Raw genomic sequence first — 57,671 nt, forward strand, 5'->3', positions numbered from 1 at the left:
GTGTACGGCTGATTCTTTTTGAATAAACTCCAATGCATCTTTGTACTGCCCTAACTGCAGCAAACCCGACAAAACATACAGCTTATTCGTAAACTCATGCGTTTGAGCTCGTAAATCCTCTGAATACTTTCGTACTTCTGAAATCGTATTGATTAAGCTTTTTAATTCTGTCTTATCACGAAAACTAGCGACCACTCCTACAATTCGCTGATGTTCAATAATGGGTGTTAAGTTTAAGATAAACGTTTTTTCATTCAAAAAAATTTCTTGGTCGCTTCGGGCTATTCCCGTATCTAGCACTTCAATCATATTCGTATAAGGAAATACTTCAATGATATGATGATGTAAATATTCCGTCTGTAACCCAAGCATATTTTTAGCTGATGTATTCATCATCGTAATAAAGCCTTGATGATCAATAGCAATAATTCCTTCTTTTATCGAAAGTAAAATTGCATTTCGTTCACGGTACAAAGAAGCGATTTCATGGGGTTCAAGACCAAGAGTATCTTTTTTAATACTTTTAGCTAAAAAAATACCCCCGATCATACCAAGCAATAAAACAGCTAATGAAAATAGGATAATTTGCTGAATACGCGTAATGAGCTGAGCATGAACATGAGATTTTAAAAACTCAACCGTCACCACTCCCACGACTTCCGTATACTTTCCGTGACTGATGACAATAGGCGCTTTCCCCATAATAGCAGGACCTGTGGTTCCCTCTCCGTCCAGCGTATAATATCCGCCGAATAATAGTGCTCTATCGTTAACCGCCTCTTTGTTTTTCTTTCCTATCCATTTTTGATTAGAATGAGAATAGATGATTTGCTCACGGTTTTGAACCACAATACTTGCTGCTCCGATTTGTTCCCTCACTTGCTCGGCAAGCGGCTGAATATATCGACTCGGCTGTTTTTTTTGAAAAGCAGCTTTGACTTCCGGCATAAATGATATTGATTTGGCTGCTTGAAGAGCCAGCTGCTCGGCTTGCCTTTTAGATTCTACAAACTGCATGTAAGAGAAAATACTCGCTAAAAGAACAATAACAGTTATGATTAATGCTGCGGATAAACCTACGATTTTTGTTTGCAGCGATACTTGAAACCATTTTTTCATTTCATCGCACCTTTAGCCTTTACCTTATAGTTCTATTCTTCTTTTATTTTATCAAAATTTTTTGTATATCCGCTCCTTATTCCAAAAGCTTTTTAGACAAAAAAACTTATCAATCCCAAAAGCGGAATTGATAAGTTTTTAGTTTCCTGATCTTTACAGCGTAATAACTCCTGTAATAATAGCTACTAAAAGCATCACCATAGCTGTTCCAATCGTCCACTTTAAAGTAAAGCGCTGAAATTCACCAAGCTCGACTTTTGCCATACCGACCAATAGATACGTAGAAGCAACTAAAGGACTTAGTAAGTGAACAGGTTGACCAATCAATGAAGCACGGCCAATTTCTGCAGCATCAATACCGTATGCTGAAGCTGCTTGAGCAATAATTGGTAAAATCCCATAGTAGTAAGCATCATTTGACATAAAGAATGTAAATGGCATACTTGTGATGGCAGTAATCACAGACATGTAAGGCCCTAACGCATCTGGAATTAATCCTACTAAGCTATTACCCATTGCATCTACCATTTTGGTACCTGATAAAATACCCGTGAATACGCCTGCCGCGAATACAAGAGACACAACAGCAAGTACATTACCAGCATGTGCAGTAATACGCTCTTTTTGAACTTCTAAATTTGGATAGTTAATCATGATAGCGATTGCAAATCCAATCATAAATAGAATTTGAAGCGGCATAACTGCTGTGATAAGTCCTACTAATAATAGAGCTGTTAAAGCAAAGTTTACCCATAAAAGCTTCGGACGCTTGTACTCGATTCCTTCAGCGGCTGCTGCTTCTGCAAAAGCTACTTGAGCATTTGTAACGTCTTGAATATCAATAACACCTAAGCGCTGGCGCTCTTTTTTCCCGAAATAGTAAGCCGTGAATAACAACCAAACAGCTCCGCCAATCATGGCTGGAATCAGTGGTGTAAACACCTGTGAAGCATCTAACTTCAATGCACTCATCACACGAGCAGTAGGTCCACCCCAAGGTGTTAAGTTCATAACTCCACTACCCATAATGGCGATACAGGCTAGAATCATTGGCTTCATGTTTAGCTTTTTATAAAGCGGAAGCATCGCTGAAAGCGTAATCATATATGTTGTTGTTCCGTCTCCGTCTAATGAGATAATAAGAACTAAAATAGCTGTACCAATTGTGATTTTTAGTGGATCACCTTTTACGATTTTCAAAATTCTTCCTACAACTGGATCAAACAAACCAGCATCAATCATAATCCCAAAATATAAAATAGCAAACATTAACATAACGCCTGTAGGTGCTAATTCTTTTACACCATTTAAAGCCATTTCTCCAATACCGCTTGTGAATCCCCCTATGATTGCAAACAATACTGGAATAACCATTAAAGCAATAAGCGGCGTTAATCGTTTTGTCATAATCAGAAACATAAATGTACAAACCATCAAAAACCCAAGAATAGCTAACATTATTACCCCTCCTATTTTTGAATCCGCTTTCATAACAGTGGAAGCGATTCGTTTGTATGTATGACTCGCATATGTATGCCAGTTCGTCTATACGATTACAACATCGCTTGTTCACTATTAAGTTGTACCTTAAAACTTTAAAATTTTCTGTTTTTTCTTAAAATAATCATAATTTACAGGAGGGTATAGTGTAAATAATTCGTACTATAAAAACTTTTAAAACTTTATGGGTAATTAAATCCTTTTTGTTCATTGGGAGGATAAAAGACAGGAAGAGGAAAAAGGTAGGAAAATAAAAAACGGAGAGAGAGGAACTATTCTCGTGAATTATTCAATTTGAACTCTAAGAGAATACGCTCCAGGATGAGGAGTTTTATTCCACTGAGTAAGAGATTCCTCTAAAAATGGAATCTTTTTTAACTTCTTTGTTTGGAACTTTTCTATTTTTGAATATTTTTCTAAGGCATACGTATTAGCAAACATTTCTTGCGTTCTATTTCCTTCTTTTAAAAGCGTTCCATTTGTCATACGATCCACATGATGGCCTAATTCATGCAGAATGATAAAAGCAAATTGATGAGGCTTTTTGTTTTTTGTTGTATCGATAAAGACAATGGGACATTCCGTTACTGTATATTTAATATAGTCAATTTCAAACTGAAGTTTGCGCTTCTCCTTTGGAAGGTTATCATTAAATTGGCCATAGTACACACCTAACACATCTTTTCCTTGCACCTTTACACTGCCTAAGCAGTACACACCTTTTAGCCCATCCCAGTCTTTTTCGTCTGTTACATTAGCAATTTCGTGCAGGGCCGCTTTTTGCTTCGCACTCATGACTCCATGAAACGTTACGCCATGAATTTGGATTTTTTCACTACGCTTAAACATCTTCTTGCCTCCTTTACTAAATTCCTTCTACAACATATTATTTAGCATTAAGTATATTCATTCACAATACATGGTTAAAAACATGAAGTTAATGTCAAGATTCCCGTTTTGATGTTTTTTAACCCTGCTTATATGCTGCCTCGTTTATTTTCTATTTTTACTATATTACATATGTAGCCATTAATAAAATATCATTTTTTTATGATTTATCATTACTTTTTTTTATTTCTATTTTTGCTTATCGATAACCTGGAGCCTGCGTATCATTTTTAAATTTAAAGCCATTGCTATATAAAGAAAAGGATAGCAAAAAAACGAGTATAGCGTCTTCCATTCGTTATAATAAAACACTTCTGTTTGGGCAGAAATGTATTCAAACAGTGTTGTAAGAATTACCCACACTGTAATGTATAAAGCTTTTTTAGCCAAACTCTTGCTCCCAGGATAAAAATTTAAAAATACACTATTCGTCGCAGGATAAATAAAAATAAAGACTAAAAGATATTCAAAATCTACTCCTGTTTTAAAAAAGCCATAAAGATTATATTTAACATCAAGATATATATCTGCTACCGATCCTAAAAACATAACAAACAAAGAAGTTGTGTACATTTCTATCCAGCTGATACGTTTTGGCATGACTAGTACACTCAAAATAGAAATCACCGTTGTAAAGATTAAGAGCACCATGCTGAGGACCTCGTTTTTTAAAGGAGATAGAAACAGCTTTCCCATTGGATATTAAATTCATTCTGGAGGCTAAAAAATTAAGACTTCATAAAAAAAAGAGATGGAGACATAACGAAGTCAAGCCAATCTAAATACGAACAAATGAGATAAATAAGGTGAACCGCCTGTTACACCTGTGTTGATTTCCGTGCAAGACTTCGCTTTCCGCGGGCGGCCGGTGAGCCTCCTCGTCGCTTCCGCTCCTGCGGCGGGGTCTCACCTGTTCCGCTTTTCCCGCAGGAGTCTTCGTCTCGCCCTCCAATCAACCTCTAGAAACAACGAAATACGTGAACCCTACATTCGCCACCACAATAAAAAATCCGAACGAGTTGGATTCTCTATCAAGAATCTCGATTCACCGTTCGGATCTTCCTTCAACTAAACTACCTTTGTTTCAAGCTCTTTTTGTTAACGAAGGGAAACGATGCAAGAACCAAGCTCTTGCTGTCCCCATTTAAGTGAAAGATGATCCTGATGTGAAAGCGGACCTACTCCTTCAGGTGTACCTGTAAAAATAAGATCTCCTTTATCAAGACCAAAATGTTTTCCTGTAAAATCAATAATCGTTTGTAAGTCAAAAATCAAATCTTTGATATTTCCCAGCTGAACGCGTTCGATGTTTTTCACTAACGAAAAGTCTTTCTGCTTAGATGCTTCTACTCCTTCAAACGGAATAAAGTTTCCCACGACCGCTGAATGTTTGAATCCTTTTGCAAGCAGCCAAGGGTGCTTTTTTTGTTTTAATTCGCTCTGCACATCCCGAAGCGTCAAATCTAATCCAATCGTCATCTCGTCAACAAGTTCATCCACTGTTATGCCTTCTTTGTAAAGTTGTCCAATATGAAGAATCAGTTCGGTTTCAAAGTGCACCTCTCCTTGGTCGCGAGGAAGAGTGATTGATTGTCCAGCTGCTTCAACAAGAGCGTGAGTAGGTTTGGAAAATAAAAAAGGTGATGTTGGAATATCATTATGTAATTCTTTTGCATGCAGTGCGTAGTTTCGGCCCACACAATAAATATTTTTAATATCTTTCACTTTCATCATCCCTTCTTTCGTTCAAATAAAGATTTTTCAACTTGTATTCTTTTATTTTACAAGAAAAAAAGAAATTGAGACATAACAAAATGAATTCAATCTAAAGATGGAAAAAGGGAATAAATGAGCTGGACTGCTTATGACACCTCTGTGGATTTCCGTGCAAGGCTCCGCTTTCCGCGAGAGTCTTCGCCTTGCCCTCCAGCCAACAGCTAGAAGGAACTGCGCACACGAAACCTACGTTCACCATGACCATAAAAAAACACGAACTATCTATTTTTGATAGATCTTTCGTGTTTAAGGTTAGCGAAACAGCTTTTCTCACATTCTCTTTTTTTCAATCCGTTATTTTCTAGCCCATTTTGTAATGCCTTTGATATCATCTGGAGTTGTGCGACAGCACCCTCCGATTAACTGAGCACCTGCTTCATACCAGCTGTGAGCGCTGCAGCCATACGTTTCGCCAGCAGATGTCCCGTTCCATGTTTTAGATTCAGCATCATAATGCTCTCCTGAATTTGGATACACAATGACTGGCTTATCCGTTTGAGATTTAATTTCTTTAATAAGTGAAGAAATATATTGAGGCGGCGTACAGTTAACTCCAATAGCTGCTACTTGCTCATAAGAATCCAGATAGCGTGCACACTCCGAGATTAATGTTCCGCTGCTAATGTGCAGGTCATCTTTTGCGCTGAACGTAATCCATGCGTACGCTCCTTCAAATTCTTCTAGCAGCCTCGCAATGGCTCTTGCTTCCATTAGATTAGGAATGGTTTCACAAGCTAACACATCTGCTCCTGCTTCAATTAATGCTTTCATACGAGGACGATGAAATTCCATTAACTCTTCTTCTGTTACGTCATACTGTCCAGTATATTCCGACCCGTTTGCTAAAAATGCTCCGTAAGGACCTACCGAAGCGGCGACAATTGGTTTTGGGCGATTAAGACAATTCTCTTCTTGCTGCCAAAATTCATCTCTTGCTTCAGCCGCAATTTTTACAGATGCTTGAATTAACTCGCGCGCCTCTGCTTCACTTAAACCACGTTTTGCAAAACCTTCAAACGTGCTTTGATAGCTTGCAGTAATTGCACAGTCAGCTCCTGCTGCAAAGTAATCTTGATGCACTCTCTTAATCAATTCCGGCTGCTCCATAAGCACTTTTGCAGACCATAAGCTGTCATTCAAATCACAGCCATATCTCTCCAGTTCAGTTGCCATTGCACCATCTAGTACAATCACAGGAAATGTATGTAAAATTTGTTGGATAGGATTCATTGTTTGATCTAGGGTTGTCCACTAGCAGTTAGCTTCGATTACCCTATCCTCCTTTCAGATAATTTAAAATATATGCAAAAAAGTCTAAAGGACTAGGCAACTTTTGTCAAGAAACCAAAGAAATGAGGAGAGGCTTATAACCAAGCATTTTTCAACCGCCTTATTCCTTCTTCTATTTCTTCTCTCTCCAAACTTCCAAAACCTAATAATAGATGAGTCTTTTGTTGAGGTGATTCGGTAAGCCAATAACGAGAAGTACCGTAGACAGAGACATCTTGCTTTCGAGCTGCGTTAATTAACTGCTGTTCGTTCATATCGTTGTGCACGCGGACAAGTATATGCAAACCTGCATATTCACCTGACACCGTGATGTTTTCGTTAAACTCCTTCTGTAAAGCTGCTAAAAGAGTACTGTGTTTGATTTGATAAGCAGTTCTCACTCTTCTTAAATGCTTACTCCACTCTCCGTTTTTCATCATCAGTCCGAGCGTCCACTGATGAATGGCTGGAACAGCTTGCTCGTATAAAGAGAAACGTTCATGATATTCCTTTAGAAGCACTTCCGGTAATACAAGGTAGCTGATTCTTAAAGAAGGCATAAAAGATTTTGAAAATGTCCCTGTATAAATGACGCGCCCTTTAGTATCCAAGCTTTGCAATGAAGGAATGGGACTTCCTTTATAACGAAATTCTCCGTCATAATCATCTTCAATAACAAATCCATTGCAGTCATTCGCCCATGTAAGAAGCTCTATTCTTCTTGAAACAGGCATGATCATTCCGTATGGAAACTGATGAGATGGTGTGACATAAACAGCGCGTGCTTGGCTATCATAAAGCTCTTGGATGTTTATGCCTCTGTTATTAAGTGACACAGGTTTTAAGGAGAATCCATGCTGCTTAAATACAAAGCTAGCCCCGTCATAGCAAGGATTTTCAAAGGCAATATCTCTGATGCTTGGCTTTAACATCTGCGCTAGCAAACTGAGTGATTGCTGAGTACCCGTTCCAATAATAATTTGATGTTTTGAACAAACCACTCCTCTTGACTGATAAAGGTACGTCGCAATTTCTTCTCGCAGTGATTCTTCTCCTTGAGTTTCTTGGTACGTGAACAGCGCTTCTTTATAAGTTTGAAGACTTTCATTGTATCGTTTTTTCCACTCATTCAAGGGAAACAAACGGCTATCAACTTTTCCATACCGAAAATCATAGGTACACGACTTTGTTTCTCTCTGAGGGTGTAAAAATACAGTCGGCTTTTTATCTGTTTGCAGTAAATCAAACTGTGTATTCGTTACGTACAGTCCACTTTTGGGCTTGCTTTCTACATATCCTTCAGCTAAAAGCTGCTGATAGGCCATATCTACAGTATTTCGACTTACGTTTAAGTAATCAGCAAGAGAACGGATAGAAGGCAGTTTGTCATTTACTTTCACCCTGCCGGATACAATTTCTTTTTTTATATATTCATATAGCTGGTGATATAAAGGCATATCATTCCTTCGGTTTAATAAAGGTGTGAACTTCACGCTAGCTCCTTTCATCTGTCCCTGTTTTATTTTTCAAATCTGGCTCTTTTAGAAGGGATACATTTCTTTTACTATAAGTGTAGATCATCTAATTAAAAAGGAGAAGATTTAATGACTACTATTACAATTCGTCAAGCTAATGCTGCTGACATGGAAGCACTTATTTCATTAATGAACGAATACATTGTTGATTTTTACAAGCGCCCTCAGCCTGCCAAAAAACAGCTGAGAAATTTAATTGATCACTTGTTTCAACGTCCCGATACTGGCGTTCAGTTTATCGCGACTCAAAATGACGAGGCAGTAGGTTTTTCAACGCTTTATTTTACATTTAGCACCACGCGTGTAAAGCCTGTAGCGATTTTAAATGACTTGTACGTTACTGAAAAAGCAAGAGGTCAAAAAATTGGGGAAAAGTTATTTTCGATTAGTCACCAGTATACAAAAGAACATCAGTATGCAGCCATGTCTTGGGAAACGGCTTATGATAATACAAGAGCTCAAACGCTTTACAGAAAAATGGGAGGAAATGTAACGAACGGTGAATGGATTCACTACGACATTTCAAACGACAACTTGTAATATTTTTCCATCCATAAAGTTTTAACACGTTCTTAACACTCCTTTCATAAATGTGTTTTATGATGAATACGACAAATAAATCAGTTTCTGTATGTATTTGTCACATTCTCTGTTAAAGTTTTCACAAAGTGTTCAAACTTTTAGTGAAAACGCTTTCTATTTTTGTGTATAATAAAAATATGCAAATGAAAATGAATGTTACAGCTCGTTAATCATACACATTTTAAATATGGAAGGAGTTTTGAAAATGATTTTAAAAGCATTAAGAAAAAACGGGGCCGTTACAATTAACTATTATAAAAACGGTTTGCTTCAAACGTTTAAAGGAAAAGTACAGCGCCTAGATTTAACAGACCAAACGCTTTCATTAAAAGATGAACAGCAAAATACTTTCTCTATTCGCTTATCGGGAATTAAAGAAATTTATTGATGAATAGTTTACAGTAAAAAAGAACATGATGCTCATTCTGCTTTGCAGAAGTCATCATGTTCTTTTGATTTTAGCTTTATTTAGCTGATGTTTCTGTTTCTTCTTTCCCGTACATATATTTCGAAGGGTCGACTGTTTGGAAATCCTTTAGCTTGTGGAAACGAAGTAAGTCTCCATAAAGCACTTGATCAGATAACTCCAGTTCTTTCGCTACCTTCTGTTTATAAGCTTTCATTTGATTATTTTCTTTAAGCGCTTGACCTGTCTTAGAATCATAATACGTTCCATCCACTAGTGTATATTTCGGAGATACATAGTTGCCATTGCGGAACGCTACTACATCATCATGACCTTTAGAAAATAAATCTGTACCAAATTGGATAAACTCTTTGCTGTCAATCCCTACTAAATGAAGAAGAGTTGGCACAACATCAATTTCTCCACCGTACGTATGATTAACTCCGCCTTTTACTCCAGGAACGTGAATGAATAGAGGTACACGCTGCAGCTGAGCATTTTCATAAGGTGTAATTTCTTTTCCCATTACTTTTTCCATTGCCGCATTATGATTTTCAGAAATACCGTAGTGATCTCCATAAATCATAATCACAGAATTATCATAAAGCCCAGAAGCTTTCAGTTCTTGGAAGAAAGATTGCAATGATTCGTCTAAATAACGAGCCGTTTGGAAATAGCGGTCAACTGTCGCATCGCCCGTGTTAGCTGGCTGTATGCTTGCCTCATTGTTTCCAAGTAAAAATGGAAAATGGTTTGTTAACGTAATTAAATGCGCATAAAACGGCTGTGGTAAAGACTGCAGCATTGGAACAGATTCTTTAAAGAACGGTTTGTCTTTTAAGCCATAATTAATTTTATTTTCACCCGTCATATTGTAATAACTTGCATCAAAAAACTTATCCACACCGAACTGCTTGTAAATTTCGTTACGGTTCCAAAACGTCTTATAGTCTCCGTGCAGTACAGCGCTCGTATAGCCAGCTTTTTGATCTAAAATAGCTGGTGCTGCCTGATACGTATTGCTTCCTTTTAGTACAAAGGCAGAACCTTGAGGAAGGCCGTATAGAGAGTTGTCCATCATCAGCTCAGCATCTGATGTTTTTCCTTGTCCTGTTTGATGAAAGAAGTTATCAAAATACGTAAAGTCATTTCCATGGGCCAACGAATTTAAGAACGGTGTCACTTCCTGGCCATTTAATTTGTAATCAATTAAAAAAGACTGAAATGATTCCAAATGAATTTTAATAATATTTTTCCCTTTAGCTTTTCCGAAGTAAACGGAATTAGGCTCCGCATAGTGACTGTTTTTAAAATTAACGACGTTCGTTAAGTCATTGCTGCTTGCAAAAGCTCGCTGTTTAGAGTTTTGAGCAGTCTGAACACCGTCATACATCGTATAATTATAGGCGCCTAAATACTTTACTAGATAATTGCGGTCAAAAGTTCGAGATAGAAGCTGCGGGCGATCAATTTCTGCTAATGTTAAGTTGACAGAAAAAACCATGAATCCTAAAGAAAGAATGGTTACAGCATTCTTAACCGATACTTTTTCATTATGCCAGTCAATTTTTTTACTAAAAAAGAAGAAAAGATAAATAATAAAATCAACAAAATAAAAAACATCATGTGCTTTTAATAAATCCATAATGCTTCCGCCCATACTTCCTGCATTACTTGTCTGCAACAGTGTGGGAAGAGTTACAAAATCGTTAAAAAAACGATAATAGAGAATGTTGCTGTACAACAGCAGCGTCATAATGAAACTGCCTGCAAGAATCCAAGCTCCTGCTTTCTTTCCTTTAAAAAATAAGCCGATTCCTAAAAAAATCAGCACTGAACTTACAGGGTTTATAAACAGCAGCATTTGCTGCATTACGCCGCTTACGCCTAAGTTAAATTCAGTTTTATAAGCCACATACGACTTTATCCACATTAAAACAGCGGCTAATATGAAATAGTGCAGCGGCTTAGAAACGATTCGCTTCATTTTGATTTTCCTTTCTCGATTAGTTTATGAGTAGATTCACAAAGAACATATAGAAAACCTTTATCATTATACTCATAGAAAATGAAAATTAAATGAAATCCTAGCCTTCACAACTATAGATAGATTCTTTAAATTCATCTACTAGTTTACCTAATACCCACAAATAAATAAACTAAAATCACCTTTTTTATCATAAAACCCCTCCTCTCCTCATATACTGTATTCTGTTGCAACACCCGCACTGCAAACTTGTGCATTTTTTCACAATTTATCTACAAACTATTCTCATCTTGCTGTATAATAATAATTCTGCCTTGAGCATTCTCCAAATTCTTATGCTTAAGCCACAGCTTTCTTTTCATAACAGATGCACACATGAAAGGAGATGAATAAATGATTTTAAAAGCGTTAAAGAAAAACAAACATGTAACCGTGAATTATTACGAAAATGGCCTGCTTCAAACCTTCAAAGGAAAAATCCAAAATTTAAACCTAACCGACCAAACCCTCTCCCTACGAGACGAAAAACAAAACATTTTTTCCATTCGTTTGTCTGGCATTAAAGAAATTTATTAACAAAAAAGATCCTGAAGAATTCTTCTAGGATCTTTTTTGTATTTTTTATCCATTATATATTGAAAAATCATCCAATTGATGTTAAATTAACTTTACATAATGTTAAATCAACTTAACAAATTTATTAAAAAGGCAGCGGGTGATCATATTGACTCTTATTAATCACGTAAAAGAGCTTAGAGCTAAACATGGATATACGCAAGGAGATTTAGCTGAAAAAGTTGGAGCCACTCGCCAAACCATTGCAGCTATTGAAAAGGGAAATTACGTTCCTTCCCTACTACTTGGTTTAACAATTTGTGATGTCTTTCAATTAAAAATGGAAGATGTTTTTACACTTCAAAAGGAGGAGAAAAATGTTGAGTAATGTTATTAAATCTTATTTGTTGAATGTAGTGTCTCTGCTATGCGTAGGTTGGTTTTTATATGATTTTTTAAGCCTAAATATTCAATTTAGTGAAGTTATGAACCACCCTGAACCCCCGTGGGAAATTACCATGTCTATAGGCTCTTTCGCTTCTTTAATTGTGCTTTTAATCGTGTCCTTTTTTTACTACCGAGCGCGTAAAAAGACGAAGAACGTTTCGCCTTTATTATTTCCTTTTGAATTTGCAGAGGAAGATGAACGTGAAAAGATGATAACAGCAGAAGCTTGTAAAAAAGCCTTTGTTTTTCTCCTATTTTCTATTCCTATAGGCGCTATCTTAATCGCTTTTTATCCGCTGTTACCTAATTCTTTTAGCTTCTATCCCATTGCCGTTCTTTTGCTTCTTTCTCTTGTACAGTTAACGGTTTATTACGTATCGATTAGTAAGATTTATCGGTGATTAAAAAAGGTTGTTCTAAAAAGAACAACCCTTTTTTTAATCTAATAATTCACTGAATTCCCCCACAAAAATAATCCGACCTACATCTATTTCACTATTTTTTCATTTTTTCTGTCTATATTGAACTATAACAATTGAACGATGTATGTTACCTTCCACTTCAGTTTTTCTTCAGTGTTCAGTTGCAAAATAGGAAAGATAAAAGGAGCATATCAATGGCAGCTAATAAATGGACAAAATGGATGGTTGGTTTATCGAGCGTTGCTGCATTTACAACATTTGTAGGGCTTTCTCAAAAATATGATCAAACAAATTCAACATCTACAGCACTAAATAACGATACATCCGCCAATAATTCATCGCAAACTCAAACGGAAGATGAGACGGATCTATTTCCAGATTCAGGATCTGACTCCAATACGGACAATGGAACTAACGGGCAAGATCAATGGTCAAATGACAGTTCTAGCAAACAAAGTGATCAATGGTCAGACGATAATTCAAGCAGTGAAGATGATCAGTGGTCAGACGATGATTCGAGTAATCAGCAAGATCAGTGGTCAAATGATGATTCCACAAGTGGTCAGGATAATTGGGGCAACAATAATGATTCTTCTATGCAAACAAGACCTTCTTAAGGATGTGATGAAATGAGCTACTCATTTAAAGCGATGAATACCACATTTAATGTATATCAGCTTGAAACACCTGTCAGCCAAAAAGTAGAGAGCTGGTGTTATCTTGTAGAAGAAACCCTAAGCCGCTTTCTTCCAACAAGTGAGCTTTCACAGCTTAATTCGCTGAACGGAAGATTATTTCTACCGTCAAAAATGCTGTATGAAGCTGTAAAAGCAGCCTATTACTATTACAATGAGACAAACGGAATTTTCAACCCATTTCTGTATCATTCTATTCAAACTCTAGGATATGACCAAAGCTTTGAACAACTGCCTAACAGTCAGCTACCTCAAGAAGTAGCAGCTTTTGATGCTGTTAACCCTATTATGATTCATAAAGGAATGAGAAGTATTCAGCTTGCTTCTAATATCGGTCTGGATTTAGGAGGAATCGCAAAAGGTTGGAGCATTCAGCAAATGGCGAATCAATTAAAGAAAAAAGGAACTTCACTTGGAGCAATCGATGGAGGCGGAGATATTGTAACGTGGGGGCCCGCTAGCAAGCACTGGTCCATTTCTCTCTCTCATCCATTTGATGCATCAAAAAATCTCACGACCATTAAAGTAAAAAGCAACAGCGGTATTGCCACAAGCAGTGTAGGCAAGCGTTCGTGGAAAGTGAACGGACACACTCACCATCATATTATTGACGGCAGAATCAGCAAGCCTAGTTCATCAGAGCTTCTGCAAGTAACGGTCGTTTCAGAAGACTTAACCATTTCTGAAGTCTATGCAAAGTGCATACTTATTCTCGGCTGGGACGCTGGATTAAGGTTAGCTAAAATGCATCACCCTTCTTTAGAAGTAATTGCGGTTACAAAAGAAGGCAACGTACTAATCGAAAAACATGTGAAAGGTCAGGTATACCATTATGGCTACTCTCCTCGCGCAATTTAGTGCTCATTTTCCCGTATGGAACACCATTCGGGCAGCCGGCTTAACTTCTTATTTACTAATGTTTGTATCGGTTGCCGCTGGCATTTCTCACAGCTTTTCGTTTTTTAAACCAAAACGAAAAAAACAGCTTTTGCTGGTCCATCAATCATCAGGGTGGTTTGGGTTATTGTTTGGCATGATTCACGGACTTGTTTTATCATTTGATCAATCTGTTCATTTTTCACTTTCTGACATTTTAATTCCGTTCACTTCCGATTACAAACCGATTAGCACAGGCCTTGGTACTATTTCACTCTACATTTTATTGGTACTAATTATTACATCCGACTTTATAAAACAGCTTGGGAGAAAAGCCTGGAAAGCCATTCATTTTCTTGCTTTTCCAGGCTATTTGCTAGCACTGTATCACGGCATTACTTCCGGAACAGATACACAGCAGCCCCTTATTCTTGGGATGTACAGCATCACTGGCGTTATCGTTTTAATCTTGCTTTTCTTACGCATTCAACACCAGTCAGCTCCTAAGAACCAAAAAAAAGCTCAGGAAAACTAAAAAACGCACTCTATCATAGAGTGCGTTTTTTCTTATCCGCGTCCTGCTTGGAATGATGGGTACTGTGTCATACCGCCGTCAGCAAAGAGCGTAATTCCTGTTACATAACTCGCCTCTGAAGAAGCTAGCCATGCAGCAACTGCTGCAATTTCTTCCGGCTCTCCGATGTATCCCATTGGAATCATGCTTTCTACATCTGCACGCTGCTCAGGATCAGCAAATTTCTCAGCGTTAATCGGTGTATTAATCGCTCCCGGTCCAATGTTATTTACACGAATACCTTTTGGAGCGTATTCTAATGCCAGTGTTTCAGTCATAAGCTTCATACCGCCTTTACTTGCTGCATAATGAACAAATAATGGCCAAGGAATTTTCTCGTGAACACTCGACATGTTAATAACTGTTCCCTTAATATCATTTTCAACAAAATATTTAATCGCTTCACGGCTACCTAAGAAAGCTCCCGTTAAGTTCGTATCAATTACTTTATTCCAATCGCTTAAAGACATTTCATGAGATGAAACCGGATTTTCTAGTCCTGCGTTATTAATCATAACGTCTAACTTTCCAAATTCTTTAATTGCAGATTGAACTAAATTGATTACATCAGACTCAACTGTTACGTCACCTTTAACGGCAATAGCCTCTCCGCCAACTTTTTTAATTTCTTCTAAAACGCTGTTAGCTTCGTCTTCCTTAGAACGATAATTCACAACTACTTTAGCTTTTTCTGTCGCAAAACGAATCGCCATTGATTTTCCCAAACCTGTAGATGAACCTGTTATGACCACTACTTTTCCTTCTAAATCTTTATACATTGTTAATACCCTCCTAGTTAGCTTTTGGCGAGCCCTAACATGACTCCTGCTATGATGATCAGTATAATTCCAATAATAATCCCAATAAGCTGACGCTTCGTTTTCTTCTCACCTAAAATAATGATCCCGCCTAATGTTGAAATGACGATTCCCATTTGGGAAAGCGAAAAGCTTGTCGCTACGCCTACTTTAGGTTGTGAGATGAATAAAAACATATTACCAGCGGCCCAAATAAGACCTGGGATAATGTTGCGAATTGCATATTTATTAAATGGCTTATGCTTAAACGTCAGCAATACTCCTCCAATAACCATACCAATTGCTTGAGGTAATAAAGCCGACCATCCGTCTACATTAAATAGACGGGCTACTACAACATAAACTAAATAACCCACGGTTGAAATTAATAAAATAACAATTCCTTTTTTGAAGTTTCCTTTTCCTTCTTCAGCCTCTTTCTCTTCTTTGCTTTGAAGTGATGCTAAAACAATCCCTACAATAATAAAGATAAGAGCGAGCACACCAAGAATGATTGAAGTTTTTGTAGACCACTCATGAAACACAATTACTCCAAACAATGAAGTGGAAACTAACTGAAGCCCAGTTGAAATAGGCATCGTTTTAGAAACTCCAATTAAATCAATACTTTTCAGCTGATTACTTTGTCCAACTGCCCAAAATAGCCCCGATACAACTCCAACCCCAAAGATTAAAGGTGTAAGCGTAGGGTGTACAAAAATATAAATACCGATTGAGAAAATCAAAGCTCCCAATGTGGTTCCAAGCGTTTGACTATAAGGTCCTCCGCCTAGTTTCACATTGAAAAGCACAATGCTTCCCCAAAATATGGCTGGTAAGACGGCTAAAAATATGTCCATGTTTCAAAACCTTCCTGTGCTAAAATTAAATGTCAAAGTGCATATTCCCCAATTTTTCCGCCATTAATCCTTTTTCAGGGACATTTTATGAATTAATGACCGCACGAAATATTCTTTGGATATCGAAAACTGTATACCTTAATTTGTTCTAGGAGAGAAAAAGATATACTTTCTAACGCAAAAAAACAGCTTTTCCAAATAAAAGCTGTTTTGTATCATTTAATTTATTTTTAACATATAGCGATTAATAGGTCTCCCTACTCTGCCGTATTCAACTGATAATTTCAGCTCGTTTTCCTGTTCTAAAAACTCTAAATACCTTCTTGCTGTAACACGCGCAATTCCTACGCCGTCCGCCACTTCTTCAGCAGAAATCGGATGATTTTGTTCGGAAAGATATTGTTGTATCCTCCTTAGCGTAACCGCATTTAGCCCTTTTGGAAGCAAATCGGCTTTTTCTTCAAATTGCTGAAACAGCATAGAATCTAATTCAGACTGAGTAATATGTTCTTTTTGACTTATTTTAACTTGAAACGAACGATACTGCTCAAGCGCTTGCTTCATTCGTTCAAACTTGAACGGTTTCATAATATAATCTACCGCGCCGTATTGAAGAACTTTCCGTACGGTTTCAATATCACTTGCAGCCGTAACTGCTATCACGTCTGTTTTATAGCCATTTGCTCGAATTTGCTGTAAGGTAGTTAAGCCATCTTGACTAGGCATATACATATCAATAATCGTTAAATCAGGCTGATGCTGTTTAATAAGCTGTACCCCCTCTAAACCATTCGAAGCTGCAGCGATAACGATGAATCCTTCAACTTGTTCAATAAATTGGCGGTTCACTTCTTGTACCATAGGATCGTCTTCTATGAGAAGCACCGTCCATTCTTTTTTATTCATTTCCCACTCCCCCTATAAAAAGAATGTAATGATAAAAGTCGTTCCAACATCTAATTCTGACTCTACTTCGATCTGACCGTTTCCTTTTTCAACAATTTGTTTTACTAAATGCAAACCAATTCCTCTAGTTTCCTTTGCTTTGGTTGAAAAACCTTCATCAAAGATTCTCTCTACTTGATCCTCATTCATGCCGCATCCGTTATCTTCAACTAGTATAGAAAGAATGCCGTCATTTTGCTCCATACTTATATAGATCTTCCGTTCACGACGCTCCATATGTTGATACGAATCAAAAGCGTTCTCAATTAAGTTACCAATAATAATCACAAAATCATGATGATCTAAGTAAGGAGGAAATGAGTGAAGCTCGCTGTGGCGATCGATAGCTAACTCAATTCCAAGTTCTTTGGCACGGCTGACTTTGCTCAACAGCAATCCCGATATACTTTCATCTTTAATATGCTTATGAAGAAATTGGGTGAGCTCTTCTTGCTGTTCAGACACTTGAAAAACATACTGAAGAGCCTTGTCTTTATTTCCAAGTTGGATAAGCCCTGCAATGGTATGAAGTTTATTCATGTATTCATGGTTTTGAACTCTAAGAGCGCTTACAAATGATTTAACCCCTGTTAACTCTTCAGCTAATTTTTTAACTTCTGTTCTGTCTTGAAAAATAGCGACCGCACCGACTGTGTGATTATTAACCTTAATCGGCACACGATTGCTTAAAATATTTAAATTGCGAACTTGAAGCTCTCGATTATAAACAGGCTGATTAAGCTGCAGAATTTCTGGCAGTCTTGTATCTGGAATCACATCATAGATCTTTTTCCCAATTACCTCATCGGGTACATCCATCATAATTTTCGCTTTATGATTAAAAATAGTGATGTTCTCCTCTTTATCAATGGCAATGACTCCTTCATGCATGGCATTAAAAGTCTCCGTTCGTTCTACAAACAAACGAGCAATTTCATGAGGCTCAAGCTCAAACATCTCTTTTTTAATACGAGATGCAAGAGCCCACGCTCCCCATCCTCCAAAAAAAAGAGCGAGACCTGAGATGAGAAAAATTTCTTTTTTCAAACTTAAAATAACCTCTGTAAATTTCGGAAGAAGGTAGCCTGAGACAACGACTCCTACTTGTTCATGCTGATCGTTTACAACGGGAACAAAAGAACGAATGACCATCCCGCCTTCTCCTTTTGCTTTATCAGTATAAGTATGTTCTGCAAACGCCTGGCCCTCGTCCTCTCCTTTAGAAATTTTCCCAATCATGCTTTGCAAAGGATGAGACAAACGTTCGTGATTCATATTCATCACCACTACATAATAAGCACCGTGAATAATGCGAATCGGCTCTACAATTTGATTAATGTTCTTGCTATCTTTTTCAATTTTTTCTCGAATTTCAGGCATTTCAGCAACTGTTCTCGAAGTGATCAAAGCCCTTTGCTCTAAATCATTTTCTTTTGACTGCACAAAATTATTAATCACGACAATACTTGCTAAAAACAACGAAAAGACCACGATAAAAAAGATTAACCCCGTCATTTTCGTTTGCATCGATAAGCGCATCATAGCGGAACACCTACTGCTGATTGAAGTTTATTTTAATTTTACCACGTTGAGAAATTGCGTGTTAGAATATTTGTAGAGAAAAATTATTGAATCGCGGGGTTGGACATTTTGAAGATGTTTATAGGGGCAAGTATCATTGTTAGCGTTTTCTTGATGATCTATGTTTTTTTGCAGTATACGGTTATAAATCAGGATAATGTGTATCATGACGATGAGCAAAAAGGATTAAATAAGCAAATTGTGATTAATTTTAGCCACGTTGTAGCTGAGAACACTCCAAAAGGCTTAGCCGCTCAAAAATTCGCTGAAATCGTTAATCAAAAATCGGATGGTAAAGTTAAAATTGAAGTATATTCAAACGGTGTGTTGTATTCAGACGACGAAGAACTTGCCGCTCTGCGCCGAAACGATGTACAAATGATTGCGCCTTCTATTTCAAAGCTAACCGACCTTTCCCCTACGTGGCAACTTTTTGATCTCCCCTTCATTTTCGATGATTACAGCGAGGCAAAACAAGTGTTTACCGGGAAAATCGGACAGGATTTGTTGAGTACGCTGCAAGAGAAAAACATTAAAGGGCTTGCTTTATGGAGCAACGGCTTTAAACAAATGACCAGCAATACAAAACCTTTGCTCCATCCAGCAGATTTTCAAGGTCAAACATTTCGCATTATGCCAAGTGAAGTAATCAAAAAACAATTCGAACTTCTTGGCGCTAAGCCTCAGGCTGTCTCGTTTAATAAAGTATATCAATCCCTTGAACGACAGGAATTTGATGGACAGGAAAATACGATTTCTAATATTTATTCAAAACGTTTGTACGAGCTGCAAAAATATATGACCATCAGCAACCATGGATACTTGGGCTATGCTGTTTTAATGGATCAAAAATATTGGGACAGCCTCCCTGAAGATGTAAAACAGCTATTAAGTGATGCAATGGTAGAGACAACTAACTGGATTTGGACTCAATCAAAAATGATGAACGATGAACAGCTGCAGCAAATAAAAAATAAATCTGGCATGCGCGTTTATTACTTAAATGATACACAGAAAGCCGAATGGAAAAAGCAGTTTAACTCTCTTTATCAATCGTTTGAAGCCAATGCAACAAAACAAACGCTTGATATCATTCAGCAAATAAAAAATATCGAAAGCAAAAAGTGATGACTATATGTTCATCACTTTTTTTGACCAAAATGACCAAAAAGAACATTATCACCAGAAATATAAATAGTTAAAATTATCAGTTAATATAAGGATAAGAATAATGTAAGCGTTAACAAAAACATTCTCGAAAGGAGCATTACATATGAAATTAAGTTTTAAAAACCTAACTGTTCAAGTTGTCATTGGTATCCTTCTTGGTATTGCAATTGGCTTTATGTTTCCTGAATTTGGAGCTAAATTAAAAGTATTGGCTGATATCTTCATCAAATTAATTAAGATGGTGATTGCCCCAATTATTTTCTTAACAGTGGTCATCGGTATCGGAAGCATGGGAGATTTAAAGAAAGTGGGACGAATTGGAGGTAAAGCTCTTTTATACTTTGAGATTGTCACTACTTTTGCCTTAGCAATTGGAATTATCGTTGTAAACTTTATCAAGCCTGGGGCTGGCTTTAATATCAATGGCGCAAGCGGAGCTGATGTTACTCAATATACGCAGCAAGCAGCTGAAGCGGAGCATGGCTTTATGGAGTTTATCATGGGAATTATTCCAGACAGCGTATTTGGCGCAATGGCAAATGGTGAATTATTGCCAATCTTATTCTTTGCCGTACTATTTGGAATGGCTACAGCTACACTCGGCGAAAAAGCGGCTCCTGTCATTACATTCTTTGAACGCTGTACAGATATTTTCTTTGGCATTGTTAATATGATTATGAAACTTTCACCTATTGCGGCGTTCGGAGCGATGGCTTATACGATCGGTAACTTTGGAATAGGCTCTCTTCAAAAACTCGGTTTCTTAATGGGATCTGTTTACATTACTATGTTCTTATTTATTGTATTTGTACTTGGAACCATTGCTAAGATTTATGGATTTAATATTTTTAAATTCATTGCTTTTATTAAAGAAGAAATTCTACTTGTATTAGGTACGTCTTCTTCGGAATCTGCACTGCCAAAAATGATGGACAAAATGGAGAAGTACGGATGTTCAAAATCTGTAGTAGGACTTGTCATTCCAACTGGTTACTCATTTAACCTAGATGGAACAGCAATCTACTTATCCATGGCTGCTATCTTTATCGCTCAAGCGTATGGAGTCGACTTGTCGTTAATGCAAGAGATTACGCTACTTGGTATTTTAATGCTAACGTCTAAAGGAGCGGCCGGAGTCACTGGCTCTGGATTTATTACACTAGCAGCTACGCTTGCTGCATTCCCAATGATTCCAGTTGAAGGAATCGCGCTGTTAATCGGGGTAGACCGCTTCATGTCGGAAGCTCGTGCCATTACAAACTTAATTGGAAATGGTGTAGCAACTGTAGTTGTATCGAAAATGGAAAATGAATTTCATCCTCCTGTAGAGACGATACAAGACGTTAATTCCGCACCTCCATTAGCTAAATAATAAAAAAGAAGTTGAGACATAGCCAAATGAATCCAATCTAAAGACGAATAAATGGGATACATGAGCTGAACCGCTTATGACACCGCAGTTGATTTCCGTACAAGACTTCGCTTTCCGCGGGCGGCCGATGAGCCTCCTCGTCGCGTACGCTCCTGCGGGGTCTCATCTGTTCCGCTTTTCCCGCAGGAGTCTTCGCCTTGTCCTCCAATCAACTGCTAGAAGGATCTAAACAAATGAAGCCTACGTTCACCACAACAAAAAAACGAACCACCAATCAAAATTGATTAGTGGTTCGTTTTTCATTTCATCTTAAATACTTTTGTCCCAGCCTCTTTTTTAGGATTAATGCGTTTCTTTTTTAGAACGTCCGCTAAGTTTCCCAACAACAACAACTAAAATAGCTAACAAAATAGGAACAATTGTATGCAAATGCGGATTTAACCCTTCTAATACATGTCCTACCGCTTTGTCTTTAAAGATCATTTCACCAGCAGTATAGCCAAGAAGCGCTGCTCCGGCAATGATGATAATCGGGAATTTTTCCATGATTTTCATTAAAAGCTGACTTCCCCAAATGATTAACGGAATGCTGATAACAAGACCAAGGATAATGAGTAGAATACTGCCGTTGGCCGCACCCGCAACCGCTACTACGTTATCTAAACTCATAACAAGATCCGCTATAATAATTGTTTTAATAGCACCTGCTAGAGTTGAATTCGCTTTAATATCTCCGTCATCTTCCCCTTTTAAAAGACTAATCGCAATCCATAGAAGCAGCAGGCCTCCGATGAAATTTAAAAATGGGATTGTTAATAAATATACAGCGACAAACGTTAGCCCTACACGTAATACAACCGCTCCTAATGTACCGAAAACAACCGCTTTGTTTCGATGCTCGTCCGGAAGATTCCGACAAGCTAAAGCAATCACGACTGCGTTATCGCCACTTAGTACAATGTTAATGAGTAAAATTTCTAAAAGATTTAAAATAAAACTCTGATCCATACAAAAACTCCTTGATTGATTTTTATTAGTCTATTTCTCTATCTCTTATTTCATTACTAGAAATAGAGAACTAAAACTCTATCAATATAACCCGTTCTTACCCTTTAATGAAAAGAAGTAGTTATTTCACTAACAGTATTTTATCACTAAAAAGAAATTTGAAATAGGTATTTGTAAAGGAAAAGTCAGTTCATTACAATAAATCAAACCTTATTCTTTATCTTTCATCTGTTTTTCACCATCATCCTTTACTATTAGTAGCAGGAGAGCATTTATAAAAAATAGAGTAATTTTTATAAATAATACAAGCCTCCAATGCTTCTTCATTATTTTGTAGTTTTTCGTCAGCTACGATATAAGAAGGGAGAAAATAGGTATGATTTTAAAAGCATTAAAAACCAATAAATTACTAACTATCAACTATCAAAACAACGGTTTTGTTCAAACGGTCAAAGGTTATATTCAAAACTTAAACTTGCTCGAACAAACTCTTCTATTAAAAGATGAAAATCAGCATGTGCGATCACTTCGACTATCAAGTATTAAAAACATTTATTGATTGAAAAAAGATCCGAACGATGAATCGTTCGGATCTTTTCTCAATTAAATAAAATATTTTTGTCTGACCCTCTTTTTATTTAGCTCACTGTATACCGTGCGATTACTTCTTTAATTGATTCATATACAATTTCAACCATTGTTTTTAATTCTTCGTCTGTCATTGAAAGAATAGGCATCATCGTAATCACAGGACCTAGCTCTCTAATGATTAAACCTTTTTGGCGAGCCGCTAAAATAATGTCTCCCATCACTTTTTTATCTTCAAAAATAGACTTTGTTTGGCGGTCTTTGACAACTTCGATTCCTGCCATTAATCCTCTTTGTCTAATGTCTCCCACGTTAGGCAGTTCATAAAGCTTTAATAGATAACGTTTAAAAACTTTTGACTTTTCTTTTACACTACGGATTAACTCTCTTTCTTCCATCAGTTCAATATTTCTAAGCGCTACTGTACAGGCCAATTGATTTCCCGTATACGTATGTCCATGAAAGAAGGTTTTATTTTCATCTGGATGAGCTAAAAAAGCATTAAATATCTGTTCGCTTGTTAACGTAGCAGCAAGCGGCATATATCCTCCTGTGATCCCTTTTCCTACACACATAATGTCTGGTACTACGTCTTCTTGTTCACATGCAAACATCGTTCCTGTTCGCCCGAATCCGACAGCTACTTCATCACAAATGAGCAATACCCCGTACGCTTTGCACAGACGCTCTACTTGTTTTAAAAAACCGGGAGGATGAGTAATAATACCCGCTGCTCCTTGCACAAGCGGTTCAATAATCAAGCCGGCTACTTCTTCTCCGTTGTTCTGCAAGAGCTTCTCCAGCTGGTGAATACAGTAAGCTGAAGCTTGCTCTTCGGTTTCGAACCCGTCCATACGGTAGATGTAAGGAGAAGGTGTGGGAATGCGTTCAAACAGTAAAGGCTTAAAGATGCGATGAAATAAATCCATGCCTCCTACACTGACTGCCCCGATTGTATCTCCGTGATATGCCTCATTCAATGAGATAAATTTACTTTTGTTTTTGTACTTTGCAGAGTCGAGATTTTGCCAATATTGATAGGCAATTTTCAACGCAATTTCAACAGCGGCAGAGCCTGTATCAGAATAGAATACTTTCGATAAGCTGCCAGGAGTAATTTCCGCTAGCTTTTTAGCTAACAAAATGGATGGAACGTTTGCCGATCCAAGCAGCGTAGAATGCGCTAATTTCTCCACTTGTATATGTAAAGCTGTATTTAATTCCGGATCATTATGTCCATGCACGTTCACCCATAGAGAAGCGTATCCATCTAAATATTTGTTTCCCGCTACGTCATACAAATAGCTTCCCTCTCCTCTTTCAATGATAAGGGGATTCGATTCACGGTAAGCTTTCATTTGTGTAAAGGGATGCCATACATATTCTTTATCCCATTTTTCCAGCTCAGCTTTTTGATACGACACAGTCAAACACCTCCTGAATATGTTGAATCACACTTTTTTGCCTCACCAATTTCTCAATATATGCTTCTAACTCTTCATCGATATGAGTAAATACAGGTACAGTCATTAAAGAAGAGACTTGAAGCAGCTTTTCAATCGTTCGAACATTGTCTTTATGAATGATACTGCTGTGATTAAAACGATTAAAAATGAGTCCGTTGATTTTAAGATGATGCTCACTTGCATATGAAAAGGTAGAAAGCGCATCGTGAATAGCTCCTAATTCCGTTGTTCCAACAGCAATAACCGGCATTTGTGCATCTAGGATCAAATCTTTTGTCATATAAAATGTTGTTTCCTCTTCAATTAAAGGTACGGCAAGTCCTCCCGCTCCTTCCACGAGTACTACGTCAAATGCCTTTTTTAATTCATTAATGCGCTTTAAGACGATTGAAGGCTCTACTTGCCTATTGCTCAGTTTAATAGCCAAGTGAGGAGACGTCTCTGGCTTTAACTGATAAATACCTGTATTTGCTACTCCGAGCCTTGTTTCAAACCAGTGAATATCTGGATAACCTCCGATTTCATCTTGATAGCCGGTTTGAAACGGTTTACAAATTGTCGTTTTTATTCCTAGACGGCTAAGTACTTTATACAAAATGCTTGTCACCAGCGTTTTACCAATATCTGTTCCAGTTCCTGTAATAAAATACGCTTTGCCCACTTTCTTTCCTCCTCTTTTTTCTATGTCTTCATTACCCCGCTTTAGCCCGCTTTGATGATAAACGGCTAAATTGAGGCTTCATTCGGTGAATCAGCACTGAACATAAAATGCACAATAAAAGGTCTCCAGGCATTGGCAAAACAGCTCCAAAAAGAAGTGTATCACTCAGTGAAAGTGGCTTTTCAATTATCCATTTCATTGCTCCGTAAAGCCAAACGCACCCGAATACATACACGATAACCAATGTAGATAAGTTGGCTAAAAAGATAGAAAAAGGTTTCTTTAAGTCATATTTTTGAATAAGGTAGCCGTTCATAAATGAGCCTGTAGCATAGCCAATTAAATAGCCAAACGTTGGTTTGAAGATATACCCTAAACCTCCTCCTTCTGCAAAAACCGGAACACCGATTAACCCAATACCTATGTAGCATAGCTGACTATACAAACCTAAACGCGGTCCTAACAGCGCCCCGGCTAAATAGACAGGAACAATTTGAAGAGTAAACGGTATGTAGGGAATAGGAATTTTTATAAATGCACCTATCGCCGTTAAAGCAGCAAATAAAGAAATATACGCCATTGTTCTCGTTTTCATGTTCACCCTCCTTTTTCTGTTCGCTGCTTTAAGTTTGCAATAATCTCTTTTTATTTGTCAACTTAATTTTAATTTAAGTTTACAAATAAAATATAAAAAAAGACGCAAAAACCTGGGCTTTTGCGTCTTTTTGATTTTTATAAAATTACCTTTTTGTCGTCTTTAAGCTGCACTTCTTGACGGCTGATAGATAAATCAACTTTCTTTTTTACACGTGCATGATAATAAACATAAAACAGCAGCGCTAGTGGAATACCGACATACAGTGCCATTCGCTGCTCTGCATCAAATGCCATGCTTCCAAGTACAATCGTATTTAATACTAATGCGATTAAAGGTAATACCGGGTAAAGAGGGACTTTGAATTTTAAATCCTCGATTTGCCCTCCTTGATTTATATATCTTTTTCTAAATGCAAGCAGTGATGCAGCAATCGTAATCCAGCCAATTTGTGCACCTAAACCCGCTGCAGAAATAAGCCATACAAATACTGTTTCTTGAGCAAAGAATCCTGAAAGCAAAGATAAAAGCGCAATGCCTAATGTTAAAAGCAAGGCGTTCATCGGCACACCGCGTTTATTTACTTTCATGAAAGCTGAACTTGCCATGTTATCTTTTGACAATGAATACAGCATACGCGTTGCTGCATAAAGACCTGAGTTAGCTACAGATAACAGTGCCGTTAGGATAACAAAGTTCATAATATCTGCTGCATATGGAATACCAATTTGGTCGAATACAACAACAAATGGACTTTCAACTACGCCTGCTTTTTCAAGCGGAATCATCCCCGCTAATACAGCTACAGCTAGTACAAAAAATACAAGCGTTCTCCATACCGTTTGTTTAATTGCTCTTGGTACAGTCTTGTCTGGGTTTTCACTTTCCCCAGCAGCTACACCGATAAGCTCCGTACCTTGAAATGAGAAGTTAACTGTAATCATCGTAATCAGCACGGCACTAATTCCGTGAGGGAACACGCCGTGAGCCGTATAGTTAGAGAAAAGCGGCGCGCTGTCTCCATTGCTTAATGGAAGAAAACCAAACATAGCAGCTCCACCAAGTACGATAAATAAAATAATAGCTAACACTTTAATGCTGGCGAACCAAAACTCCGCTTCACCAAACGCTTTAGCTGACAGTGCATTTAATGAAAATAATAAAAGCGCAAATATAGCACACCAGATCCATACAGGAGAATCAGGAAACCATCTTTGCATAAGCTGACCTGCTGACAAAAATTCTAATGCAACCGTTACAGCCCAGCCCAACCAATATAACCATCCAAAAGCAAAACCAACGCCAGGGCCAATAAATTTTGTTGTATATGTCTGAAACGAACCAGAAACTGGCATTGCTACTGCAAGTTCCCCTAAGCAAAGCATTGTTAAGTACATAATGAAGCCACCTACGATAAACGAAAGGATAGCTCCAATCGCCCCTGCTTGGCTAATCGTGTATCCTGTTCCTAAAAAGAAACCTGTACCGATAACCCCGCCGAGCGAAATCATAAACAAATGTCTGCTTTTCATCGTCTTTTTTAATTCATTTGTTTGCTGTTGTCCTTCTATCATATTAACGACATTTCCTTTCAACCTATTTATTACGAGATATTACCTAGAAAAAAATTAATAAACTTTTGTTTTCTATGCATATTTACTTACATATTTATGCGGTGTTCTCAATTTAAATGAAACAGCCTTTTGTAATCTTAACATAATGCTCACTAGATTTAAAATGTTTTTCTGCAAAAGTAAAATGAATTTTTCTTGAATAGTGTGATTTCCTTTTACTGTTGATATTCATAAGCGTTTTTCTTCAAATGAATAGATGATACAACAAGAAAAAAGCTGTGCTTTCGAAGACGAAAGCACAGCTTTTTCACTTTTTACCAAACAAACAATCCAACAATCATAGCACTTAATAAAGAAACAGCGATACCGCTCACAAGCAGTTTCCATACGTTTTTTCCAATAATCGTTGATTTACCTTCTGATAACGTAGAATTATACGTACCATAAATCATACCCACCGTACTGAAGTTAGCAAAAGATGTTAAGAATGTTGTAGCAACTGCAATCGTATGCGGTGGAAGTGTATCTAGATTTTTCTTCAAATCCATCATCGCCACGAATTCATTTGTTGCTAGCTTGATACCCATCAGCTGAGCTACGTACATGGCATCATGTCCCGTTAGCCCTAGTAAGAATGCAAATGGACTAAAGATGTAAGAGAAAATCTTTTGTACAGTCAAGCCGTCTACAATAACGCCTAAAATACCGTTAAGCGCAGATGTAAGAGCTACATATCCAATAACCATCGCTAAAATAACAATTACCATGTTCATTCCGACTAACATACTGTTTGAAATGGTAGAGAAAAAGTCTTTTTTCTCTGACTTTGGCGGTACGTAAATCATATCTTCTTCTTTTGTAACATGAACTGGATTCAATAAGCTCACTAAAATAAGCGCGTTTAAACAGTTCAGTGGAATTGCTGTAAACACGTACGTAGCGGGAACCATCGTTAAATAAGCACCGATAATAGATCCGCTAATACTGCTCATACTCATAATTCCAAACGTAAGCAAACGGTTGTCCTTTAACACAGAAAGCTGATTACGAATAACGGCTAATGCTTCCGTGTTTCCTAAGAACATCATTTGAATAGCGAAAAAGCTTTCTAATTTAGGCAAGCGAGAAACTTTCGAAATGACCCAGCCTACTTTATCAATAATCCACGTTAAAATACCAAAGTAAGATAAAATATCAAAGAACGTCACGACAAAGATGATAGGCAGTAATGCACTGAAGAAAAAGTCAACCGTTTGATTTCCCATTACGGATGGAAACGCAAAGGCAATTCCATCGTTGGCACAGGAAATCAGCCAAGTAAAGAACGAAGCAATTTTATTAATGATCCATGTTCCGATTGAAGTTCCTAACATAAACCAAGTAATGAGGACTTCAACGACTAATAGTGAAGCAATCGGACGCCACTTTATTTCTTTCTTTTTAGGAGAACATAAGAAGACGACGCCCATTACTACAAAAACGCCTAATAAATTTAATAAAAAGTACATGCAAGCCACTCCCAGGTGTGTATTTGAAAAACAAAAAAAGCTCTTACTTTTCATAAATTCTGACAATAACAGAAAGTATGAAAAGTAAGAGCTTTGAAAGAAGGCTGTATCTATGATAATACGCCCTTCTTTTTGCTGCTTATATCCAAACTTTCTTGTAGTCTAGTTTTTTACGGTTACTAGGTAGAGACTATCAGACCATATTACTGATAATATACAAGATCGTAATCTTAGCTGTATTCAATTGATATGAACAAATTCTACCCTTTATTTTTTCAATAATCAACACTTTAAAAGTTTTTCGGAATAATAAAATTGGTATGAAAATTCTATTTATTTATTACTTCTTTTGAACTACTCATCGGAAAATCACACAAAAAAAGTGAATTTAATCATTCTTTTAACTCAATTATTTTCCTGTTTTTGAAATAAAGAAATTAATTCTTTGATGAGTATATTTAAATCTCTACTTCGCTTTTCATTTAACTCCTCACAAAAAACATTTCATTTTTACGACTTGAGACGTAGAAAAAAATAATCCTGCTGTTCGTTGAAATTAACCGGTTTTCATTTTACACTTTATGGTAGAAGAAAACAAATTTAATTATAGGTAGAAAGCGGGTTATAACGTGAAAAAAATATTGGCTTTTATTTTAGTGATAGGTGGTACGGCAGTCCTCTTTTCTACTGCGTTTGCGCCTTCCTCCTGGTCGTTAAGTTCATTCAAGACGTCCAAGTCTGAAGCGGCATTATCAAGTGATATTCAGCGTATTCAAATCGACTCTCCAAGCATTAGTACAACGGTCGTTCCGCAAGATCGTCAAGATATTAAAACAAAAGTAGAAGGTAAAGGAAAAGTAGATGTAAAGCAAAATGGAGACACCCTAGTTGTCGCGTATCAAAAAAGTCCCTTTCAATGGCTTTCTATTTTTCCAAACACAAAAGTAACAATCTACATTCCTAAAGATTATCACCATAACCTTGCGCTTAACGTAGGTTCGGGGGACCTTCAAATTGCTACACATCCTGAACAAGCGCTTCAGCTGAAAGATGTTTCGATTAAAGTAGGTTCTGGAAATGCAAGCATTTCAAACTTGATGAGCACCTCTCTTCGTACGGATGTTAATTCTGGAGATTTACAGCTGAGTAATGTCGAGACCCAAACGGCTAAATTTGCTGTCAGCTCTGGGGAAATTAAAGGAACAAACTATCAAGGAAAACTTCAGGCGCGCATTGGATCTGGTGATCTCTATATGGATTTTAAAAAGCTAGAAGAGGCCGTTTCTGTAGATGTAGGATCCGGAGATGCCGTGCTGGTTCTTCCGAAAAGCGCTGGTTTTAAAATGAATGGAAAAGTAAGCAGCGGTGACATTAACAACAATTTTAAGTTAAACAATGCAACGATAACAGAGAATGTATTAAAAGGAAAATACGGAAATGGAAAATACCCTATCGATATAGCTGTTTCAAGCGGAGAATTAACCTTGGAATCAAAATAAAGAGGCTAGGACAAAAGTATTTTAACTCAATTGTAAAACGAACCATTAATCAACATATTTGATTAATGGTTCGTTTTTTGTTGTGGTGAACATCGTTTTATCTGTTTCGTTTTTTCTAGTAGTTGATTGGAGGGCAAGCGACGAGGAGGCTCAGCGTCCGCCCGCGGAAAGCGAAGCCTTGCCCGGAAATCAACTGCGGTGGAATAAGCAGTCCAACTCATGTATCTCATTTGTTCGTCTTTAGATTCGGTTCATTTAGTTATGTCTCAACCTCTTTATTTATGGTCTCACTGCAATATACCATGCTACTCCTACGATTGATCCTATGAATACAACTCCGTAAATAATAGATAAATTCACTATACTTTTCTTTTTAGATTTCCCGTAATCTTCATCTACTTTCTTTGCAGCACTGATCGTACCTGCAAGGGCAGCAACGCCGATAATAATGACAAGAAGCAATGCTAATTTCATTCTTCTCTCCTCCATATTTCGGTGATTGAATAAGACTAAATACCAAGATGTTATTTATTTCATTTTAAGCAGCACAATTTAATCAGAATATGAGAGCGCTATACCTTCTCTTTCTATCATAAAGCTAAATTATGTAAAATCAACCATCCAATCGTTCATTATTTTCCTCCGCCACTTTACATACATAAAAAATTCCCGAGCTTCACTGCTCAGGAATCTTTATCTAATAGACATGACATTTTAAGGTTTTAAAATGACTTTAATGCAGTTATCTTGATGATCATTAAAACTGAAAGACATGTTTTCCTACCAGTACATCTGCCATCTTTACAAAGCGCTTGATTTCTAATACGTCATGAACACGAACTATTTGAACGCCTTGTGCAATCCCAGCATATACAGTAGCTGCGGTTCCTTCCATTCTTTCCGTAGGAGGAGCATCGACTATTTGTCCAATAAATCCTTTACGAGAAGTAGCAAGCAGCACCGGATAACCCATATTCGTCAGCTGATCTAAATGCTGAATTGCTTCTACATTATGGGCAGCCGTTTTTCCAAAGCCAACGCCTGGATCTAAAATAATTTGATCATTGCGAACTCCTGCAGCTTTTGCAATGGAGATGCTTTCTTTTAAATCACTTATCATATCTGTAATCAGATTTGTATAGTTGGGCTCATGACGGTTGTGCATTAAAATAATGGGCACATTATAATCAGCTGCAACTTGAGCCATTTTAGGATCGGCTTTTGCACCCCATATATCATTAATAATATGTGCTCCTGCTTCTAGCGCATGCTTGGCCACTTCCGATTTGTATGTATCTACGGAAATCGGCACCTCTACGCGCTTAGCCACTTCAGAAATAACGGGCACAATCCGTTTAATCTCTTCTTCATCGCTAATTCTTGTATAACCAGGACGAGTTGATTCTCCTCCGATATCAATGATATCTGCTCCTTGCTTTACCATTTCCTCAGCATGAGCAACTGCTTTATCTACATCGTAGTATTTTCCGCCGTCTGAAAATGAATCCGGGTTTACGTTTAAAATCCCCATAATAAGCGTACGATCCGCATAATTCAGCTCATACTTTCCGCATTTAATGACGGATTGAGACGTTAAAGTTGACACTATCCTCAGCCCCTTCGTAATTTGCAAATTAATATATATTTATAAATATCATGTATTTTGAGAATGTCATACCGTTCGTAATTATATCAAAAGTCACCAGTCCTATGTGATTTTTCTTGGAGTTTCTTTCTTCTATAGTGTGAGATAAACATTAAAAGTGAATACACAGATAACATTAAAAATCTCTATCGGGCTTGTCTTCAGGGTCTTTTTTCCTCTTCTCACATCTTTTGTGAGTCTTTTTATTCAAAAAGAAAGGATTCGCATTAAAAGCGTTTAATTTATAGCAATAGTTGGGAATTTATAATTAAGTAACTTCCATTTTTATTCATTTTAAGGAGGATGACTATGACTCAACAACCGTTACAAGTCAAATTAATTCCTTATACAATTGAGTCGATTATCGACTCAACAAACGAAACGCCTAAAGGAGTAAGCTTAATTCAAGCACCTGCTATTTGGGAACAAAGCAATCAAGGAGAAGGCATTGTAATTGCAGTTATCGACACTGGTGTTGACACAAATCATCCTGACTTAAAAGATTGTATTATCGGAGGAAGAAACTTCACTTCGGATTATGACGGAGATTCTTCTGTATTTGAAGATAATAATGGGCACGGCACTCACGTGTCTGGTACCATTGCTGCTGCGCTCAATAATGAAGGGGTAGTAGGGGTGGCACCCAAAGCAAAAATCCTAAGCTTAAAAGTACTTACCGGTGAAGGATCGGGAAATTACGAATGGATTATTGACGCTATTAACTACGCCGTCGAATGGCGAGGTCCTAACAATGAGCGAGCACGAGTTATTTCCATGTCACTCGGGGGACCACAAGACGTTCCAGAACTGCACGAAGCTGTTCAAAATGCTGTGAATAAAGATGTTTCTGTCGTTGTTGCGGCTGGAAATGAAGGTGATGATCGCGAAGAAACTTTTGAATATTCATATCCAGGAAGTTACAACGAAGTCATTCAAGTAGGAGCAGTGGACAACAGCTTAAGCTTGGCTCCTTTTACCAACGTCAATGAAGAAGTGGATTTAGTGGCACCGGGAGTTAACATCATCTCTACTTTTTTAGAAGGTAAATATGCGACTCTTTCAGGAACTTCAATGGCAACTCCTCACGTGGCAGGAGCTTTAGCTTTATTAATTAACTTATGTGAGAAGGAATTTGGCCGCTCTCTAATCGAAGCCGAAATCTATGCTCAACTTGTAAGAAGGACGCTTCCTCTTGGATATCGAAAAAGCTCTGAAGGAAACGGATTTCTCATGCTCGATTTGGTAGAGAAAATACATGATATTATTAACGTAGCCCGTATCAACCCTAGTAAGTAATAAATAAGAAAAACGAGAAATCTTCTTGGTTCTTGTTAAATTGAAATAAAGACATGCGAACGCATGTCTTTATTCATATCTTAATGCTTCGATTGGATCTAGCTTCGCCGCTTTGTTTGCAGGAAGCATGCCGAATACAATGCCAATCGTCATGGAAAACAACACTCCTCCAAGTACTACTTGCCACGAAATTAATGACGGCCAGCCGGCAAATAACGAAACAAGAGCTGCCCCGCCTGCGCCGAGGCCAATGCCAAGCAAACCACCAATAAGCGTGAGCGTAATGGATTCAATCAAAAACTGAGTTAGAATTTGTCTTTTAGATGCTCCCAGTGCTTTACGAATCCCAATTTCCCTTGTACGTTCCGTTACAGAAACCAGCATAATGTTCATAACGCCAATCCCGCCAACAAGCAGGGAAATGCCTGCAATCGATCCAATAATCGTTGTCATAATGCGCGTTACATTTCCAATGCTATCTGCTATTTCTTCTAAGTTCTGCACTTGGTAAGCATCTTCAGCATCATGCAAATTATTTAACAAATCCGTTGCGTCATTACCTACTTTTTTTAATTGATCAGAACTTTGTGCTTGAACGCTAAGGTTTGTGTAGTCGAGCTTACCGAAGCTTGATTTGTACGTATTATCTGGAATGTAAATAGTCGGTATTTCATATGCTAAAAAGCCTTTTGGTTTTTTTGTCACACCAATAATTTTGATAGGCTGTCCTTGAACCCATACTACTTGTCCAAGAGCTTCTTTTTTATCAAACAGCTCTTTTTTCATATCGCTCGTAATAACACCTACTCGATTACCTGACAAAAAATCAGCGCTGTCCAACATTCTTCCTTTTGAAACTTCAAGCTGATTAACCTCAATATACCCTTCATTAATTGCGTTAACAGTTGTATCGGATTCTTTGTCTCTATATCTTATTCCCATTCCCATTGAGCTAGAAGCTACCACATTCTTCGCTCCAGGAATAGTCGAAAGAGCTTTAATATCATCCTCTGTAAAGATCGGCTCCCCCGTCATGGAAAGGTCATCAGCTTGCATCTCGTCTTCAGGAGGCTCGTAGTAGACATCAACTGTATTGCTTGCTCCTGTTATTTCTGACTTAATCATCTGTTCTCCGCCTTGGCCGATAGCAACAACGATAATAACCGCCCCTACGCCAATGATAATACCAAGCATTGTCAAAACAGAGCGCATTTTATGAGCAAGAACCGAGGAAAAAGCCATACGAATATTTTCTATTAAACTCATAAGCTATCGTTCTCCTTGTCGCTATGACTTAATACCTTACCGTCACGAACGATAACTGTACGCGATGTGTACTCTGCCACTTCAGGTTCATGAGTAATAACTACAACTGTTGTCCCATCTGCATTTAGCTTAGAAAATTGCTCCATAATATCAGCACTCGTTTTTGTATCTAAGGCTCCTGTGGGTTCATCGGCTAAAATAAGCGTCGGATTGTTAACAATAGAGCGAGCAATAGCAACACGCTGCTTTTGACCACCTGATAACTCGCTCGGCAAGTGTTTCATTCGCTCACTCAGTCCTACTTTTTCCAACGCAGCTTCTGCTCTGGCTCGTCTTTCCTTACGCGATACGCCGGCATATACCATTGGAAGCTCTACGTTTTCGACAGCTGATAAACGCGGCAGCAGCTGAAACTGCTGAAAAACAAAGCCGATATGAATATTTCTTACTTTTGCCAGCTGCTCATCGCTGTAAGTAGAGATTTCTTGTTCATTTAATAAATAGGAGCCCGAAGACGCGCGGTCTAAGCATCCGATAATGTTCATGAGCGTTGATTTTCCGGAGCCTGAAGGACCCATAATCGCAACAAACTCACCGTCATAAATCTTCAAATTAATATCTTTTAAAATCGGTACTTCCTCTTTGCCAAGATGATAGCTTTTATGAATATTTACAAGCTCAATCATTGAACAGTCACTTCCGCACCGTCAGTTAAGTCCTTTGAAGGATTGGCAATAACTTTATCTTTAGAAGAAACGCCGCTTTTGATTTCAATAAATTTGTTGGTTGTTTCTCCTACCTTTACTTCCTTACGAACCGCCTTTTTATCTTTCACGACGTATACAAATTTTTCTCCGTCTTCATTTACAACTGCTTTTATCGGCAGTGATGAAGCTTTCTTACTGCTTGTTTCAATTTCAAGCAGCAGCTTAAATCCCGGCTTAATCATCGTGATATCTTGGTCATCTACTTTTACTTCAACTGGATATTGATTCGCTGCATCATTGCCTGCCTCCGCTGATGCCTGCTGCTGAGGTAGATAGTCAATTTGTTTTACGCTCCCTGACCATTCTTTATCAGGCAGTACATCTGATGTAATTTTAACAGCTTGACCGGTTTTAATTTTTAAAGCGTCGTACTCAGAAAGCACGCCAGTAGCTAAGTATTCATCGGTATTACCAATATGTATAAGCGGCTTTTGAACTTCACTCGTGTTATTAACCGCTTCTTTATCTACTTCTAGCACAGTCCCGCTAATATCACTCGTTACGTCTAAATTACGCTCTTTTTTAGCAATTGATTTGGCTTCTAGTTTGTTTCGTTCTAAGTCAATTTTAGCCGTTTCTAAGTCGAGGTTGAGCTGCGTACGCTCTGTGTCAATTTGATCTCTCGCTTCTTGCTTACTCATTTCTTTTTCCAATTCTTTTTGTTTTTTATTTAAATTTGAGATTTGTTTGCTTACAGAATCAATTTGCAGCTGACTGGATTTTTTTTCTAATTTGTTTTGTTCTTGCTCTAAATCAAGCGTATCGCTTTCGTACGTTACGAGAGAAGTTCCCTGCTGTACGCGCGATCCTTCCGTTACATGAAATCGTTCAACCTCGCCTTTTTCAGCGTCAAAGTAAACGTATTGCTCATCAGCAAGCTTTAACGTACCCGGAACCATCACTGTATTTCTTAACTTTTTTTCTTTTACAGTTGTTACTTGAACATCAACTGCTTTACCACCTACACTTTGTGCACGATATACATTAATCCCAATAACCGCAACAATAACAACTGTTACGGCTGTAATAATTATTCCTTTTTTCATTTACAACCCTGCTCCTTTAAGCGCTTCTGAAGCAGCTCCTCCAACTCCTGAAATAGCAGCTCCTAAGATAAATAAAACAATTACGGTAATAATTGAAGCAGCTTTTGATAAATTCGCTACTTTTTGCAGCCCGACTGCTGTCAAAATAAGTCCCCATATAGAGAAAATTTCGATTGAAGTAAATACGCCTCCAATAGCACCTTTAGCATCAACCATTCCATTTAACGAAGTCACATTCGCTGAAGTATGTGCTAGTGCAGCGACTCCCGTATTAATTAGCTGACCGATTACTGTGATGAACGTAACAAACAAATTCAAACTAAACATTTGGCGGTACGTTGTTTTTCCAGTTCCTAACTTTGCAATTAAAAACAGAATCAAACTTGTGAATGCCAGTGTAGCAACTACTGCAATAACTCCGCCAATCGCTCCGCCAATCATACTAAATGTTGAATTCACTTCAATACCAGCTTCTTTTTGCTGTTGCAGCGCCTCTTGTGCCTGAGGGGTATAGACGGCTAGAATCGTTGTTGCAGCTGTTAAGATGAGGATAAGTAAAAGAGGTCCCCAGATGACCGGATTGCTTTTCATTTTCTCAAACTGTACAACCGGACTCGTAATAAAACCAAAAATAGAAGGCTTTCCTTTCTCTTGGACTTCGGAAGATACGTTAACTTCTGTGCTCATAATCAAACTCCTTTTATTTTGTTTTGTTAGTAGCTCTTAAGACCCACCTTTTACTATTTTTTAAAGTCTTCTAGCAAAATTGGCTCTCTAAGAAACTCTCAAACACCTAATATTCTAACATAATTATACAAATACATTTACATTTTTCTTACATTTTATATTTTTTATGGTATTTTTAACAATTAAAGAGATGTCTTAATGCTAAATTACATTATTAATCCTTTTTATATTTTCTAAATATTCTAATTATAATTTGACATCATTCAATAGAATTCGTATATTATGATTAAAGTTTATTATTCCTATGTTTTTTATACGTTTTATATCTAAGGAGGAGTTTCAATGTCTGCTAAGAAACCATTTCGTCCTGAAACACAAGCGATCCATTCTGGTCAACAGCTTGACCCAGCTACTTTTTCGCGTGCCGTACCTATTTATCAAACAAGCTCATTTGGATTTAAAGATACGGAGCATGCTGCGTCTTTATTTAATTTAAGTGAACAAGGCTATATCTACACTCGAATTGTAAACCCTACTACGGACGTTTTTGAACAGCGAATTGCTGAGTTAGAAGGCGGAGTTGGTGCTCTAGGAGTAGCTTCAGGTCAGTCGGCTACTACCTTTTCCATTTTGAATATCGCTTCCGCAGGAGATGAAATTGTATCAGCAAGCAGTTTATATGGGGGAACATATAACCTCTTTTCGTCTACGCTTCCTAAACTGGGCATTACCGTCAAATTTGTAAACGCCGATAATCCAGAAAATTTTAGAAGTGCAATCACTTCCAAAACAAAGGCAATTTATGCTGAATCCGTTGGAAATCCACAGGGAAATGTGCTAGACATCGAGGCAGTTGCAGACATTGCCCACGAACATGGAATTCCTCTTATTATTGATAATACCGTTCCAAGCCCTTACCTTCTTCGCCCCATCGATTTTGGAGCAGATATTGTCGTTCATTCTGCTACTAAGTTTCTTGGAGGGCATGGAACAGCAATTGGCGGTGTTATCGTAGACAGTGGAAAATTTAATTGGGAAGCGAGCGGAAAATTTCCAGACTTAACAACTCCAGATCCAAGTTATCATGGCCTCGTATACACAGAAGCTGCCGGTGAAGCTGCTTATATTACAAAAGCGCGCGTTCAGCTTTTACGAGATATTGGAGCTGCTTTATCACCTTTTAATTCCTTTTTACTTCTTCAAGGAGTAGAAACACTCCATCTGCGATTAGAGCGTCACAGCGAAAACGCATTAAAGGTAGCGAAATTTTTAGAGCAGCATGAATTAGTAGAATGGGTAAATTATGCGGGGCTTCCTTCCCACCCTTCCTATTCTTTGGCACAAAAATACCTGCCTAAAGGACAAGGAGCCATTTTAACATTCGGAGTAAGAGGAGGAAAAAACGCAGCGGCTAAGTTAATTGATTCAGTTCAGTTATTTTCTCATTTAGCCAATATTGGCGACTCTAAATCACTCATTATTCACCCGGCAAGCACCACTCATCAACAGCTATCTGAAGACGAACAAAAAGCTTCGGGTGTGACGCCAGAACTCATTCGTCTGTCGGTTGGAACAGAAGCAATCGACGACCTTCTTGAAGATTTAGATTATGCCTTAAAAGCCAGCCAAAAAGTGAATACAACTGTTTAAAAGCTGTGGTTTTTCACAGCTTTTTTTATATCGCCCAATAACTTTTTATACTTTCGCTTATGCTACAATAAACAAAACGAATGAAAAAGGAGTTACTATGAACACGTTCAATTCAATACCTGCCATTACATTTACAGACGTTCATAAAACATTTAAAGATAAAGAACATAGTGTTTTAAAAGGCATATCGGGTACAGTGATGCAAGGCTCGCTCGTCATGATGGTAGGACCATCAGGATCCGGAAAAAGCACCCTTCTTTCCATGTGCAATTTACTTTCTGCACCTGATGAAGGAAGTATTGAAGTATATGGAAAAGACATTAGCAAATGGAATATTTCTGATTTGCGAAAAAAAGTGGGCATCGCTTTTCAATCAGCTCCTGTTATTGATGGAACAGTGCGAGATAATATGATGCTTGTTCAAAAGCTGCACGGCAAACAGGATATTATGCCTGAAGAACTCTGTGCCTTAACCGGTCTTTCCCCTGACTTGTTAGGGCAGGATGCAAGAGATTTATCCGGTGGTCAAAGACAAAGGTTATCATTAGCGCGCACGCTGTCGAACGGATCTGACCTTTTGCTTTTAGACGAAATCACTTCCGCTTTGGATGCCACTTCTGCTCATGAAATTGAACAGCTTATTTCTCATTTACATAAAGAGCAGAATAAAACGATTATTTGGGTTACCCATAATTTAGAACAAGCCAAACGTTTAGGAGAGGAAGTCTGGCTTTTAATGAACGGAGTGATTGTAGAAAAAGCGAAGACGGAGACCTTTTTTCATGCTCCTGTAAAAGCTGAAACAAAACAATTTATTGAAGGAGCCTTTCTATGAGTTCACTTTCACTGATTTTTACCATCGTTTTTGTTTTTATTGCTCTTTTTTTATCAAAATCTTTTCGTATAGGACTCGAGAAAGATATTATCATTGCCAGTATTCGAGCAGCCGTTCAGCTGTTAGTGATCGGATATGTTTTATCTTTTATTTTTGACGCGAATCACCCAGCTTTTATGATTCTCATTTTATTCGTTATGCTGACGGTCGCTTCCCAAAATGTTGTAAAGAAAAAAAAGCAGGGATTTAAAGCTTTCTTTCGTGTATTTGTCACTCTTTTTATTGTAGAAATCCTGACCCAAAGCGTTATGCTGGGCCTACATATTATCCCTGCTACTCCGCGATATGTCATTCCTGTCAGCGGTATGATTATTGGAAATTCGATGATTTTGGCCAATTTATTTTTAAATCGGTTAGACGCTGAAGTAAATAGAAGGCGAGACGAAATTCAATTGATTCTGGCGCTTGGCGGAACTCCTAAACAAGCTATTCATAGTATTTTAAATGCCGCAATCAAAGCTAGCATGATTCCTACTGTAGAAAGCCAAAAAACAATTGGACTCGTTCAGCTTCCCGGCATGATGACAGGCCAGATTATTGGAGGGGCAGATCCGATACAAGCAGTCAAATTCCAGCTGCTCATCGTTTTTACTATCCTAGCGTCTGCTACGCTTTCCTGCGTCATCTTAAGCCGCTTAACATATCCTACCCTTTTTAATAGCTATCAGCAGCTTATCCGTGAACATACATAAAAAAGAAGAAAGGAGACTCCTTTCTTCTTTTTTATTGAGCAGCTTTTTTTAATCTTGTTCCTACGTCACTTCCAAAGGTCACTCCTAAATCACCGAGCCATCTTCTATAGGCAATACTCAGTCGGTCCGGATTCAAATGAAGCTCTGCTTGTAAGTCAAGCGGCAGCTCTTCGGGTTTTTGACTTTCTACAATGCTCGTATCTTGTTCAATAATAAGCTGCTGAAAATCACGGAAATATTGATCAGGTGCATCAAACGAATAGTTTCTAGAAACCAATGCAAACACAGTCGACTTTCTTTCCTCTTCAGGTAAAACCGCAAACAGCATCGAAAAGATTTCACCCGTTTCATAGTTCACTTTTTTCAACCTTGCAACGGCAGGACGAAGAATTTCAAAAGTATAATAAATAGTCGCAAAGTTACCCGTACCATCTGCATCTGCGTACACAGCGATTTCGTCAGAAATGTATCGGTTATCTTTCCAATGTACCTTATAATCAGGAATTTCGGCGTAATCCGAGTGTCCAAGGCTTCCTTCGTGAACAAAAGCCAAATGGCTTACATCTAGAAAGTTTTCTACGACACGAGGAGCTGCTGCCTGCAGAGTATGAGGGTTGGCGCAAACCGTTTTAAATCCGGAGTTAAGGTATTCGTCATACTGAGGAAGAGGAATATCACTTGCCTCGCTGTTCATCTTCACCCATATAATCCCATACTTTTCAACGCAATCATATACCTGTGCTTTTGCTTTTGAAGGAATCGCTCTTCCCGGCGGCTGTTGAGGAATTTTCACACAAGCCCCGGCACCATCGTATTTCCATCCGTGATAAGGGCAAACAATGCAATCATCTACTACTTTCCCAAGAGATAACGCTGCACCGCGATGGATGCACAAATCTTTAAATGCTTTAATGGCATTAGTTGTGCGAAACAGCGCAACTCGCTCTTCTAAAATCGTTACTTGCAAGGGCTGATCTGTTAAATCATGTGAATAAGCTGCAGGCAGCCATTCCTTAGCCAATACTAAATCTTTAATCATCTGCATCGCCTCCGTACGATAAGTGAATTTATTTCTTGTTTATAAAAAAAACCGCAGAAATAGAAGGAGTTCTTCTAATTCCGCAGCTTTTTCGTTCCGTAAAACAGACTATAAGCGCGCGAAGATTCTACATAATTGCAGATAGAGCGACCTTAGCACTTCATCTACAATAACAATACGTATTCATCGCTATTTTTTTAATCTCAATACCTAACCCTTGCATATTGAATAAAAAGCGGCCAGCCGCTAAAAGCTTTTCTGTCCACTGATTTCTCTTATTTTTACTTTATCAATTTCCCACTGAAAAATCTCTTGCTTTGTAAGCATCTCTCACATAATTTTTTCGGTTAAACGAATAAAAGCTGCGGTTTTAAAAACCGCAGCTTTCTTTATCATGAGCTCATATAACTGGCTGTATATTTTTTCGTCTGTTTTTGTATTTCTTGATTTAAATGTTTGAAAAATGAGAGCGTTTCTTCATAATCCGTCGCTTTTTCATGAAACTTCAATGTAAGATTTTCTTCAAACAACGTTTCTCCTTGATGACCGACCGCTTTTAGCTGAACATCTGTAACAATACCTTGCGAAATCGAACATAATAAATAATTAAAGCAATGAACCGGAACGATATGCATCAGATGGAAATCATCAATAGTTCTATCACTTTTTGTTTTCTTAAATTCCACAGTGAGTTCTTCCGGATGAATAAACACATTTATATGCTGTTTGGACAAACAAGTAGGATTCATTTTTTGTGTATACTCACAAAATTCCAGTCCAATAAATACAGAATTCTCGGAGTCAGCTTCAATGAAGATTTGCGAATTTTTTACCATTATCCTCGTCCTCCATATTCAATCTAGTTACCCCACCACTAGCACTTGTTTGTAGAATATTACCAGTTCTTCTCTATTTTATCACTGATTTTTCTCAGTGCCTATTTAACAGACGGAAGTTCTCTTTAAAAGAGAAGGAACTGACAGGCAGTTCTTTATGTGAGAAGAATGAACAAAAGACACCTCTTTTGTTTTATTGAGGTGTCTTTTGGTATCATCAGCCTGTGTTACGCAATCCTGCTGCAATGCCGTTAATCGTTAATAATGCTTCTTTTAAAAGTTCTTCATTTAACGTTTCAGCCTCATCTTCACGCAGCTTGGAAATAACCTTAACTTGCAAGAAGGTTAGAGGGTCCACATACGGATTTCGTAATTTAATAGATTCTTTAATCGTAGGAAGATGATCCATTAATTCTTTTTGCCCCGTGATTTGAAGAATCATTTCTTTCGTAACATTATACTCTTTTTTAATAGCGGTAAAAATCCTCTCTGAAATAACCGGATCTTGTACCATTTCTGTGTATTCTTTTGCTGCCATTAAATCTGCTTTTGTTAAAGCCATTTGCAGGTTATCGACGGTCGAGCGGAAAAATGGCCATTCTTTATACATTTGCTGAAGAAGCTGTATATCTCCGGATTTCTCTACTAAATGCTGTAAGCCCGTACCTGCAGCGTACCAGGCTGGAAGCAGCTGTCTGCTTTGCGTCCATGCAAATACCCATGGAATTGCTCGCAAGTCTTCAAAGCGATCACTTCCTTTTCGACTCATTGGACGTGACCCAATATTTAAAGCCCCGAGCTCAGGAAGAGGTGTAGCTTGTTTAAAGTAGGTTAAAAAGTCTGGATCGTTGAAAACAAGCTCTTGATACTTACGTAACGAAGCAGTTGAAATCTCGTCCATTGTTTCTTCCCATTCATGTGTACGAATATCACATTGTTCAGCTTCTTGAGAAACATTTGCTGCCGCTGTAAGAAGAGCTGAGACCGCTTGTTCAAGGCTTCGGTAAGCAATGTCATATAAAGAGTATCTAGAAGAAAGAACTTCTCCTTGCTCTGTAATTTTAACACCGTCTCCTAGCGTCTCAACAGGCTGAGATAAAATGCTTCGGTTTAACGGGCCTCCTCCTCGGCCTAGTGAGCCGCCTCGGCCATGGAAAAACTTCAGACGAACTTGATACTTCCTCGCCATATCGTGAATTTCCTGCTGCGCTTTGTAGAGCTTCCAATTAGCGGTAAGCGTTCCGCCATCTTTGCTTCCATCTGAGTAGCCAAGCATGATTTCCTGCAAATCCTTCTGTTTTCTTAAGTGCTCTCGATAAAAATCTAATTGAAATAGCTGTTCCATAATCTTAGGACCTGCTGTGAGATCATCAATCGTTTCAAGCAGCGGAGCTACATTTAACTTGCTTTCAATGCGGCCATCTGCATGAAGGCGGTAAATACCCGCTTCTTTGGCAAGTACCATGACTTCTAACAAATCACTTGCAGACTGCGTCATACTGATTAAGTAGACTTCAATAGATCTTTCTCCAAATTCTTTATGTGCTCGATGTATCATGTTAAATACTTCAATTACTTGCTGCGTTTCTTTAGAGTAATTCTCTACAAACGATAGCACAGGTCTTGGGTCTTGAAGAACTTTCCCTAGCAGCTCAACTTTTTTCTCTTCTGTTAACGCTGAATAATCTTCAGCTAAAGAAACAGCATGGAAAATTTCTTTGATTGCCGCTTCGTGTTCTCCGCTGTGATTACGGATATCAAGCGTTGCTAAATGAAATCCAAACAGCTCAACTTGGCGAATTAATTTACACAAGCTTTTCAGCTGATAATCTTGAGGCTGATGCTTTTGCAAGCTATCTTTGATGAGAAACAAATCTTGTAAAAGTTCTTCCGACCTTTGATAACCTGCTTCCGACTCTCCAACTAAATTTAATTTATGAAGCATAATCGTAAGCTTGCAGCGATATACTTCGTGTTTGATTCTCCATCGCTTTTTCTCAGGCAGCAGCGATATTTCTTGATTAATAGAATCAAGAAGATTATCTGAAACTGCGACTCTTTTTGTAGACTGACTTAACCTTTGTCTCAATTGAGTAAGCGACTCTTTATATTTACGAATAGCTAACTTCCTTTGTTTGACAAGCGTTTGCCACGTTACTTTAGGAGTTACGTTTGGATTTCCATCTCGGTCTCCGCCAATCCATGAACCAAATCGAAGAATATTAGGCACTTTCCAATTTTCTTCGGGGTAATTCTCCTGCAATGAATTTTCCAATTCCTGATGAAGTTGAGGAAGCACTTCAAATAACGTTTCATCAAAATAATATAATCCATTGGATACTTCATCCATTACGGTTGGCTTGCGATCTCGCAGTTCATTTGTTTGCCATAAAATTAACACTTCGCTAAACAGTCTTTCTTCAATTTCTGTACGTTCACGTTTTGTTAACGTTGAATTATCCAAGTTTTTCAGAAGCTCAGCCATTCGTTTATGAATATCAAGGACACTTCGTCTAGTGGCTTCTGTTGGATGTGCCGTGATGATAAGCTCAAGTGATAAAGTTTGAAGCAAGTTAGCAATTACATCTGGCGCCACGCCATTATTTTTAAGCGAAACAACGGCGCTTTCCAATGAACCCGGCTGCATAATAGAATCTTCTTGCTGCTGATATTCCCGTCTGCGACGAATTCGATGATTTTGCTCTGCAATATTAACTAAATGAAAATAAACGGCAAATGCCCGAATAACCTGCGCGCGCATCGGCTGTTCAAGAGTAACGATTTCATTTTTTATTTCTTTATAGATGGCTTCATCTTTGTTTTCTCTAAGTGATTTTGCCACTTCGCGTATTTTTTCTACTTTGTTGAGCAGTTCTTCTCCACCTTGGTGAACCAGAACTTTCCCTAACAATTGACCGAGAAATTTTACATCACGGCGCAGGGCAGTGCTGCTGTTTTGTCTTTCTGCTGCTTCTACTGTTACCATTAGACACGACACCTTTCTTTATAAATGTTGTACTTTTTAAACTTTTTAGAAAATTATATTAAATTCATATTACCATGAACGAAAATAAATTTCATATAATTTTGTTTCCTCCTCTCGATTAGGAGGAAAGATTCATCAAATATAAAAAAGAGGATGAGGCATAACGAAATGAATCCAATCCTAAGACGAACAAATGGGATACATAAGCTGAACCGCTTGTGACACCGCAGTTGATTGGAAGACTTCACCTCTCCTTTCAATCAACTGCTAGAAAGAACGAAACAGCTGAAACCTACGTTCACCATAACAAAAAAAACGAACCACTAATCAAACGTGCTGATCAGTGGTTCGTTTTTCACTTGAGCTAAAATACTTTTCAGCCTCTCTTTTATGCTACCAAGGTTGTCCTAAATCCAACACTGAGGCTAGTTCATTGCTTTTTTTACGCACTTGTTTACGTGTGGCAGCACGATCTGCCCCCGTTTGAAACAGATATTTTTCTTCTTCTGTTTCTGGAATAAGCTCCGGTACTGCGCGGGGCTTTCCATCATCATCCATTGCCACAAAAGTTAAAAATGATGTAGCTGCAATTTGACGCTCCCCGGTTTTTAAATTTTCTTTAATCACTTTCACAAACACTTCCATGGATGAACGACCTGTCCATGATACGTATGACTCCAAACATACAGAATCCTGAGGCGTAATAGGGTGCAGAAAGTGAATAGAGTCTGCTGAAGCCGTCACACACTCTGTACGACTGTGACGATAAGCTGAAATGGACGCAATCATATCAATATCACTCATTAATTTTCCGCCAAATAAAGTATTGTGATTATTAATATCATTAGGGAAAATGCGGCTCGTTCGAACGGCCTTTGTATCTTTACAATAATTTGCTTTCATTAGTAAGAACCTCCATTGATGCCTATCATAATAAGAATAAAAGAATGAATGAACCTATACTAGCATATTTCGATAAATTTAGCTTTACAAAAAACTCGTTGATTTATTTACAGAAAACAAAAAAGAGGTTGAGACATAACGAAATAAATCCAATTGAAAGACGAACAAATGAGATACATGAGCTGTACTGCTTATGACACCGCAATTGATTTCCGTGCAAGGCTTCGCTTTCCGCGGGCGGGCGCTGAGCCTCCTCGTCGCTTACGCTCCTGCGGGGTCTCACCTGTTCCGCTTTTCCCGCAGGAGTCTTCGCCTTGCCCTCCAATCAACTGCTAGAAGGAACGAAACAAATAAAACGATATGCACCATCGCAAAAAAACGAACCACTCATCAAACAGATTGATGAATGGTTCGTTTTTTACTTGGGCTCAACTATTTTTGTCCTAGCCTCTTTTTTGTCTATCGAATGTAGCTTGATCCAAACGTTTTACCTAAAGAGTCACTGTATAGGTCACTTGACTTCACAGTCCATTTCCCATCTTCTTTCACCATAAAAATTCGTAGCGGACGACTTCCTTCTTTCGTTTCTAATTCATTTACAATATCTTTGAATTTAGAAGCCGCAAACTCTTCAGAGTGTTTTGTATCGTAATCTTTTGTTTCATCTGTATATGCTCTCTTAAGCTGCGATACGTATGAATATAAGTCTGATAAATTAACAGTAGTGTACTCCACTTCTACTACAGCTTTATTATTTGCATTGGCAATCACATTTGTCTTTACGCTTGCTTTTTCTTTCAAAACATCTTTATACATGTTAAAAAAATCTTTTTTTGCTTTATCGGTTAAACTATTAGAAAACGCACCTTTTAATTCCTCATTAAACGCTTTTTTCTGTTCTTCTCTGACAGCTGTTTTGTCCGCTGTTACATATTTATCATAATCTACATTTTCTTTGTTTAAGTAAAGAACTTCCGTGTAAGCTTGCAGAGCTTTTTCTGGGTCTTGCAGCTTATTATAGCTTTTCGCGTATTTCTTCGTATCCAGTGTTAATGTTACTTCGTCAATTTCTTCATCATAATCAGATGATTTTGGCTGAAGCCCAATTTTGTACTTTTTATCTTTTTTGACTTCAAAGACGAACATTAATTTTTTTTGCTTCCCAGCGCCAATCTTGTCAGATGAACTGCTTTCTAGTCCAAGTTCCCTACTGTTCACTCCCGTTTTTGGAGATAATTGTTCATCTCCTTCATATAAATACACACCGTCGTAATCCGATAAAGATATACTGTTTTTGGATACATTTTTTACTTTTAAATCAACTTTCAACAGCCCCTTTTCTTCACTTGTAGCTCCTTCATCACTATCTACTAAAATATAAGAAGCGCTGTCAATAGATGCTTCAATCGCCTTATTTTTAGCCGAAGTGGATCCTCCCGTTTCCTTAGAACTGTTACAAGCCGCTAATACTAGCATAAGTACAAAAACCAAAGCCAAAACATTCATTTTTTTCACAGCTGTCCAATCCCCTTTATTTTGTTTTTTTAGAACTTTATCCCAAATAAAGGTTCCCTCTGTGTAAATCCTTAAACCTTAAAATCTATGTTTTTTACAATATTTTGATAAAAACTAAGTCTAAATTCTCCATTTATCTAAATAAAAACACGAGCACCGGCTCGTGTTTTTTATTTAGATTTAAAATTTTCTTGATTGATTTGTTCAGCTTCTTTCATATATCGGTTAGATTTGCCACTTTTAATTCCCCAGTAATAAAAGGCTAATGATACGCAAGCAATCACTAGCATATCCCATCCGAAAGGTAAAATATTTTTGCCTCCGAATTTTTCGCTTCCTATGTAGGAAATAAAAATCATGCACGCTAAATAGATAAGCATCCAAGCCCCGGTTAAAAATTCTTTTTTAAAGCCCACCCATTTATTTTTCGCTTGGTAATAAAAATAAACTGGCAGGCCAATTGCCATAATAAAAATCACTTCACCTGTAAGTGGCCACCTTGCCCAGTAAAGCGTCAAAGAAGCAAAAACGAAGCCGCATGGCGCAATAACTGATGCCCCTTTTAAATAAAATGGACGGTAAAAGTGTGAAGCCGTTTTTCTTAATGTTATAAGCGCTACAGGGCCCATAATATAGGAGATAAGCGTCGCTACTGAGATCACTTCTGCTAAGACACCCCATCCTCTAAATAAAAAGAGAAACAAAAAGCAGGCTGCTAAATTTAGCCACATAGCTGGGCGCGGGACATTGTAAAGTGGATGAAGAGTACCAAATATCTTTGGCAAATATCCATTTTGTTGCATCCCGTATAACATTCTAGAAGTCGTTGCCGTATATGTAGCACCTGTGCCGGAAGGAGAAACAAATGCATCTGCGTATAACACGATTGTTAGCCAGTTAATTCCAAGCGCAATCGCTAAATCAGCAAAAGGAGAATTAAAATTCAAATGATTCCATCCATCCGCAATTGATGACGGACTTACTGCTCCGATAAAAACAATTTGTAATATAATGTATACAATTCCAGCAATAAAAATTGAACCAATTACAGCTACCGGAATCGATTTATTAGGTGACTTTGCTTCTCCTGCCATATTTACAGGACTTTGAAAACCATTAAATGCAAACACGATACCTGATGTTGCCACTGCCGTTAAAACACTCGCCCATCCGTAAGGTGCTACCCCATGCTCACTTGAAAAGTTCCCGCTATGAAAACCAGCAAAAAATAAAGCCCCTGCCGTTAAACCAGGAATAATTAATTTAACAATCGTAATAAATGAGTTTGCTTTAGCAAAGAGATTTACCGTCCAATAGTTCACAAAAAAGTAAATGAATAATAACAGAGACGCAACTGCCAACCCCTTGGACGTTAAAATGCCATTGTCTACTAATTCATGAGTCCAGCGAGCCCATTTCCACGGCCAAGTACTCATATATTGCACAGATGCAATAGCCTCCACTGTTATCGTTGAAGCGATTGAAATCCAGTTAGCCCAAGCAGCCAAAAATCCAATAAATGATCCGTGTGAATACTGAGGATATTTAACCATCCCCCCTGCTTGCGGAAACATCGCGCCCAGTTCAGCGTACGATAGGGCAATGGTCAAAATAACTACCATTCCAATAACCCATGAAAAAATAGCCGCAGGTCCTGCAATTTGAGCTGCTTTCCATGCTCCAAACAGCCATCCTGAACCGATAATCGAACCTATGCCTGTCATGGTTAAAGCAAATGTTCCCATCTTCCTTTGCATATTGCTCATCCAAATCTACTCCTCTTCCCTAGGAAAATAAAAAAAACACTTGCGAAATTTTCTCAAGTGTTTGCCCAGGCGCGCGGCTTATACGCTATATGCTCCCCCATGGTCATCCATGTTGCGCCAGTCACATATAGGAATATATTTTTTATCAGTATATAACATTCATTACTATTACTCAATACACAAAAATGTTTACATTACTTTTACAAAAGTAATTAATTATTCGTAAAATTCCGAATAAATACTCTTAAAATCTCTTCCTAATTACAAAAAACAACTAAAACTCTAACCTTGCTTATTATTTGATTCTTTTACTTCACGAGCATATCATCTTCTAAAAATTATATTAATATATATTATTCATTTACAAAATACGAATTAACATCTATATATCCATAGAATTCTTGCACTAGCCCCTTTACTTATATACAATATGAAGAAAAGATACTAAAGTAAACTGCCCACCACTTAGCTACGCTTGAAGTGGGAGACTTCTTTTGGGAAAACGTTAACACCTACATATCATGCACTTCGCAACGAATGAAGTACTTCGAGCAAACTTCTCTGTTTACGCAAGCAAAAAACAGGGAAAATTACGAAAAAAGATTGTTAGAGGGATGCTTATGAATTATGCAAATGTAAAAGTTCTTTATTTTGATGACGACGGAACCATTCCAAATCACCCTCGTCTTCCAGTTTTGTTGTATGAACATGTATTTATTAGTAAGAAAGAGAAAGTAGAGAGCATTTTTAATTCTCACAACTGGAAAAACAGCTGGGTAGGCGGCATATATGATTTTCACCATTACCACAGCAATTCTCATGAAGCACTAGGTGTAATTAGCGGATCTGCACGCTTAAAACTAGGTGGACATATGGGAGAAAATATCGTGGTGCATGCTGGGGATGTACTCGTACTCCCTGCAGGTACAGGACATATGCGTCTGCAGTCAACTGCTGATTTTAAAGTGGTTGGAGCTTATCCAGAGGGCATGGATTACAACTTACGAACAGGAAAACAAACGGATCGCCCTCACGTATTTGATGAAATTGCACAAGTACCTATTCCTACAACAGATCCTGTTTATGGCGACAAAGGACCATTGACAGAGTGGTGGAACTAGACAAGCACTTATTGTCTAGTTTTTTTATTTGCTCGTTTTTATAGCTTCCATAAATCTATATTTGAACATACAAATTCTTTTTCTTTAATGCAATAGCAATATACTTTATCTTATCGAGAAAACTACCTTTCTTCTTTTCCGTTCTTTTTTTGTTTCAAAGGCAACTGCGCTTAGGTTCTCCCCTGCTTTTTCTTCCCTAATCATTTCAAATATCTTCTTCTCATACCCTTTTTTTGTTTTTCTAAAAAAATTTTCGTAATTTATAACGAAATTTTCAAAAAACTTATTGCTTTACTATGTCAGACTTGCTATCATAGTGAACATTGTTAGATAAATTTTAGAGGAGGAGTAAAAATTGAACAGAAAATTCATAATATTTATTTTATTCATCATTCCGTTTATTGCTCAATTCGCTTTTTTACCTTTTGTAAATAACATTCATCCAATTATTTTTGGATTACCTATTTTGCATTTATGGTTATTTTTATGGGTCTTCTTAACGCCTGTGTGTACATTTATCATTTATCGTTTACAAAAATCTTGGGGGGACATTGAATAATGCAAGGAAATTTAACCGCACTTTTAATCACATCAGCAATTGTTCTTGTCGTTATCGCCATTGGCTTTATAGCAGGACGTGACAAATCATCTAGAAGCTCCGTTGAAGAGTGGGCTGTAGGGGGAAGACGTTTTGGAAGCCTGCTCGTCTGGCTTTTAGTAGGAGCAGATTTATATACTGCTTATACATTCCTAGGTCTTACAAGTACAGCTTATCAAGGAGGAAGCATCGCATTTTTTGCCATTCCTTACTCTGTTTTAGCCTTTTTAATTTCATACTTTTTTCTTCCAAAACTTTGGACTGTTGCTAAAAAGCACAAACTTACTACACTTGCTGATTATGCTAGAGAACGTTTTAGCAGTAAATTTCTCTCCTCTTTAATTGCCATAGTAGGTGTATTGATGCTTATTCCATATATTGATCTTCAGCTTAGCGGTATTCAAGATACTCTTCGCGTTGCAGGAACTGGCTACATTAATGTAAAAGCTGTCGTTATTCTTTCATTCTTTCTTGTGGCTCTTTATACTTTTTTCAGCGGAATTAAAGGTCCCACTTATACGGCAATTATTAAAGATATTTTGGTATGGGCGATTATGTTATTTATGGTTGTTTCTCTGCCAATTATGCATTTTGGAAGCTGGGGCAACATGATTGACAATGTTGCAAAGGATGCACCTCAGCTATTAACGATCCCAACACAAGGACCTAAGGGCATTCCATGGTTTATTACAGCATCACTCGTATCTGCTTTAGCTTTATTCATGTGGGCCCACGCTGCTACAGGTGTTTTCACTGCTAAAAGTGCAGATTCGCTTCGTAAAAATGCTGTCTTCTTACCTCTTTACAATATTGTTTTAATTCTAGTCATCTTCTTAGGGTTTATTGCTTATCAAGTATTACCTCAAGATACAACGGATCCTAGATTAGCATTATTAACCTTGATTCAATATTCATATGGTGGCATTGGCCAAGGGTTAGCTTATGCAACGATTGCTCTTGCTTCATTAATTCCATGTTCTATCATGGCGATCGGAGCGTCTAACTTATTTGCAAATAATATATTTAGAGATTTAATTAATCCAAATGTACAGGGTAAAACATTAACAATGGTTACTCGTTCTATGGTTTTTGTTGTTATTGGACTGGCACTTTTATTCGGTTTATTATTCCCACAAGCACTTGTTTCCCTACAGTTACTAGGGGTATCCGGCATGGTACAAATCTTCCCGGCTATTGTTATCAGCCTGTTTTGGAGAAATCAATCGAAAGAAAGTACGATTGCTGGATTAGTAGTAGGGCTGGTTGTAACGTTTACCGTTCATGCCACAGGAAATTCATTTGGCCTTTATGAAGGGTTCTGGGGATTATTATCTAACCTACTCGTAGTTTTTATTTTAAATCCAATCTTTGCTGCAAAAACCAAAGCAGCAACAAATGGCGTGAAAGAAACATTATTTTCTAAAGGCACTACGCAAACTGAATTAAAGAAAAACGCATAAAAAAAAGTTCAGCCAACTGGCTGAACTTTTTTTAGATAATATTCTCTTTTTCAGAAGGGGATGAAGTCGATTCTCTTTCCCAACATTCAATATTCTGATTGTTTTCTAATGCATCTTTATAAAAGACTGGATTTTTCCCTTCCTTTTTCTGCTGAGTATAGTCATGCAAGGCAGAAAACGCCACTTTAGATAATAGAAAAATAGCAATTAAATTCACCACTACCATCATCCCCATAAATAAGTCTGCCAGATTCCATACAAGCTGAAGCTGAGCAACCGACCCAAAAATAACCATCGCTAAAACGCCTACACGATAAGACCAAAGCCACATCTTATTTGAATTTAAAAATTCAATATTCGTTTCTCCATAATAATAATTGCCAATTAACGTACTAAAAGCAAATAGAAATACCATGATAGCTAAAAATCCTGATGCCCAAGAACCGATATGTGTACTAAGAGAAGCTTGCGTTAATTCAATGCCGCTTAGTCCCTGCTTATAGGCGGGAGATAAGAGAACGATAAATGCTGTGCTTGTACAAATCACAAGTGTGTCCGTCAAGACACCAAATGCTTGGATAAGACCTTGTTTAACTGGGTGACTCGTCACTGCAGTTGCAGCCGCGTTGGGAGCACTTCCCATCCCTGCTTCATTGGAAAACAGTCCGCGCTTTACTCCGTTGATTAACGTTGCACCAATTGATCCCCCAAGCGCCTGTTCAAATCCAAATGCATTTTTCACAATTAGAGATAGAACGGCAGGCATTTGATCAATATTTTTAAAGATGATGAACAGAGCCATTCCAATGTATAAAACGGCTAATACGACAACGATGTATTCCGATATCTTGGCGATGCGTTTGATCCCGCCAAAAATAATTATCGCAAATATAACTGTCATAATAATCCCAATCAATAAGCGGCTCGTTCCGAAAGAGTTCTCAAATGCCAGCGTAATCGTATTAGACTGCACAGCGTTAAACACCAGGCCAAATGACAGTGTAATGAGTACAGCAAATAGCCCGCCCATCCATCTTTTATTTAACCCTTTTTCCATATAGTAAGCGGGTCCTCCTCGAAATCCGTTTGACCCTTTTACCTTATAGATTTGAGCGAGTGTACTTTCTACAAAACTTGATACTGAACCGATAATGGCAATAATCCACATCCAAAATACAGCACCGGGGCCACCAAGAGCAATAGCAATCGCTATACCGGTAATATTTCCTGTTCCTACTCGAGCTGCCATGCTTATGCAGAAAGCTTGAAACGGGGAGACTCCCCCATCTTTAGCCGCTCGTCCTTCTTTCAAAACAAGTACCATTTCTTTCAACATGCGAAACTGCAAAAAACGAGAGCGGATCGTAAAATAAATACCGATTGATACAAGTAAAATAATTAATAAATTCGACCAAAAAAAATCATTGATGACACTAATTACACTTTCGATTGCTTGTTGCACGCCTATCACCTCATTAAAAAATTTGGTAGAACAAATGCAAAACATGAAAGTTTTTTCTCTTGGTGTTTATATTATTGAAGCGAATGAATAGTACGTAAATAGACTAAAAAATACTCAAATCCCATTCTTTTGCGATTTTTTTTAGCAGCGTAACGCCTTTTACGCTATTCCCGTACTCATCAATAGCTGGACTGTAAATTCCGATACCGCATCCGTCTGGAAATGGAGACTGCTTTTTCGTATTAGGTGGCACCAATGACATGATTCCTCCTGATACACCGCTTTTAGCTGGCATACCAACAAATGCCGCAAACTTTCCTGAGGCATTATACATACCGCATGTAAGCATAAGCGCTTTTGTTAATTTAGCCACTTCTTTTGGAATTACTTGTTTGTGAAACACTGGATGATATCCGTCTAATGACAGAATTAATCCGATCAGCGCAATATCTTCAGTCGTTACTTCAATTGAGCACTGCTTTAAGTAAACCTCTAGAACTTCTTCTACTTCTCCTTGTAAGTAGTTTGTTTCTTTTAAATAGTAGGCAAGCGCACGATTTCGATGAGACGTTTGCCATTCTGATTCAAAGACGGTTTCATTAATGAGTGGTGTTTTCCCGGTAAGCATTGTTATTACATCAAACAAATAGCTTAGTTTTTCTTTTGCCGTCTCTCCAGATAAAAGAGATGAAACCGTTAAAGCACCGGCATTAATCATAGGATTGAACGGCTTTCCTGGTTTATGCATTTCCAGTCTTATAATAGAATTAAATGCATCTCCAGTTGGCTCTACATCTACTCTCTCTAGTACGTAGGGAATGCCGCAGCATAAGCAAGCTGCTATAAAGCTAATGACTTTAGAAATACTTTGAAGAGTAAATACCGCTTCATAATCCCCAGACTGGATAACCGTTCCGTCAGCACCAATCAAACAAATACCTAATTGAGACGAGTCCATATCTTTCAGAGCGGGGATATAATCAGCCGTTTTTCCTTCTGACGAAAATTCTTTTATTTGCTCTACCCACTCGTGTAACTGCTCTTTTGCAGTGACCTGTAAGTAAGACATTTCCTGTTCAATTTCTCTTTTCATTAAAATCACCTCATCACTTCATTAACTTTTTATTTTAAAGCGCTTTCATAAAGCGGGAGTTCATTTTCGTTTTTAATGTACAATGCAACCTACAAGAGCATACAAAAACCTACAAAACTTTTTGGAATTATATTTTTATCTTTGGTACTCTTCTCCATTGTGCTGGACGCTATCACAATGTATACTAATTCACGAATCACTTCAGGAGGTGTAATTATCTGAATTTTAAATCTTTCATTCAAAAAGATCCGTACATTTTATTGCTCATGCTCATTACTGTTCCGCTGGCGGGAGAGCTAAAATTTTATCCGTTAAATGAAACATTTCGAATTACATTTGGAGCTCCAACATTTTTCTTTTTCCTATTGCTTTTAAAACGGAAAACCGTTTTATCTGGCGGCTTGTTAATCGCTTTAAGCGTCGTTCTCTTTCGCATCATGCTCGATTATATCACGCTCGATCATTTTCAATTTGCGGCTTCTGCACATACGCATTACCCTACGTTTTTCTTTTACTTTACGTATGCACTTTTATTTTTTATTTTTAAAGTAAGCCGCATGAACTATAGTGCTATTGTGATTGGATTAATTGGACTCATCATTGAAATAGCTGCTGATATAGTCGAACTAACTGCGCAGTATATCGTTTTGCACACAACCATTCATATCGATTCATTATCAGACATGGCCGTTATTGCTTTTGCTCACAGCTTCATTGTACTTAGCTTTTTTAATATGATGACAATTTATGAATCACAGTCACGAGAACGTCAAATTCGCAAACAAAATGAGCACATGCTAATGCTTATTACAAGCCTTTATGAAGAAACCGTTCATTTAAAAAAGACCCTTCATAATACAGAAGTGATTACAAAAGCCTCGTACGATTTATACCGTGTATTACATCAGCAGGAAAAAGATCATTCTGTGCTTAACCAATCGCTCAGTAAAAAAGCGCTTCGGATTGCCGGAGATATTCACGAAGTAAAAAAAGACAACCAGCGTATTTTTGCGGGCTTATCTAAAACAATTTCAAATGAAAGTTTCCAAAATTATATGAAAGCAGAGGAATTAATCGAGCTGATCGTACGCATCAACAAAAAATATGCCGATTCTCTTCACAAACAAATTAGCTTTTTTTCCTCTGTCACCGGGGAACATTTCAGCTACCACGTTTACACAATTTTATCGATCATTAATAACTTGGTAGCAAACGCAGTGGAGGCGATTAAAGATGAGGGAATGATTGTTTTATCCGTACATAGACAAGCTGAATTTGTAGAATTTCATGTACAAGATGATGGTCCTGGCGTGCCTTTGAAGTACGAAAAAGCTATTTTTGAACCTGGTTTCACTTCAAAATACGATCAATTTGGAAATCCCTCTACTGGAATTGGCCTTTCTTACGTAAGAGATATTGTTCAAGAACTTGGAGGTACGATTGAAGCTAAACAAGGAGATAAAGGGATGATTTTTATCATTCAAATACCTCTTTGTAGTCTAATTCAGAAAGGATGAGTTTATGCGATTTTGTATTACAGATGATGATTCAGCCATTCGTTCAACGCTCAGTCAGCTGATTGAAGATGAGGATTTAGGAGAAGTTGTAGAAGAAGTCGTAGACGGCAGCTTTTTAGATGCCTCTACGTTAAATTTAAAGCAGATTGATATTTTATTTATTGATTTACTTATGCCAGGACGAGATGGAATCGAAACGATCCGTCATTTAAAAGATTCATTTAAAGGAAAAATGATTATGATTTCACAGGTAGAGTCCAAAGAATTAATAGGAGAAGCCTATTCATTAGGAATTGAATACTATATTACAAAACCAATTAATCGAATTGAAATTTTAACGGTTATTCGAAAAGTAATTGAACGAATCTCTCTTGAGAAATCAATCGATGATATTAAAACCTCCTTGAATAGTTTAGCGACAGCCCATCACGCTCCCCCTTCAAGCCAGCCGATAACGAAACAAGCCCATCTATACGATGTAGGGAAATTCTTATTAGCCGAATTAGGTATTGTAGGAGAAAATGGTGCAAAAGATTTACTGGATATTTTACAGTTTCTGTACACTTATGACCAAAGAGAAAGTGTGGAAAAACATTTCCCTTCTCTAAAAAATATTTTTGTGAATGTCGCTGAGAAAAAATTGGGAGCTCACGCGTCTTCTATTGAAATTAATCGTGAAACCAAGGCTTGTGAACAGCGAATAAGACGAGCAGTTACTCACTCACTGAATCATTTTGCTTCTATTGGATTAACAGATTTTTCAAATCCAAAGTTTGAAAATTATGCTTCTAAGTTTTTTGACTTTACAGCCGTTCGTAAAAAAATGAAAGAACTGCAGGGAGATTCTAAAATTTTGCCGATTCGCATTAACACCAAAAAGTTTATTCAAATATTTTTTCTTGAAGCCAAGCGTTTGTTAAGCCAAGAAAAAAGCTGGTATTGACAGAAAAGACGGAAAAGGTGCAAATCCCTCATCCGTCTTTTATGCTAATTGATTCAGTTTTACTAAGGCAGGACCATATACAGTACGCAGAAGCAGCGTCTCTTCGCCTTTTGCGTATTCCGCTAGAGAAAAGGCTCCTTTTTCTGTTTCTACCTGTACATCTACAGAAACTGGGCATCTCTTTAGCTTACTGACTATCATTTCCGCTTGTTTCACCGACAAATAAGAAGAAA

58 protein-coding genes and 2 riboswitches (2 of these 60 only partly in view) are annotated in these 57,671 nt (G+C 37.7%); of the genes, 22 read left to right on the forward strand and 36 right to left on the reverse strand.

Annotation, left to right across the window (positions count from 1 at the left end; all coding sequences use genetic code 11):
• From WKH56_RS13940 to pdxR, 8 genes are all read right to left on the reverse strand, one after another.
• Window positions 1–1,119: the 5' portion of an ATP-binding protein gene (locus WKH56_RS13940; protein WP_028412125.1), read on the reverse strand. 471 nt of this gene lie to the left of the window's left edge; the window shows 1,119 of its 1,590 coding nt (coding positions 1–1,119); its start codon is at window positions 1,117–1,119; the stop codon falls past the left edge of the window.
• Window positions 1,120–1,272: 153 nt separating this feature from the next.
• Window positions 1,273–2,577, reverse strand: coding sequence for a CitMHS family transporter (locus WKH56_RS13945; RefSeq protein ID WP_028412124.1), 1,305 nt, complete (start codon window positions 2,575–2,577; stop codon window positions 1,273–1,275).
• Between the two features lie 327 nt (window positions 2,578–2,904).
• Window positions 2,905–3,468: an ImmA/IrrE family metallo-endopeptidase gene (locus WKH56_RS13950; RefSeq protein WP_028412123.1), complete on the reverse strand. Its 564-nt coding sequence runs from the start codon at window positions 3,466–3,468 to the stop codon at window positions 2,905–2,907.
• Between the two features lie 228 nt (window positions 3,469–3,696).
• Window positions 3,697–4,107, reverse strand: a complete 411-nt coding sequence (locus WKH56_RS13955; protein WP_154991701.1) for a CBO0543 family protein — start codon at window positions 4,105–4,107, stop codon at window positions 3,697–3,699.
• Window positions 4,108–4,325: 218 nt separating this feature from the next.
• Entirely contained in the window at window positions 4,326–4,463 is a 138-nt protein-coding gene (locus WKH56_RS13960; RefSeq protein WP_196763270.1) for a hypothetical protein, read from the reverse strand.
• 142 nt (window positions 4,464–4,605) lie between these two features.
• Complete coding sequence (locus WKH56_RS13965; RefSeq protein ID WP_063248276.1) at window positions 4,606–5,238, reverse strand: fumarylacetoacetate hydrolase family protein; 633 nt, start codon at window positions 5,236–5,238, stop codon at window positions 4,606–4,608.
• A 339-nt stretch (window positions 5,239–5,577) separates the two neighbouring features.
• The gene (gene mmuM / locus WKH56_RS13970) at window positions 5,578–6,513 is read right to left on the reverse strand and encodes a homocysteine S-methyltransferase (RefSeq protein WP_028412120.1); all 936 of its coding nucleotides are present in this window, start codon (window positions 6,511–6,513) and stop codon (window positions 5,578–5,580) included.
• Between the two features lie 134 nt (window positions 6,514–6,647).
• Window positions 6,648–8,045 carry a MocR-like pyridoxine biosynthesis transcription factor PdxR gene (gene pdxR, locus WKH56_RS13975; RefSeq protein ID WP_275211590.1) on the reverse strand — a complete coding sequence of 466 codons (1,398 nt, stop codon included), beginning with the start codon at window positions 8,043–8,045 and terminating at the stop codon, window positions 6,648–6,650.
• Window positions 8,046–8,156: 111 nt separating this feature from the next.
• Between pdxR and WKH56_RS13980 the strand changes: the two genes are divergently transcribed.
• Window positions 8,157–8,627 (forward strand): GNAT family N-acetyltransferase, encoded by a 471-nt coding sequence (locus WKH56_RS13980; protein ID WP_168760369.1) that lies wholly within the window; start codon window positions 8,157–8,159, stop codon window positions 8,625–8,627.
• A gap of 229 nt (window positions 8,628–8,856) precedes the next feature.
• Complete coding sequence (locus tag WKH56_RS13985) at window positions 8,857–9,057, forward strand: YolD-like family protein (protein ID WP_074893948.1); 201 nt, start codon at window positions 8,857–8,859, stop codon at window positions 9,055–9,057.
• 76 nt (window positions 9,058–9,133) lie between these two features.
• Here WKH56_RS13985 and ltaS read toward each other — a convergent pair whose 3' ends face one another.
• Window positions 9,134–11,062 (reverse strand): lipoteichoic acid synthase, encoded by a 1,929-nt coding sequence (gene ltaS / locus WKH56_RS13990; RefSeq protein WP_033578131.1) that lies wholly within the window; start codon window positions 11,060–11,062, stop codon window positions 9,134–9,136.
• 393 nt (window positions 11,063–11,455) lie between these two features.
• On the opposite strand from ltaS, the gene WKH56_RS13995 reads away from it, so the two are divergent.
• The 6 genes from WKH56_RS13995 (at window position 11,456) to WKH56_RS14020 (ending at window position 14,592) form a co-directional block, all read left to right on the forward strand.
• A complete protein-coding gene (locus tag WKH56_RS13995; RefSeq protein ID WP_013081871.1) occupies window positions 11,456–11,638 on the forward strand; it encodes a YolD-like family protein in 183 nt (60 codons plus the stop codon).
• Between the two features lie 148 nt (window positions 11,639–11,786).
• The gene (locus WKH56_RS14000) at window positions 11,787–12,005 is read left to right on the forward strand and encodes a helix-turn-helix transcriptional regulator (protein ID WP_013081870.1); all 219 of its coding nucleotides are present in this window, start codon (window positions 11,787–11,789) and stop codon (window positions 12,003–12,005) included.
• The gene (locus WKH56_RS14005; protein ID WP_033578130.1) at window positions 11,995–12,465 is read left to right on the forward strand and encodes a DUF2178 domain-containing protein; all 471 of its coding nucleotides are present in this window, start codon (window positions 11,995–11,997) and stop codon (window positions 12,463–12,465) included. Before WKH56_RS14000 ends, WKH56_RS14005 begins: the two co-directional genes overlap by 11 nt.
• A gap of 215 nt (window positions 12,466–12,680) precedes the next feature.
• Entirely contained in the window at window positions 12,681–13,103 is a 423-nt protein-coding gene (locus tag WKH56_RS14010; RefSeq protein WP_034269544.1) for a hypothetical protein, read from the forward strand.
• 12 nt (window positions 13,104–13,115) lie between these two features.
• Window positions 13,116–14,039 (forward strand): FAD:protein FMN transferase, encoded by a 924-nt coding sequence (locus tag WKH56_RS14015; protein WP_063248279.1) that lies wholly within the window; start codon window positions 13,116–13,118, stop codon window positions 14,037–14,039.
• A complete protein-coding gene (locus WKH56_RS14020; protein ID WP_033578121.1) occupies window positions 14,014–14,592 on the forward strand; it encodes a ferric reductase-like transmembrane domain-containing protein in 579 nt (192 codons plus the stop codon). The genes WKH56_RS14015 and WKH56_RS14020 overlap by 26 nt, the downstream gene beginning before the upstream one ends.
• Before the next feature lie 32 nt (window positions 14,593–14,624).
• Here WKH56_RS14020 and gdh read toward each other — a convergent pair whose 3' ends face one another.
• The 4 genes from gdh to WKH56_RS14040 all read right to left on the reverse strand — a co-directional run bounded on the left by gdh (window position 14,625) and on the right by WKH56_RS14040 (window position 18,775).
• Entirely contained in the window at window positions 14,625–15,410 is a 786-nt protein-coding gene (gene gdh / locus WKH56_RS14025; protein WP_033578120.1) for a glucose 1-dehydrogenase, read from the reverse strand.
• Between the two features lie 17 nt (window positions 15,411–15,427).
• Window positions 15,428–16,288 carry a RhaT/GlcU family sugar-proton symporter gene (locus WKH56_RS14030; protein WP_028412111.1) on the reverse strand — a complete coding sequence of 287 codons (861 nt, stop codon included), beginning with the start codon at window positions 16,286–16,288 and terminating at the stop codon, window positions 15,428–15,430.
• A 219-nt stretch (window positions 16,289–16,507) separates the two neighbouring features.
• Window positions 16,508–17,194 (reverse strand): response regulator, encoded by a 687-nt coding sequence (locus tag WKH56_RS14035; RefSeq protein WP_013055544.1) that lies wholly within the window; start codon window positions 17,192–17,194, stop codon window positions 16,508–16,510.
• A 12-nt stretch (window positions 17,195–17,206) separates the two neighbouring features.
• Window positions 17,207–18,775, reverse strand: a complete 1,569-nt coding sequence (locus WKH56_RS14040; RefSeq protein ID WP_048020072.1) for an ATP-binding protein — start codon at window positions 18,773–18,775, stop codon at window positions 17,207–17,209.
• A gap of 108 nt (window positions 18,776–18,883) precedes the next feature.
• On the opposite strand from WKH56_RS14040, the gene WKH56_RS14045 reads away from it, so the two are divergent.
• Together WKH56_RS14045 and WKH56_RS14050 are read left to right on the forward strand one after the other, a co-directional pair.
• Window positions 18,884–19,942 (forward strand): DctP family TRAP transporter solute-binding subunit, encoded by a 1,059-nt coding sequence (locus WKH56_RS14045; RefSeq protein WP_033578117.1) that lies wholly within the window; start codon window positions 18,884–18,886, stop codon window positions 19,940–19,942.
• 145 nt (window positions 19,943–20,087) lie between these two features.
• Window positions 20,088–21,356 (forward strand): dicarboxylate/amino acid:cation symporter, encoded by a 1,269-nt coding sequence (locus WKH56_RS14050; protein WP_013055541.1) that lies wholly within the window; start codon window positions 20,088–20,090, stop codon window positions 21,354–21,356.
• 74 nt (window positions 21,357–21,430) lie between these two features.
• On the opposite strand, the gene WKH56_RS14055 is transcribed toward WKH56_RS14050, so the two are convergent.
• Together WKH56_RS14055 and WKH56_RS14060 are read right to left on the reverse strand one after the other, a co-directional pair.
• On the reverse strand, window positions 21,431–21,568 hold the full coding sequence (locus WKH56_RS14055) for a hypothetical protein (protein ID WP_165802478.1): 138 nt from the start codon (window positions 21,566–21,568) through the stop codon (window positions 21,431–21,433).
• A gap of 130 nt (window positions 21,569–21,698) precedes the next feature.
• The gene (locus WKH56_RS14060) at window positions 21,699–22,364 is read right to left on the reverse strand and encodes a TerC family protein (RefSeq protein ID WP_028412106.1); all 666 of its coding nucleotides are present in this window, start codon (window positions 22,362–22,364) and stop codon (window positions 21,699–21,701) included.
• A 376-nt stretch (window positions 22,365–22,740) separates the two neighbouring features.
• Here WKH56_RS14060 and WKH56_RS14065 point away from each other — a divergent pair, with 376 nt between their 5' ends.
• Window positions 22,741–22,923 carry a YolD-like family protein gene (locus WKH56_RS14065; RefSeq protein ID WP_013081858.1) on the forward strand — a complete coding sequence of 61 codons (183 nt, stop codon included), beginning with the start codon at window positions 22,741–22,743 and terminating at the stop codon, window positions 22,921–22,923.
• Window positions 22,924–23,002: 79 nt separating this feature from the next.
• Here the strand turns inward: WKH56_RS14065 and bioA are convergent, their stop codons facing one another.
• The 5 genes from bioA to WKH56_RS14090 form a co-directional block, all read right to left on the reverse strand.
• Window positions 23,003–24,376 carry an adenosylmethionine--8-amino-7-oxononanoate transaminase gene (bioA, locus tag WKH56_RS14070; protein WP_310884211.1) on the reverse strand — a complete coding sequence of 458 codons (1,374 nt, stop codon included), beginning with the start codon at window positions 24,374–24,376 and terminating at the stop codon, window positions 23,003–23,005.
• Window positions 24,357–25,079, reverse strand: coding sequence for a dethiobiotin synthase (bioD, locus tag WKH56_RS14075; RefSeq protein WP_033578116.1), 723 nt, complete (start codon window positions 25,077–25,079; stop codon window positions 24,357–24,359). Before bioD ends, bioA begins: the two co-directional genes overlap by 20 nt.
• A 31-nt stretch (window positions 25,080–25,110) precedes the next feature.
• A complete protein-coding gene (locus WKH56_RS14080; RefSeq protein ID WP_310884210.1) occupies window positions 25,111–25,674 on the reverse strand; it encodes a biotin transporter BioY in 564 nt (187 codons plus the stop codon).
• A 137-nt stretch (window positions 25,675–25,811) separates the two neighbouring features.
• A complete protein-coding gene (locus WKH56_RS14085; RefSeq protein ID WP_043980305.1) occupies window positions 25,812–27,248 on the reverse strand; it encodes an amino acid permease in 1,437 nt (478 codons plus the stop codon).
• Between the two features lie 314 nt (window positions 27,249–27,562).
• Window positions 27,563–28,756, reverse strand: coding sequence for a NupC/NupG family nucleoside CNT transporter (locus WKH56_RS14090; protein ID WP_028412102.1), 1,194 nt, complete (start codon window positions 28,754–28,756; stop codon window positions 27,563–27,565).
• Window positions 28,757–28,894: 138 nt separating this feature from the next.
• Window positions 28,895–28,996: riboswitch (purine riboswitch) on the reverse strand.
• A 389-nt stretch (window positions 28,997–29,385) separates the two neighbouring features.
• Between WKH56_RS14090 and liaG the strand changes: the two genes are divergently transcribed.
• Window positions 29,386–30,255, forward strand: a complete 870-nt coding sequence (gene liaG, locus WKH56_RS14095) for a LiaG family protein (RefSeq protein ID WP_310884209.1) — start codon at window positions 29,386–29,388, stop codon at window positions 30,253–30,255.
• 58 nt (window positions 30,256–30,313) lie between these two features.
• Window positions 30,314–30,499: a hypothetical protein gene (locus tag WKH56_RS14100; protein ID WP_342835956.1), complete on the forward strand. Its 186-nt coding sequence runs from the start codon at window positions 30,314–30,316 to the stop codon at window positions 30,497–30,499.
• A gap of 35 nt (window positions 30,500–30,534) precedes the next feature.
• On the opposite strand, the gene WKH56_RS14105 is transcribed toward WKH56_RS14100, so the two are convergent.
• Together WKH56_RS14105 and folP are read right to left on the reverse strand one after the other, a co-directional pair.
• Window positions 30,535–30,729 (reverse strand): hypothetical protein, encoded by a 195-nt coding sequence (locus tag WKH56_RS14105; protein ID WP_013055532.1) that lies wholly within the window; start codon window positions 30,727–30,729, stop codon window positions 30,535–30,537.
• 283 nt (window positions 30,730–31,012) lie between these two features.
• A complete protein-coding gene (gene folP / locus WKH56_RS14110; protein ID WP_098625977.1) occupies window positions 31,013–31,861 on the reverse strand; it encodes a dihydropteroate synthase in 849 nt (282 codons plus the stop codon).
• Between the two features lie 348 nt (window positions 31,862–32,209).
• Between folP and WKH56_RS14115 the strand changes: the two genes are divergently transcribed.
• Window positions 32,210–33,196, forward strand: coding sequence for a S8 family peptidase (locus WKH56_RS14115; protein ID WP_080754379.1), 987 nt, complete (start codon window positions 32,210–32,212; stop codon window positions 33,194–33,196).
• 69 nt (window positions 33,197–33,265) lie between these two features.
• Here WKH56_RS14115 and WKH56_RS14120 read toward each other — a convergent pair whose 3' ends face one another.
• The 4 genes from WKH56_RS14120 to yknW are packed head-to-tail and all read right to left on the reverse strand — an operon-like array spanning window position 33,266 to window position 36,962.
• On the reverse strand, window positions 33,266–34,462 hold the full coding sequence (locus WKH56_RS14120) for an ABC transporter permease (RefSeq protein ID WP_176344614.1): 1,197 nt from the start codon (window positions 34,460–34,462) through the stop codon (window positions 33,266–33,268).
• Window positions 34,459–35,148: an ABC transporter ATP-binding protein gene (locus tag WKH56_RS14125; protein ID WP_176344616.1), complete on the reverse strand. Its 690-nt coding sequence runs from the start codon at window positions 35,146–35,148 to the stop codon at window positions 34,459–34,461. The genes WKH56_RS14120 and WKH56_RS14125 overlap by 4 nt, the downstream gene beginning before the upstream one ends.
• On the reverse strand, window positions 35,145–36,275 hold the full coding sequence (locus WKH56_RS14130) for an efflux RND transporter periplasmic adaptor subunit (protein WP_310884208.1): 1,131 nt from the start codon (window positions 36,273–36,275) through the stop codon (window positions 35,145–35,147). Before WKH56_RS14130 ends, WKH56_RS14125 begins: the two co-directional genes overlap by 4 nt.
• Window positions 36,276–36,962, reverse strand: a complete 687-nt coding sequence (gene yknW / locus WKH56_RS14135) for a YknW family membrane protein (RefSeq protein ID WP_310884207.1) — start codon at window positions 36,960–36,962, stop codon at window positions 36,276–36,278.
• 342 nt (window positions 36,963–37,304) lie between these two features.
• Between yknW and WKH56_RS14140 the strand changes: the two genes are divergently transcribed.
• The 3 genes from WKH56_RS14140 (at window position 37,305) to WKH56_RS14150 (ending at window position 40,199) form a co-directional block, all read left to right on the forward strand.
• Window positions 37,305–38,612 (forward strand): homocysteine synthase, encoded by a 1,308-nt coding sequence (locus WKH56_RS14140; RefSeq protein ID WP_028412095.1) that lies wholly within the window; start codon window positions 37,305–37,307, stop codon window positions 38,610–38,612.
• A 97-nt stretch (window positions 38,613–38,709) separates the two neighbouring features.
• Complete coding sequence (locus tag WKH56_RS14145) at window positions 38,710–39,447, forward strand: ABC transporter ATP-binding protein (protein WP_048020062.1); 738 nt, start codon at window positions 38,710–38,712, stop codon at window positions 39,445–39,447.
• Entirely contained in the window at window positions 39,444–40,199 is a 756-nt protein-coding gene (locus WKH56_RS14150; RefSeq protein ID WP_028412093.1) for an ABC transporter permease, read from the forward strand. Before WKH56_RS14145 ends, WKH56_RS14150 begins: the two co-directional genes overlap by 4 nt.
• 31 nt (window positions 40,200–40,230) lie before the next feature.
• On the opposite strand, the gene WKH56_RS14155 is transcribed toward WKH56_RS14150, so the two are convergent.
• The 7 genes from WKH56_RS14155 to WKH56_RS14185 form a co-directional block, all read right to left on the reverse strand.
• Window positions 40,231–41,238 (reverse strand): aromatic ring-hydroxylating dioxygenase subunit alpha, encoded by a 1,008-nt coding sequence (locus WKH56_RS14155; RefSeq protein WP_028412092.1) that lies wholly within the window; start codon window positions 41,236–41,238, stop codon window positions 40,231–40,233.
• A gap of 392 nt (window positions 41,239–41,630) precedes the next feature.
• On the reverse strand, window positions 41,631–42,074 hold the full coding sequence (locus tag WKH56_RS14160; protein ID WP_014461480.1) for a hypothetical protein: 444 nt from the start codon (window positions 42,072–42,074) through the stop codon (window positions 41,631–41,633).
• A 217-nt stretch (window positions 42,075–42,291) separates the two neighbouring features.
• A complete protein-coding gene (ppc, locus tag WKH56_RS14165; RefSeq protein ID WP_310884206.1) occupies window positions 42,292–45,060 on the reverse strand; it encodes a phosphoenolpyruvate carboxylase in 2,769 nt (922 codons plus the stop codon).
• 393 nt (window positions 45,061–45,453) lie between these two features.
• Entirely contained in the window at window positions 45,454–45,963 is a 510-nt protein-coding gene (locus tag WKH56_RS14170; RefSeq protein WP_013055518.1) for an acyl-CoA thioesterase, read from the reverse strand.
• A gap of 191 nt (window positions 45,964–46,154) precedes the next feature.
• Complete coding sequence (locus WKH56_RS14175) at window positions 46,155–46,292, reverse strand: hypothetical protein (protein ID WP_167387308.1); 138 nt, start codon at window positions 46,290–46,292, stop codon at window positions 46,155–46,157.
• 130 nt (window positions 46,293–46,422) lie between these two features.
• A complete protein-coding gene (locus WKH56_RS14180) occupies window positions 46,423–47,469 on the reverse strand; it encodes a DUF5105 domain-containing protein (RefSeq protein WP_310884517.1) in 1,047 nt (348 codons plus the stop codon).
• Window positions 47,470–47,648: 179 nt separating this feature from the next.
• Window positions 47,649–49,244: an APC family permease gene (locus tag WKH56_RS14185; protein WP_028412286.1), complete on the reverse strand. Its 1,596-nt coding sequence runs from the start codon at window positions 49,242–49,244 to the stop codon at window positions 47,649–47,651.
• 56 nt (window positions 49,245–49,300) lie between these two features.
• Window positions 49,301–49,379, reverse strand: a riboswitch (ZMP/ZTP riboswitch).
• A 386-nt stretch (window positions 49,380–49,765) separates the two neighbouring features.
• Here WKH56_RS14185 and WKH56_RS14190 point away from each other — a divergent pair.
• The 3 genes from WKH56_RS14190 to WKH56_RS14200 all read left to right on the forward strand — a co-directional run bounded on the left by WKH56_RS14190 (window position 49,766) and on the right by WKH56_RS14200 (window position 52,423).
• On the forward strand, window positions 49,766–50,365 hold the full coding sequence (locus tag WKH56_RS14190) for a cupin domain-containing protein (protein WP_080754378.1): 600 nt from the start codon (window positions 49,766–49,768) through the stop codon (window positions 50,363–50,365).
• A gap of 355 nt (window positions 50,366–50,720) precedes the next feature.
• On the forward strand, window positions 50,721–50,924 hold the full coding sequence (locus tag WKH56_RS14195) for a DUF3311 domain-containing protein (RefSeq protein WP_033578104.1): 204 nt from the start codon (window positions 50,721–50,723) through the stop codon (window positions 50,922–50,924).
• The gene (locus tag WKH56_RS14200; RefSeq protein ID WP_028412288.1) at window positions 50,924–52,423 is read left to right on the forward strand and encodes a sodium:solute symporter family protein; all 1,500 of its coding nucleotides are present in this window, start codon (window positions 50,924–50,926) and stop codon (window positions 52,421–52,423) included. The genes WKH56_RS14195 and WKH56_RS14200 overlap by 1 nt, the downstream gene beginning before the upstream one ends.
• 31 nt (window positions 52,424–52,454) lie before the next feature.
• On the opposite strand, the gene WKH56_RS14205 is transcribed toward WKH56_RS14200, so the two are convergent.
• Window positions 52,455–53,885 carry an alanine/glycine:cation symporter family protein gene (locus WKH56_RS14205; protein WP_028412289.1) on the reverse strand — a complete coding sequence of 477 codons (1,431 nt, stop codon included), beginning with the start codon at window positions 53,883–53,885 and terminating at the stop codon, window positions 52,455–52,457.
• Between the two features lie 103 nt (window positions 53,886–53,988).
• Window positions 53,989–54,978 carry a glutaminase gene (locus tag WKH56_RS14210; RefSeq protein WP_028412290.1) on the reverse strand — a complete coding sequence of 330 codons (990 nt, stop codon included), beginning with the start codon at window positions 54,976–54,978 and terminating at the stop codon, window positions 53,989–53,991.
• A gap of 266 nt (window positions 54,979–55,244) precedes the next feature.
• On the opposite strand from WKH56_RS14210, the gene WKH56_RS14215 reads away from it, so the two are divergent.
• Together WKH56_RS14215 and WKH56_RS14220 are read left to right on the forward strand one after the other, a co-directional pair.
• Window positions 55,245–56,495 carry an ATP-binding protein gene (locus WKH56_RS14215; protein ID WP_048020450.1) on the forward strand — a complete coding sequence of 417 codons (1,251 nt, stop codon included), beginning with the start codon at window positions 55,245–55,247 and terminating at the stop codon, window positions 56,493–56,495.
• Between the two features lie 4 nt (window positions 56,496–56,499).
• Window positions 56,500–57,438, forward strand: coding sequence for a response regulator (locus WKH56_RS14220; RefSeq protein WP_028412292.1), 939 nt, complete (start codon window positions 56,500–56,502; stop codon window positions 57,436–57,438).
• A gap of 39 nt (window positions 57,439–57,477) precedes the next feature.
• Here the strand turns inward: WKH56_RS14220 and WKH56_RS14225 are convergent, their stop codons facing one another.
• A protein-coding gene (locus tag WKH56_RS14225) for a malonate decarboxylase holo-ACP synthase (protein ID WP_028412293.1) crosses the window boundary here: on the reverse strand, window positions 57,478–57,671 show its final stretch. 415 nt of this gene lie beyond the right edge of the window; only the last 194 of its 609 coding nucleotides appear in the window; its start codon lies off the right edge, out of view; it ends in the stop codon at window positions 57,478–57,480.

Source organism: Priestia sp. SB1 (assembly GCF_038898415.1).

Excerpts from the sequence above, each read along its gene's own strand:
- WKH56_RS13955 (WP_154991701.1), bottom strand. The coding sequence starts at position 4,107 with ATGCCAAAACGTATCAGCTGGATAGAAATGTACACAACTTCTTTGTTT.
- WKH56_RS14080 (WP_310884210.1), bottom strand. The coding sequence starts at position 25,674 with ATGAAAACGAGAACAATGGCGTATATTTCTTTATTTGCTGCTTTAACG.
- ltaS (WP_033578131.1), bottom strand. The coding sequence starts at position 11,062 with ATGAAGCGAATCGTTTCTAAGCCGCTGCACTATTTCATATTAGCCGCT.
- WKH56_RS14010 (WP_034269544.1), top strand. The coding sequence starts at position 12,681 with ATGGCAGCTAATAAATGGACAAAATGGATGGTTGGTTTATCGAGCGTT.
- WKH56_RS14050 (WP_013055541.1), top strand. The coding sequence starts at position 20,088 with ATGAAATTAAGTTTTAAAAACCTAACTGTTCAAGTTGTCATTGGTATC.
- WKH56_RS14065 (WP_013081858.1), top strand. The coding sequence starts at position 22,741 with ATGATTTTAAAAGCATTAAAAACCAATAAATTACTAACTATCAACTAT.
- ppc (WP_310884206.1), bottom strand. The coding sequence starts at position 45,060 with ATGGTAACAGTAGAAGCAGCAGAAAGACAAAACAGCAGCACTGCCCTG.
- WKH56_RS14115 (WP_080754379.1), top strand. The coding sequence starts at position 32,210 with ATGACTCAACAACCGTTACAAGTCAAATTAATTCCTTATACAATTGAG.
- WKH56_RS13985 (WP_074893948.1), top strand. The coding sequence starts at position 8,857 with ATGGAAGGAGTTTTGAAAATGATTTTAAAAGCATTAAGAAAAAACGGG.
- yknW (WP_310884207.1), bottom strand. The coding sequence starts at position 36,962 with ATGAGCACAGAAGTTAACGTATCTTCCGAAGTCCAAGAGAAAGGAAAG.
- WKH56_RS14210 (WP_028412290.1), bottom strand. The coding sequence starts at position 54,978 with ATGAAAAGAGAAATTGAACAGGAAATGTCTTACTTACAGGTCACTGCA.
- WKH56_RS14185 (WP_028412286.1), bottom strand. The coding sequence starts at position 49,244 with ATGAGCAATATGCAAAGGAAGATGGGAACATTTGCTTTAACCATGACA.
- WKH56_RS14180 (WP_310884517.1), bottom strand. The coding sequence starts at position 47,469 with ATGAATGTTTTGGCTTTGGTTTTTGTACTTATGCTAGTATTAGCGGCT.
- WKH56_RS14200 (WP_028412288.1), top strand. The coding sequence starts at position 50,924 with ATGCAAGGAAATTTAACCGCACTTTTAATCACATCAGCAATTGTTCTT.
- WKH56_RS14190 (WP_080754378.1), top strand. The coding sequence starts at position 49,766 with ATGCACTTCGCAACGAATGAAGTACTTCGAGCAAACTTCTCTGTTTAC.
- WKH56_RS14040 (WP_048020072.1), bottom strand. The coding sequence starts at position 18,775 with ATGATGCGCTTATCGATGCAAACGAAAATGACGGGGTTAATCTTTTTT.
- WKH56_RS14130 (WP_310884208.1), bottom strand. The coding sequence starts at position 36,275 with ATGAAAAAAGGAATAATTATTACAGCCGTAACAGTTGTTATTGTTGCG.
- WKH56_RS13950 (WP_028412123.1), bottom strand. The coding sequence starts at position 3,468 with ATGTTTAAGCGTAGTGAAAAAATCCAAATTCATGGCGTAACGTTTCAT.
- WKH56_RS14120 (WP_176344614.1), bottom strand. The coding sequence starts at position 34,462 with ATGAGTTTAATAGAAAATATTCGTATGGCTTTTTCCTCGGTTCTTGCT.
- WKH56_RS14060 (WP_028412106.1), bottom strand. The coding sequence starts at position 22,364 with ATGGATCAGAGTTTTATTTTAAATCTTTTAGAAATTTTACTCATTAAC.
- WKH56_RS13965 (WP_063248276.1), bottom strand. The coding sequence starts at position 5,238 with ATGAAAGTGAAAGATATTAAAAATATTTATTGTGTGGGCCGAAACTAC.
- WKH56_RS14125 (WP_176344616.1), bottom strand. The coding sequence starts at position 35,148 with ATGATTGAGCTTGTAAATATTCATAAAAGCTATCATCTTGGCAAAGAG.
- WKH56_RS14105 (WP_013055532.1), bottom strand. The coding sequence starts at position 30,729 with ATGAAATTAGCATTGCTTCTTGTCATTATTATCGGCGTTGCTGCCCTT.
- WKH56_RS13945 (WP_028412124.1), bottom strand. The coding sequence starts at position 2,577 with ATGTTAGCTATTCTTGGGTTTTTGATGGTTTGTACATTTATGTTTCTG.
- WKH56_RS14150 (WP_028412093.1), top strand. The coding sequence starts at position 39,444 with ATGAGTTCACTTTCACTGATTTTTACCATCGTTTTTGTTTTTATTGCT.
- WKH56_RS14005 (WP_033578130.1), top strand. The coding sequence starts at position 11,995 with ATGTTGAGTAATGTTATTAAATCTTATTTGTTGAATGTAGTGTCTCTG.
- WKH56_RS14030 (WP_028412111.1), bottom strand. The coding sequence starts at position 16,288 with ATGGACATATTTTTAGCCGTCTTACCAGCCATATTTTGGGGAAGCATT.
- WKH56_RS14220 (WP_028412292.1), top strand. The coding sequence starts at position 56,500 with ATGCGATTTTGTATTACAGATGATGATTCAGCCATTCGTTCAACGCTC.
- WKH56_RS14090 (WP_028412102.1), bottom strand. The coding sequence starts at position 28,756 with ATGTACTTTTTATTAAATTTATTAGGCGTTTTTGTAGTAATGGGCGTC.
- WKH56_RS14215 (WP_048020450.1), top strand. The coding sequence starts at position 55,245 with ATGCTCATTACTGTTCCGCTGGCGGGAGAGCTAAAATTTTATCCGTTA.
- WKH56_RS14035 (WP_013055544.1), bottom strand. The coding sequence starts at position 17,194 with ATGAATAAAAAAGAATGGACGGTGCTTCTCATAGAAGACGATCCTATG.
- WKH56_RS14145 (WP_048020062.1), top strand. The coding sequence starts at position 38,710 with ATGAACACGTTCAATTCAATACCTGCCATTACATTTACAGACGTTCAT.
- WKH56_RS14085 (WP_043980305.1), bottom strand. The coding sequence starts at position 27,248 with ATGATAGAAGGACAACAGCAAACAAATGAATTAAAAAAGACGATGAAA.
- mmuM (WP_028412120.1), bottom strand. The coding sequence starts at position 6,513 with ATGAATCCTATCCAACAAATTTTACATACATTTCCTGTGATTGTACTA.
- WKH56_RS14160 (WP_014461480.1), bottom strand. The coding sequence starts at position 42,074 with ATGGTAAAAAATTCGCAAATCTTCATTGAAGCTGACTCCGAGAATTCT.
- gdh (WP_033578120.1), bottom strand. The coding sequence starts at position 15,410 with ATGTATAAAGATTTAGAAGGAAAAGTAGTGGTCATAACAGGTTCATCT.
- WKH56_RS14155 (WP_028412092.1), bottom strand. The coding sequence starts at position 41,238 with ATGATTAAAGATTTAGTATTGGCTAAGGAATGGCTGCCTGCAGCTTAT.
- WKH56_RS13980 (WP_168760369.1), top strand. The coding sequence starts at position 8,157 with ATGACTACTATTACAATTCGTCAAGCTAATGCTGCTGACATGGAAGCA.
- WKH56_RS14140 (WP_028412095.1), top strand. The coding sequence starts at position 37,305 with ATGTCTGCTAAGAAACCATTTCGTCCTGAAACACAAGCGATCCATTCT.
- WKH56_RS14170 (WP_013055518.1), bottom strand. The coding sequence starts at position 45,963 with ATGAAAGCAAATTATTGTAAAGATACAAAGGCCGTTCGAACGAGCCGC.
- WKH56_RS14015 (WP_063248279.1), top strand. The coding sequence starts at position 13,116 with ATGAGCTACTCATTTAAAGCGATGAATACCACATTTAATGTATATCAG.
- WKH56_RS14020 (WP_033578121.1), top strand. The coding sequence starts at position 14,014 with ATGGCTACTCTCCTCGCGCAATTTAGTGCTCATTTTCCCGTATGGAAC.
- WKH56_RS13995 (WP_013081871.1), top strand. The coding sequence starts at position 11,456 with ATGATTTTAAAAGCGTTAAAGAAAAACAAACATGTAACCGTGAATTAT.